The 55,580-nt window shown below is 65.6% G+C and carries 59 protein-coding genes and 1 tRNA gene (1 of these 60 running past the window's edge); 27 read left to right on the top strand and 33 right to left on the bottom strand.

Annotated elements, in window-relative coordinates; all coding sequences use genetic code 11:
- A protein-coding gene (gene serS, locus RM190_RS16855) for a serine--tRNA ligase (protein WP_311760631.1) crosses the window boundary here: on the bottom strand, positions 1–290 show its 5' portion. Its footprint begins 1,003 nt before the window's first position; the window shows 290 of its 1,293 coding nt (coding positions 1–290); it begins with the start codon at positions 288–290; its stop codon lies beyond the left edge, outside the window.
- 66 nt (positions 291–356) lie between these two features.
- Positions 357–749 carry a SoxS protein gene (locus tag RM190_RS16850; protein WP_311760630.1) on the bottom strand — a complete coding sequence of 131 codons (393 nt, stop codon included), beginning with the start codon at positions 747–749 and terminating at the stop codon, positions 357–359.
- A gap of 126 nt (positions 750–875) precedes the next feature.
- On the opposite strand from RM190_RS16850, the gene meaB reads away from it, so the two are divergent.
- On the top strand, positions 876–1,853 hold the full coding sequence (gene meaB / locus RM190_RS16845) for a methylmalonyl Co-A mutase-associated GTPase MeaB (RefSeq protein ID WP_311760629.1): 978 nt from the start codon (positions 876–878) through the stop codon (positions 1,851–1,853).
- A 225-nt stretch (positions 1,854–2,078) separates the two neighbouring features.
- On the top strand, positions 2,079–2,354 hold the full coding sequence (gene rpmB, locus RM190_RS16840) for a 50S ribosomal protein L28 (RefSeq protein WP_311760695.1): 276 nt from the start codon (positions 2,079–2,081) through the stop codon (positions 2,352–2,354).
- Between the two features lie 126 nt (positions 2,355–2,480).
- Here the strand turns inward: rpmB and RM190_RS16835 are convergent, their stop codons facing one another.
- The 3 genes from RM190_RS16835 to RM190_RS16825 are packed head-to-tail and all read right to left on the bottom strand — an operon-like array spanning position 2,481 to position 5,843.
- Positions 2,481–3,140 carry a GDSL-type esterase/lipase family protein gene (locus RM190_RS16835; protein WP_311760628.1) on the bottom strand — a complete coding sequence of 220 codons (660 nt, stop codon included), beginning with the start codon at positions 3,138–3,140 and terminating at the stop codon, positions 2,481–2,483.
- Positions 3,137–5,584 carry a heavy metal translocating P-type ATPase gene (locus RM190_RS16830; RefSeq protein WP_311760627.1) on the bottom strand — a complete coding sequence of 816 codons (2,448 nt, stop codon included), beginning with the start codon at positions 5,582–5,584 and terminating at the stop codon, positions 3,137–3,139. Before RM190_RS16830 ends, RM190_RS16835 begins: the two co-directional genes overlap by 4 nt.
- 34 nt (positions 5,585–5,618) lie before the next feature.
- Complete coding sequence (locus RM190_RS16825) at positions 5,619–5,843, bottom strand: hypothetical protein (protein WP_311760626.1); 225 nt, start codon at positions 5,841–5,843, stop codon at positions 5,619–5,621.
- 135 nt (positions 5,844–5,978) lie between these two features.
- On the opposite strand from RM190_RS16825, the gene RM190_RS16820 reads away from it, so the two are divergent.
- Both RM190_RS16820 and mnmH read left to right on the top strand, forming a co-directional pair.
- Positions 5,979–6,560, top strand: coding sequence for a L,D-transpeptidase (locus RM190_RS16820; protein ID WP_311760625.1), 582 nt, complete (start codon positions 5,979–5,981; stop codon positions 6,558–6,560).
- Complete coding sequence (gene mnmH, locus RM190_RS16815) at positions 6,561–7,613, top strand: tRNA 2-selenouridine(34) synthase MnmH (RefSeq protein ID WP_311760624.1); 1,053 nt, start codon at positions 6,561–6,563, stop codon at positions 7,611–7,613.
- Here the strand turns inward: mnmH and RM190_RS16810 are convergent.
- The 11 genes from RM190_RS16810 to RM190_RS16760 form a co-directional block, all read right to left on the bottom strand.
- On the bottom strand, positions 7,590–8,387 hold the full coding sequence (locus tag RM190_RS16810) for a purine-nucleoside phosphorylase (protein WP_311760623.1): 798 nt from the start codon (positions 8,385–8,387) through the stop codon (positions 7,590–7,592). The two genes, mnmH and RM190_RS16810, sit on opposite strands and share 24 nt — an antisense overlap.
- Positions 8,371–9,336, bottom strand: coding sequence for an ABC transporter permease (locus tag RM190_RS16805; RefSeq protein WP_311760622.1), 966 nt, complete (start codon positions 9,334–9,336; stop codon positions 8,371–8,373). Before RM190_RS16805 ends, RM190_RS16810 begins: the two co-directional genes overlap by 17 nt.
- Positions 9,336–9,971: a LysE family translocator gene (locus RM190_RS16800; RefSeq protein ID WP_311760621.1), complete on the bottom strand. Its 636-nt coding sequence runs from the start codon at positions 9,969–9,971 to the stop codon at positions 9,336–9,338. The genes RM190_RS16805 and RM190_RS16800 overlap by 1 nt, the downstream gene beginning before the upstream one ends.
- Positions 9,971–11,068, bottom strand: a complete 1,098-nt coding sequence (locus RM190_RS16795) for an ABC transporter permease (protein ID WP_311760620.1) — start codon at positions 11,066–11,068, stop codon at positions 9,971–9,973. Before RM190_RS16795 ends, RM190_RS16800 begins: the two co-directional genes overlap by 1 nt.
- A gap of 67 nt (positions 11,069–11,135) precedes the next feature.
- The gene (locus tag RM190_RS16790) at positions 11,136–12,761 is read right to left on the bottom strand and encodes an ABC transporter ATP-binding protein (protein WP_311760619.1); all 1,626 of its coding nucleotides are present in this window, start codon (positions 12,759–12,761) and stop codon (positions 11,136–11,138) included.
- A complete protein-coding gene (locus RM190_RS16785) occupies positions 12,761–13,747 on the bottom strand; it encodes a BMP family lipoprotein (protein WP_311760618.1) in 987 nt (328 codons plus the stop codon). Before RM190_RS16785 ends, RM190_RS16790 begins: the two co-directional genes overlap by 1 nt.
- A 95-nt stretch (positions 13,748–13,842) precedes the next feature.
- A complete protein-coding gene (gene rimI / locus RM190_RS16780; RefSeq protein ID WP_311760617.1) occupies positions 13,843–14,244 on the bottom strand; it encodes a ribosomal protein S18-alanine N-acetyltransferase in 402 nt (133 codons plus the stop codon).
- The gene (gene tsaB, locus RM190_RS16775; RefSeq protein WP_311760616.1) at positions 14,241–14,834 is read right to left on the bottom strand and encodes a tRNA (adenosine(37)-N6)-threonylcarbamoyltransferase complex dimerization subunit type 1 TsaB; all 594 of its coding nucleotides are present in this window, start codon (positions 14,832–14,834) and stop codon (positions 14,241–14,243) included. The genes rimI and tsaB overlap by 4 nt, the downstream gene beginning before the upstream one ends.
- Positions 14,827–15,381: a NifU family protein gene (locus RM190_RS16770; protein ID WP_311760615.1), complete on the bottom strand. Its 555-nt coding sequence runs from the start codon at positions 15,379–15,381 to the stop codon at positions 14,827–14,829. The genes tsaB and RM190_RS16770 overlap by 8 nt, the downstream gene beginning before the upstream one ends.
- Before the next feature lie 46 nt (positions 15,382–15,427).
- Complete coding sequence (locus RM190_RS16765) at positions 15,428–16,045, bottom strand: CPBP family glutamic-type intramembrane protease (RefSeq protein WP_311760614.1); 618 nt, start codon at positions 16,043–16,045, stop codon at positions 15,428–15,430.
- Complete coding sequence (locus RM190_RS16760) at positions 16,045–16,503, bottom strand: universal stress protein (RefSeq protein ID WP_311760613.1); 459 nt, start codon at positions 16,501–16,503, stop codon at positions 16,045–16,047. The genes RM190_RS16765 and RM190_RS16760 overlap by 1 nt, the downstream gene beginning before the upstream one ends.
- Before the next feature lie 157 nt (positions 16,504–16,660).
- Between RM190_RS16760 and RM190_RS16755 the strand changes: the two genes are divergently transcribed.
- Positions 16,661–17,476 carry a sugar transferase gene (locus RM190_RS16755; RefSeq protein WP_311760612.1) on the top strand — a complete coding sequence of 272 codons (816 nt, stop codon included), beginning with the start codon at positions 16,661–16,663 and terminating at the stop codon, positions 17,474–17,476.
- Between the two features lie 5 nt (positions 17,477–17,481).
- Here RM190_RS16755 and truA read toward each other — a convergent pair whose 3' ends face one another.
- The 4 genes from truA to RM190_RS16735 form a co-directional block, all read right to left on the bottom strand.
- Complete coding sequence (gene truA / locus RM190_RS16750) at positions 17,482–18,270, bottom strand: tRNA pseudouridine(38-40) synthase TruA (protein WP_311760611.1); 789 nt, start codon at positions 18,268–18,270, stop codon at positions 17,482–17,484.
- A complete protein-coding gene (locus tag RM190_RS16745) occupies positions 18,270–19,250 on the bottom strand; it encodes a 5-bromo-4-chloroindolyl phosphate hydrolysis family protein (RefSeq protein WP_311760610.1) in 981 nt (326 codons plus the stop codon). Before RM190_RS16745 ends, truA begins: the two co-directional genes overlap by 1 nt.
- A 9-nt stretch (positions 19,251–19,259) precedes the next feature.
- Positions 19,260–19,469 carry a hypothetical protein gene (locus tag RM190_RS16740; protein ID WP_311760609.1) on the bottom strand — a complete coding sequence of 70 codons (210 nt, stop codon included), beginning with the start codon at positions 19,467–19,469 and terminating at the stop codon, positions 19,260–19,262.
- Positions 19,442–19,515, bottom strand: a tRNA-Gly gene (locus tag RM190_RS16735). Before RM190_RS16735 ends, RM190_RS16740 begins: the two co-directional genes overlap by 28 nt.
- A gap of 104 nt (positions 19,516–19,619) precedes the next feature.
- Here RM190_RS16735 and RM190_RS16730 point away from each other — a divergent pair.
- Positions 19,620–21,068, top strand: coding sequence for a TrkH family potassium uptake protein (locus RM190_RS16730; RefSeq protein ID WP_311760608.1), 1,449 nt, complete (start codon positions 19,620–19,622; stop codon positions 21,066–21,068).
- A gap of 6 nt (positions 21,069–21,074) precedes the next feature.
- On the opposite strand, the gene RM190_RS16725 is transcribed toward RM190_RS16730, so the two are convergent.
- On the bottom strand, positions 21,075–22,550 hold the full coding sequence (locus RM190_RS16725; protein ID WP_311760607.1) for a peptidoglycan-binding domain-containing protein: 1,476 nt from the start codon (positions 22,548–22,550) through the stop codon (positions 21,075–21,077).
- Positions 22,551–22,636: 86 nt separating this feature from the next.
- On the opposite strand from RM190_RS16725, the gene RM190_RS16720 reads away from it, so the two are divergent.
- From RM190_RS16720 to glmM, 8 genes are all read left to right on the top strand, one after another.
- On the top strand, positions 22,637–23,599 hold the full coding sequence (locus RM190_RS16720; protein WP_311760606.1) for a glycine--tRNA ligase subunit alpha: 963 nt from the start codon (positions 22,637–22,639) through the stop codon (positions 23,597–23,599).
- Position 23,600: 1 nt separating this feature from the next.
- Positions 23,601–24,071, top strand: coding sequence for a DUF6446 family protein (locus RM190_RS16715; protein ID WP_311760605.1), 471 nt, complete (start codon positions 23,601–23,603; stop codon positions 24,069–24,071).
- Positions 24,071–26,332, top strand: a complete 2,262-nt coding sequence (gene glyS / locus RM190_RS16710; protein ID WP_311760604.1) for a glycine--tRNA ligase subunit beta — start codon at positions 24,071–24,073, stop codon at positions 26,330–26,332. The genes RM190_RS16715 and glyS overlap by 1 nt, the downstream gene beginning before the upstream one ends.
- Before the next feature lie 102 nt (positions 26,333–26,434).
- Positions 26,435–28,996 carry a putative PEP-binding protein gene (locus RM190_RS16705; RefSeq protein WP_311760603.1) on the top strand — a complete coding sequence of 854 codons (2,562 nt, stop codon included), beginning with the start codon at positions 26,435–26,437 and terminating at the stop codon, positions 28,994–28,996.
- 220 nt (positions 28,997–29,216) lie between these two features.
- Positions 29,217–29,744 (top strand): cell wall hydrolase, encoded by a 528-nt coding sequence (locus tag RM190_RS16700; protein ID WP_311760602.1) that lies wholly within the window; start codon positions 29,217–29,219, stop codon positions 29,742–29,744.
- 12 nt (positions 29,745–29,756) lie between these two features.
- The gene (locus RM190_RS16695) at positions 29,757–30,605 is read left to right on the top strand and encodes a dihydroneopterin aldolase (protein ID WP_311760601.1); all 849 of its coding nucleotides are present in this window, start codon (positions 29,757–29,759) and stop codon (positions 30,603–30,605) included.
- Positions 30,602–31,576: a dihydropteroate synthase gene (folP, locus tag RM190_RS16690; protein ID WP_311760600.1), complete on the top strand. Its 975-nt coding sequence runs from the start codon at positions 30,602–30,604 to the stop codon at positions 31,574–31,576. Before RM190_RS16695 ends, folP begins: the two co-directional genes overlap by 4 nt.
- Positions 31,573–32,937: a phosphoglucosamine mutase gene (gene glmM, locus RM190_RS16685; RefSeq protein WP_311760599.1), complete on the top strand. Its 1,365-nt coding sequence runs from the start codon at positions 31,573–31,575 to the stop codon at positions 32,935–32,937. The genes folP and glmM overlap by 4 nt, the downstream gene beginning before the upstream one ends.
- Here the strand turns inward: glmM and RM190_RS16680 are convergent.
- Together RM190_RS16680 and dksA are read right to left on the bottom strand one after the other, a co-directional pair.
- On the bottom strand, positions 32,913–34,055 hold the full coding sequence (locus RM190_RS16680) for an FAD-dependent monooxygenase (protein ID WP_311760598.1): 1,143 nt from the start codon (positions 34,053–34,055) through the stop codon (positions 32,913–32,915). The genes glmM and RM190_RS16680 overlap by 25 nt on opposite strands.
- A gap of 72 nt (positions 34,056–34,127) precedes the next feature.
- Positions 34,128–34,550 (bottom strand): RNA polymerase-binding protein DksA, encoded by a 423-nt coding sequence (gene dksA / locus RM190_RS16675; protein ID WP_311760597.1) that lies wholly within the window; start codon positions 34,548–34,550, stop codon positions 34,128–34,130.
- Between the two features lie 159 nt (positions 34,551–34,709).
- Between dksA and RM190_RS16670 the strand changes: the two genes are divergently transcribed.
- Together RM190_RS16670 and RM190_RS16665 are read left to right on the top strand one after the other, a co-directional pair.
- Entirely contained in the window at positions 34,710–35,549 is an 840-nt protein-coding gene (locus RM190_RS16670) for an AAA family ATPase (protein ID WP_311760596.1), read from the top strand.
- Positions 35,546–35,986, top strand: a complete 441-nt coding sequence (locus tag RM190_RS16665) for a GNAT family N-acetyltransferase (protein WP_311760595.1) — start codon at positions 35,546–35,548, stop codon at positions 35,984–35,986. Before RM190_RS16670 ends, RM190_RS16665 begins: the two co-directional genes overlap by 4 nt.
- A gap of 53 nt (positions 35,987–36,039) precedes the next feature.
- On the opposite strand, the gene RM190_RS16660 is transcribed toward RM190_RS16665, so the two are convergent.
- The 10 genes from RM190_RS16660 to mdh all read right to left on the bottom strand — a co-directional run bounded on the left by RM190_RS16660 (position 36,040) and on the right by mdh (position 47,374).
- The gene (locus RM190_RS16660) at positions 36,040–36,534 is read right to left on the bottom strand and encodes a lytic transglycosylase domain-containing protein (protein WP_311760594.1); all 495 of its coding nucleotides are present in this window, start codon (positions 36,532–36,534) and stop codon (positions 36,040–36,042) included.
- Between the two features lie 146 nt (positions 36,535–36,680).
- Positions 36,681–38,075 (bottom strand): dihydrolipoyl dehydrogenase, encoded by a 1,395-nt coding sequence (gene lpdA, locus RM190_RS16655; RefSeq protein ID WP_311760593.1) that lies wholly within the window; start codon positions 38,073–38,075, stop codon positions 36,681–36,683.
- A gap of 52 nt (positions 38,076–38,127) precedes the next feature.
- The gene (locus RM190_RS16650) at positions 38,128–38,520 is read right to left on the bottom strand and encodes an MAPEG family protein (protein WP_311760592.1); all 393 of its coding nucleotides are present in this window, start codon (positions 38,518–38,520) and stop codon (positions 38,128–38,130) included.
- Positions 38,520–38,777, bottom strand: a complete 258-nt coding sequence (locus RM190_RS16645; protein ID WP_311760591.1) for a hypothetical protein — start codon at positions 38,775–38,777, stop codon at positions 38,520–38,522. Before RM190_RS16645 ends, RM190_RS16650 begins: the two co-directional genes overlap by 1 nt.
- A 147-nt stretch (positions 38,778–38,924) precedes the next feature.
- The gene (gene odhB, locus RM190_RS16640; protein WP_311760590.1) at positions 38,925–40,472 is read right to left on the bottom strand and encodes a 2-oxoglutarate dehydrogenase complex dihydrolipoyllysine-residue succinyltransferase; all 1,548 of its coding nucleotides are present in this window, start codon (positions 40,470–40,472) and stop codon (positions 38,925–38,927) included.
- A gap of 1 nt (position 40,473) precedes the next feature.
- On the bottom strand, positions 40,474–43,440 hold the full coding sequence (locus RM190_RS16635) for a 2-oxoglutarate dehydrogenase E1 component (RefSeq protein WP_311760589.1): 2,967 nt from the start codon (positions 43,438–43,440) through the stop codon (positions 40,474–40,476).
- A 121-nt stretch (positions 43,441–43,561) separates the two neighbouring features.
- A complete protein-coding gene (locus tag RM190_RS16630) occupies positions 43,562–43,990 on the bottom strand; it encodes a hypothetical protein (RefSeq protein WP_311760588.1) in 429 nt (142 codons plus the stop codon).
- Between the two features lie 81 nt (positions 43,991–44,071).
- Entirely contained in the window at positions 44,072–44,956 is an 885-nt protein-coding gene (gene sucD, locus RM190_RS16625) for a succinate--CoA ligase subunit alpha (RefSeq protein WP_311760587.1), read from the bottom strand.
- A gap of 6 nt (positions 44,957–44,962) precedes the next feature.
- Entirely contained in the window at positions 44,963–46,156 is a 1,194-nt protein-coding gene (gene sucC / locus RM190_RS16620; protein ID WP_311760586.1) for an ADP-forming succinate--CoA ligase subunit beta, read from the bottom strand.
- A 255-nt stretch (positions 46,157–46,411) separates the two neighbouring features.
- Positions 46,412–47,374, bottom strand: a complete 963-nt coding sequence (mdh, locus tag RM190_RS16615; protein ID WP_311760585.1) for a malate dehydrogenase — start codon at positions 47,372–47,374, stop codon at positions 46,412–46,414.
- A gap of 215 nt (positions 47,375–47,589) precedes the next feature.
- Here mdh and RM190_RS16610 point away from each other — a divergent pair, with 215 nt between their 5' ends.
- The 11 genes from RM190_RS16610 (at position 47,590) to RM190_RS16560 (ending at position 55,485) form a co-directional block, all read left to right on the top strand.
- Entirely contained in the window at positions 47,590–48,330 is a 741-nt protein-coding gene (locus RM190_RS16610; protein WP_311760584.1) for a sulfite exporter TauE/SafE family protein, read from the top strand.
- Positions 48,331–48,409: 79 nt separating this feature from the next.
- Positions 48,410–49,249 (top strand): HpcH/HpaI aldolase/citrate lyase family protein, encoded by an 840-nt coding sequence (locus RM190_RS16605; RefSeq protein ID WP_311760583.1) that lies wholly within the window; start codon positions 48,410–48,412, stop codon positions 49,247–49,249.
- Between the two features lie 45 nt (positions 49,250–49,294).
- The gene (locus RM190_RS16600; RefSeq protein WP_311760582.1) at positions 49,295–49,846 is read left to right on the top strand and encodes an NnrU family protein; all 552 of its coding nucleotides are present in this window, start codon (positions 49,295–49,297) and stop codon (positions 49,844–49,846) included.
- A gap of 1 nt (position 49,847) precedes the next feature.
- A complete protein-coding gene (locus RM190_RS16595; protein ID WP_311760581.1) occupies positions 49,848–50,054 on the top strand; it encodes a DUF1737 domain-containing protein in 207 nt (68 codons plus the stop codon).
- Positions 50,051–51,085, top strand: a complete 1,035-nt coding sequence (locus tag RM190_RS16590) for a MaoC family dehydratase (RefSeq protein WP_311760580.1) — start codon at positions 50,051–50,053, stop codon at positions 51,083–51,085. The genes RM190_RS16595 and RM190_RS16590 overlap by 4 nt, the downstream gene beginning before the upstream one ends.
- A gap of 285 nt (positions 51,086–51,370) precedes the next feature.
- Entirely contained in the window at positions 51,371–51,763 is a 393-nt protein-coding gene (gene sdhC, locus RM190_RS16585) for a succinate dehydrogenase, cytochrome b556 subunit (protein ID WP_311760579.1), read from the top strand.
- Positions 51,764–51,777: 14 nt separating this feature from the next.
- A complete protein-coding gene (locus RM190_RS16580; RefSeq protein WP_311760578.1) occupies positions 51,778–52,167 on the top strand; it encodes a succinate dehydrogenase, hydrophobic membrane anchor protein in 390 nt (129 codons plus the stop codon).
- A gap of 8 nt (positions 52,168–52,175) precedes the next feature.
- A complete protein-coding gene (gene sdhA, locus RM190_RS16575) occupies positions 52,176–53,978 on the top strand; it encodes a succinate dehydrogenase flavoprotein subunit (RefSeq protein ID WP_311760577.1) in 1,803 nt (600 codons plus the stop codon).
- Entirely contained in the window at positions 53,978–54,331 is a 354-nt protein-coding gene (locus RM190_RS16570) for a hypothetical protein (protein WP_311760576.1), read from the top strand. Before sdhA ends, RM190_RS16570 begins: the two co-directional genes overlap by 1 nt.
- Positions 54,331–54,642: a hypothetical protein gene (locus tag RM190_RS16565; protein ID WP_311760575.1), complete on the top strand. Its 312-nt coding sequence runs from the start codon at positions 54,331–54,333 to the stop codon at positions 54,640–54,642. Before RM190_RS16570 ends, RM190_RS16565 begins: the two co-directional genes overlap by 1 nt.
- A gap of 63 nt (positions 54,643–54,705) precedes the next feature.
- Positions 54,706–55,485: a succinate dehydrogenase iron-sulfur subunit gene (locus RM190_RS16560; protein WP_311760574.1), complete on the top strand. Its 780-nt coding sequence runs from the start codon at positions 54,706–54,708 to the stop codon at positions 55,483–55,485.
- Positions 55,486–55,580 lie beyond the last annotated feature (95 nt).

The following is a 55,580-nucleotide window of genomic DNA, read 5'->3' as shown; positions in this document are numbered from 1 at the left end:
CGCGCATCCAGCGCCGTCGCATCGGCCTGAAGGCGTGCGGTTTCTTCCTTCTTCGCGGCGACAAGGGCACGCAGGCGGTCGAACTCGGCGTCATCGCCGCGGCCCTTCGCGGCCCCGGCTTCCTTGCTGGCGCGGTTCTGTTCGGCCTGCGCGGCCTCGGCGGCGCTGATGCGGGAACGGCGATCGGCATCCAGCGACAGGATTTCGGACGAAACCGGCGACAGGTTGCGCAGGCTCAGGGCTGCGTCAAAGGCTGCGGGGTTTTCGCGAATGGCGCGGATGTCGTGCATGTCTGGCCCGTTCCTCGGATGGTGTACCGGGATGCAATAGCGCAAGCATGGGCCGGGCGGAAGCCTTCAGCCCCAGCGGCGCGCCTCGGCGATCATGTCATGGAGGACGGGAAAGAACTTGTCGGCACCGGGATAGCCCTCGAAACGGGTGACTTCCTGCCCGCCCAGAAGCAGGATGAAGCCCGGCGTCAGCCAGGGCATCCGCGCCAGCGCCAGTCCGTCCGGAAAGGGGCCGTCGACATCGACCATCAACAGGGGGGCGGCCCGGCCTTCGGGGTGGCGGGCATAGACGGGCGCGATCTCCTTGTCCCATTGCGCGCAATAGACGCAGCCCTTGCGGCGCACCATCAAAAGCCGCAGGTCGGCCTGACCTGCAAGGGCCTGGCGCGCGACAAGGCTGGCGCCCAGGGCAAGGCCGATGATGCTGCGCCGGCTGGGTTTGCTGGGATCCGGTTTCATGGCGGAAACCTAGTGCGCAGGACCGCCTCCGACAAGCGTAGCGTTTACATGGCTTTCGACTGCCCATATCCCGAAAGGGCGGGCAGGCATTCCCGCATCGCTTTCGCCACAGCGCCCGAGGCTTGAATGGACGAACTGACCGATCCCCTGCTGCGGGGCGACCGCCGCGCCCTGTCCCGCGCGATCACGCTGATCGAAAGCACCCGTGCCGACCACCGCGCCCGTTCGGTCCAGCTTCTGGCGGAACTGCCGCAGCGTCAGGCCCTGCGCATCGGGCTGTCGGGGACGCCGGGTGTCGGCAAGTCCAGCTTCATCGAAACCTTCGGCAAGATGCTGACCGGGCAGGGACTGAAGGTTGCCGTTCTGGCTGTCGATCCCAGCTCGGCGCGATCGGGCGGCTCGATCCTGGGCGACAAGACACGGATGGAGACGCTGACCCGAGACCCGCTGGCCTTCATCCGTCCCTCGCCCTCGCGCGCGGAACTGGGCGGCGTTGCGCGCCGGACCCGCGCCACGGTCCGCCTGTGCGAGGCGGCGGGATTCGATGTCGTCCTGATCGAGACGGTGGGTGTCGGCCAGTCGGAAACGCTGGTGGCCGAGATGTCGGACTTGTTCGTCCTGCTGCTTGCACCCGCGGGCGGGGATGAGTTGCAGGGCGTCAAGCGCGGCATCATGGAGATCGCGGATCTGGTGCTGGTCAACAAGGCCGATGGCGACCTGCGCGCGACGGCCCTGCGGACGGTATCCGACTACGCCGGTGCGTTGCGCCTGCTGCGCCATCGCCCGCAGGACCCCGAGGGGTATCCCCTTGCGCTGCCGGTCTCGGCCCTGACCGGAGAAGGGCTGACCGAGGCCTGGGGCCATATGCGCCACCTGTCCGACTGGCGGCGGCAAAGCGGGCATTTCGACGCGCGCCGGGCCGAACAGGCGCGGCAGTGGTTTCACGCCGAGATCCGCGCCGGCCTGCTTGCGCAGCTTGAACGCCCCGACATCATTGCCATCCTGCGCAAGACGGGCGATGACGTGGCCCAGGGCCAGCTTGATCCCGATCGCGCCGCGACATGGGTGCTTGAGCAGCTTCGGAGCGCGAATCGCTTCGCCTGACACCGTGAAACGCCAGCACCGGGCATGGCGACGATCCGCGAAAAATGCGCCGGATTCGCCGCGACGTCATGGCCGATGCCGCAAGAGTGGCAGGAAACGCTGGTGAAAAGGCTTGACGCGGGGCCGCTCAACCCGTATTTCCCCGCAGACAGATTTCCGGGCGCTGCCACGCGGCGCCCTTTCATATTGCGGGCAACCGCTCACACGAATCGAAGGAACAAGATCATGTCGCGCGTTTGCGAACTGACCGGCAAGGGCCCGATGAGCGGCAACAACGTCTCCCACGCCAACAACAAGACCCGCCGTCGGTTTCTGCCGAACCTGAACGAGGTCTCGCTGATCTCGGACAAACTCGGCCGCAGCTACCAGCTGCGCATCTCGGCTGCTGCCCTGCGCTCGGTCGATCACCGCGGTGGCCTGGACGCCTTCCTCGCCAAATCCCGCGACGAAGAGCTTTCGGACCGCGCGCTGAAAATCAAGCGCGAGCTGGCCAAAGCCTGATCTGCAAGGTTTCTTCCGGTAGTCGACCGATTCGCGACCGCCGGAGGTGACGACCCATGCCCCGCCCGAACAGGCGGGGCTTTGTCATATGCACGGGCCGATGGTTTGGGTGTTCCGGTGGCGCCGTCAGCCGCCGACGGCCAGTTTGCTGGCCTCGACCTCGGCGATCAGCGCCTCGACACGCGGTCCCAGTGCCTCGACGATCATCGCGACCCCCGCTTTCGAAGCGTGGATGTGATCCTCCTGCAGGACATGGGCGCGCTGGCTTTCCGGCAGCAGCAGAAGCGGGCCGTAAAGATTGTCATGCACCAGAACGCCGTGGCGCGCGCCAAGCCGTGGCCAGATTTCGGCCCAGGACCGGCGCAGCCTTTCGTTCCGTTCGGGGCGACCGATCCCGACCAGCAGCGCCGGCAGGCCGGCGGCGTCGATCTGGGTCAGGATCGAATCAAGATTGGCCTCAGGGATGCGCGGGGGCAGGTCCATCAGAAGGTCGTTCCCGCCCAGCTCGACGATGACCGCATCCGGGTGGTTGGCCCTGATTTCGGCCGTGACGCGCTTCGCCCCGCCCTCGGTCGTGTCGCCGGAAATCCCCGCGTTCAGCACCAGCACGTCATGTCCGCGCTTTCTCAGCCAGCCCTGCAACTGGGGAACCAGCCCGTCCCTGGGGGCAAGGCCATATCCGGCGGTCAGGCTGTCACCAATGGCAAGCAGCCGGACCTGGTCGGCGGCCGCCGCAAGCGGCAGGACGGCCAGGGCGATACTGAAACAAAGCGCGCGAGGTATCATCTGAATCCTTTCAGGCGCAGGGAATTGGTAACAACAAACAGCGACGACAGTGCCATGGCGCCTGCGGCCAGCATAGGTGAAAGTTGCGGCCCACCGAAGGGGACAAGGATGCCCATCGCGACCGGGATGAGGGCCGCGTTATAGGCGAAGGCCCAGAACAGGTTCTGCCTGATATTGCCCATCACCGCCCGCGACAGCCGCAGGGCGCGCGGCACGCCCTTGGGATCGCCTCCGGTCAGGACCACCTCGGCCGATTCGATGGCGATATCGGTGCCGGTGCCGATGGCGATGCCGGTATCCGCGGCGGCCAAAGCAGGGGCATCGTTGATACCGTCGCCGACAAAGACCGTGCCCTTGCCCAGATCATGGACCGCCTTCAGCTTGCCGTCTGGCAGGACGCCCGCGATGACGTGGTCGATGCCCAGCTTGCCGCCCACCGCCTCGGCGGTCCGGCGCACGTCACCGGTGATCATCGCGGTCCGCAACCCTAGATCATGAAGTTCGCGCACGGCCTCGACCGCATCGGGCCGGATCGGGTCCGACAGCGCGAAAGAGGCCCTATGCCTGCCGTCGATGGACAAGTGGACGGGAGTCGCGCCCGTCGCTGTCCAGGCGTCCGCCGCAGCGATCAGGGCCGGTTCGGTCGCGATGCCGGCTTCGGTCAGGGCGGCGGCATTGCCGATCAGCAGCGCATGCCCCTCGACCTCGGCCGCGATTCCGCGCCCCACCGTCGCCTTGACGGCCGTGGCGTTGGGCAGATCGATGCCGTCCGCCGTGGCGGCCGCCACGATTGCGGCTGCCAGCGGATGTTCCGAGCGCGCCTCGACCGCCGCGGCCAGCCGCAGGGCCTGGTCCCGATCAATTCCGGCGGTCTCGATGGCGGTCAGGGCGGGCTTGCCCAGCGTCAAGGTGCCGGTCTTGTCAAAGCCGATCACCTTCGCGCTTGCCAGCCGCTGCAAGGCGTCGCCACGGCGGAACAGGATGCCAAGCTCGGCCCCGCGCCCGGTGCCGACCATGATCGAGACGGGAACCGCAAGCCCCATCGCGCAGGGGCAGGCGATGATCAGGACCGAGATTGCAGCGACCAGTGCCTGACCGGCGGAGCCGGTGACGCCGATCCAGATCGCAAAGGACAGGATCGCCAGTCCGATGACGACCGGAACGAAGACATTGGTGACGCGGTCGACCACGGCCTGCACCGGCAGTTTCGCCGATTGTGCCTGTTCGACCAGCGCGATGATGCGGGCAAGGACGGTGTTCCCACCCGTCGCCGTGACGCGGTAACGCAGGGCCGAGGTGCCGTTCATCGTCCCGCCGGTCAGGGCATCGCCCGGCCGCTTGCTGACAGGCAGGGGCTCGCCCGTCAGCATGGATTCGTCGACTGCACCTTCGCCCTCGACCAGCACCCCGTCCAGTGCGACGCGTTCGCCGGGGCGCAGGCGCAACACGTCGCCGGGGACCAGATCCGCGACCGGCAAGGTCACGACCGCGCCGTCACGCTCGACCTCGGCTGAGGCGGGGGCCAGTTCGACCAGACGGCGGATGGCGGCGCTTGCACGGCCGCGCGCGCGTGCCTCAAGCCAGCGTCCCAGCAGGATCAGCGTGACGATGACCGCCGCCGCCTCGAAATAGACATGGCGCGCGGATTCGGGCAGCAGGCCCGGCAGGAAGGTCGCGACGGTCGAGTAAAGCCACGCGGCCCCCGCGCCAAGCGCGACCAGGCTGTTCATCTCGGGGCGGCGATGGATCAGGGCGGGCAGGCCGATCCGGAAGAACTGGCGCCCCGGCCAGGCCAGCACGGCCGAGGTCAGGGCGAACTCCACGAACCACAGCCCTTGCTGGCCCACAAGCGCGTAAAGGCGATGATGCAGCGCGGGGATCAGGTGCCCGCCCATCTCGGCCAGGAAGACCGGCAGCGTCAGCACAAGCGCGATCAGGAAATCGCGCCCGATCCGGGCAGGATCGTCGCCATGGTCATGCGCGCCTGCGGCGTGGTGATGCATGCCGGGCGCGCGGGGGCTGGCCTTGTAGCCTGCCGTGCTGACGGCCGTGGCGAGATCCTGCGGCGAAATGCCGGGGGAATGGCGCACCAGTGCCTCGCGGGTGGCAAGGTTCGCGCTGGCCGAGGCGACCCCGGGAATACCGGTCAGCGCCTTTTCCACCCGCCCCACGCAGGACGCGCAGTTCATGCCCTCGACTGACAGTCGGGTATCGACATCGGCGGCGGGATAGCCGGCCCCGGCCAGCGCCGCGACGGCATCCGCCATCGCCTCGGGTCGGTCCAGCCGGAAATGGGCCTGCCCGGTGGCAAGGTTGACGCTGACGTCACTGACGCCCGGCGTGGCCTTCAGGGCGCGCTCTGCCCGCCCCACGCAGGAGGCGCAGCGCAACCCGGCAAGGGTCAACCGGCCCTCGGTCCCGGTGGAATTGTGGTGGTCTTTCATGATCCATGTCCTGTCTGAATTGCGGAAACGCGGTTCAGACAGGAAGCGGAGGCGCCTGTGGTCGTCGGGGCGCACGGCCCGGAATTGCAGGCAGGGCGACCCGCAGCCGGATCGGGGGAAGGCTGCGCGCAACGGCAAGGCGCGGGCGCGCGACGACATGACACCGGCAGGAACGGTCGCCCCGACCGCGGCACAGATGCTCTGCCCGCGCGATGGCGCGGCGCGGGGCCTTGGCGGCGATGGCGGTCATGCAGCACATGCTGAAAGCTCCTTCACGATGCAAGCTAGGCACGATCCGGCAGCGAATCAAGCGCGTCACGACGCTTTGAGTTGATCCCGCCCCGGCAAGTCGTTACCGGCTGGGTCAACTCTAGCCGGAACTCAGGACAGGATAATGAACCGCCGTCAGATGCTGATGCTTTCCCTGCCGCTGATCGCGGCGCCCACGCTGGCGCTGGCTCAGAACGGCCTGCCCGCTGCTCCAGCCGCGAAACCCGTGGCCAAGCGCGACCCCTATGCTCCGACCGAAGTGGCGATCCGCCCCGATTTCGAGGTCGGCAGCATCATCGTCGTGTCGAAGGATTTCTTCCTTTACCACGTCATCGCGCCGGGTCGTGCCGTGCGCTATGGCGTCGCGGTGGGCAAGGACGAACTGGTCTGGCGCGGGCGCGCCACCGTCGGGCGCAAGACCGAATGGCCCAGCTGGCGTCCGACCCCGGCGATGATCAAGCGCAAGCCCGAGCAGTACGGCAAATGGGCCGACGGCATGCCGGGCGGCCCGACCAACCCGCTGGGCGCGCGCGCGCTTTATCTTTACGACGCGCGGGGCAACGACACCTCGATCCGCATCCACGGCACGACCGAGCCTGGCTCGATCGGCCGGGCCGTTTCGAACGGTTGCATCCGGATGCGCAACGAGGCGGTGATGGATCTGTACGAACAGATCCCGACCGGCACGCCGGTCTATGTCTATTAATTGGACATCCGTCTGAAATCCTTGTCGGATCCGGCGCTGGCCGGGTTCGACACCATCATCGATACGCGCTCGCCCTTGGAATATGCCGAGGATCACCTGCCCGGCGCGATCAACCTGCCCGTCCTTTCCGACGAGGAGCGCGCGCGGGTCGGTACAATCTACAAGCAGATCTCTCCGTTCGATGCCCGCAAGATTGGCGGCGCGCTGGTCGCGGCCAATGCCGCGCGCCATATCGCTGGCCCGCTTGCAGCGCATGACGGTGCCTGGCGACCGCTGGTCTATTGCTGGCGCGGTGGGCAGCGTTCGGGTTCCTTCGCGACGATCCTGGGTCAGATCGGCTGGCGTGTCGGCCGGATCGAGGGCGGCTACAAGGCCTGGCGCGCGATGGTGGTCGAACGGGTCACGGCTTCCCTGACCACGCCCGTTATCGTGCTGGACGGCAATACCGGCAGCGCCAAGACCGAAATCCTGCACCGATTGGCCGCGCGCGGACATCAGGTCATCGATCTGGAAGGGCTTGCGAACCATCGCGGCAGCCTGTTCGGCGGGATGCCGGGTGGCCAGCCAAGCCAGAAAGCCTTTGAAGGCCGCCTTGCCCTTGCGCTGGAGCGCCTGGATCCGACCCGGCCCGTGGTGGTCGAGGGGGAAAGCTCGCGCATCGGCGAACGCAACCTGCCACGAGGGATCTGGCAGGCGATCACCACGGCTCCGCGCATCCGGCTGGTGGTCCCGGTGGCCGAACGCGCCGCCTATACCGCCCGCAGCTATGCCGATGCCTGCGCCGATCCTGTGCGCACGGCCCGGATCATCGACAGCCTGCGGCCGCTGCATCCCTCGGACCGGATCGAGGAATGGCTGCGTATGGTCGATGCTGCCGATTGGGCGGGCCTGTCCGAAGGGCTGATGCGGGATCATTACGATCCGCGCTATGACAAGCATCGCAGCCGCCACGACGACGGCAGGACCCGAGTCCTGCCGATTGCCGACCTGCGCGACCTTGATGCCGCCACTTCGGCGGTCGAGGCCGCGCTAGCCGCGCAGGAAGCGCCTTAGGACCTTTTCCAGCTTGGCCGCACCCAGCGGCGCCATCGCCTTGGTATGCTCATGGCTGATCGATTCATCCGACAGCCCCGCGCCCATATTGGTGATGACCGACACGGCGGCGCAGTTCAGCCCCAGGAAGCGACCAAGGATGATCTCGGGAACGGTGGACATGCCGACCGCATCCGCGCCCAGCACCCGCGCCGCACGGATCTCGGCCGGGGTTTCGAAGCTGGGACCCGAAAACCAGCAATAGACCCCTTCGGGCAGGTCGACGCCCTCGGCGGTGGCAGCGGCCTTCAGCGCGGCGCGCAGCCCGGCGTGATGGGCATCCCCCAGTGGCACGAAGCGCGCATCCGTCGGCTCACCGATCAGCGGGTTCGTGCCCGCAAAGGCGATATGGTCGCTGAGCAGCATCAGCGAGCCCGGCGGCATGTCGTCGCGCAGAGAACCGGCGGCATTGGTCAGGACAAGGTTTTCGCAGCCCAGATCCTTCAGCACCTCCAGCGGCAGGCGCATGACATCGGCGCGACCGGATTCATAGTAATGCGCGCGTCCGCCCAGCACGGCGACGCGCCGCCCCTCAAGCGTTCCGACGACCAGCTTCGGCACATGGCCCGAAACCCCGGCATGGGGAAAGCCGGGCAGGTCGGAATAGGGGATCGCCACCCCTTCGACTGTTGCCGCCAGATGGCCCAGGCCAGAGCCCAGGATCAGCGCGTATTCCGGCGCCTGATTTCCGGCGCGGTCCCGCACCAGACGGGCAATGTCAGCGCTCTTTGACATAGGGTTCACCTCCGGCGCGGGGCGGGATGGCGCGGCCGACGAAGCCTGCCAGGATGATGACGGTCAGGATATAGGGCAGCGCACTCATGAACATCGAGGGCACGGTGATGATCCCCAGGTCGAGGTCGGGAAAGCGGTTCGCCAGCGCTTCAAGCAGGCCGAACAGGAAGGTTGCCCCCAGCGCGCTCCACGGTCGCCACTTGGCGAAGATCAGCGCGGCCAAGGCGATGAAACCGCGCCCTGCCGTCATCTCCTTGACGAAACCGGCCGAGATCCCCGTCGCCAGATAGGCCCCGGCAATGCCGCACAGCACACCGCAGATCATGACAGCGGCATAGCGCAGCCGCGTGACCGAAACGCCGGCGGTATCGACCGAGGCGGGGTTTTCCCCGACCGCGCGCAGCCGCAGCCCGAAGCGCGTGCGGTAAAGCACCCACCAGGTCAGCGGCACCAATGCGAAGGCGACATAGACGAGGATCGTGTGGCCCGAAATAAGCTCGGCATAGATCGGGCCGATCACGGGGACCGGGCGCAGCGCGTCTGCAAAGGGAAGGGTGATCTCGGTAAAGCGGGCCGCCCCTTCAAGCGAGGGGGTGCGCCCGCCAAGGCCGAAGATCTTCTGCCCCAGCAGCACCGTCATCCCCGAAGCCAGAAAGTTGATCGCGACGCCCGAAATCAGCTGGTTGCCCCGGAACGTGATCGAGGCAAGCCCGTGAATCAGCGACAGCGCCAGCGCCCCGGCGATTCCCGCCAGCAAACCGATCCAGGCGTTCCCCGTGGCATAGGCGACCGAGGCGGCGGTAAAGGCCGCCATCAGCATCTTGCCCTCAAGCCCGATGTCGAAGACGCCCGCGCGTTCGGAATAAAGCCCGGCAAGGCAAGCCAGCAGCAGGGGCGTCATCAGCCGGACCGCGCTGTCGAGGATCTGGATGATAGTCGGAAAATCCATCAGCGACGCTCCATTGCCATGCGAAAGGCCATGACGCCCAGAAAGACCCCAAGCGTGCCTTCCACCCAGCGCCGGGCGCGATCATAGGCGTGGCGCACCGGGCGCGAGGACAGGATCATGGCCCACGTGGCGTGGCCCGCCAGCGACAGGACCATGCCGCCAAGCGCAAAGATCAACAGCACCGGCAGCGGTGCGCCCTGCGCCGGACCGACGCTGACCGCGGCCATCCAGAAAACCAGCGCCTTGATATTCGTGATCTGCAACGTCAGCCCGGTCGCGAACAGCCGCGCAAGCGGTTGGCGCTGCACCTGTGCCACTTGCACCTGCGGCGGTACGATGGCCTTTTTCATCGCCTTCCAGGCCAGCCATGCCAGATAGGCTGCGCCCAACAGGCGCAGTACAGTCCCTGCCCAGGCAACTTCCTGCATCAGGATCCCAAGGCCAAGGCTGGTCGCCAGCGCCAGCAGGCCCGCCCCGCAAGCAATCCCGAAAGCGGTCATCAGCGCCGCTGCACGACCCTGCTGGGCCCCGATGCCAAGCAACAGAGCCACGGCCGGGCCGGGGGACATGACGCCGACCATCTGGACCGAATAGGCTGCAATGAATGCGGGCAGAAACGGGGTCAGCCAGTCCATCAGGCGTCCTTCTTGCGACGGCGGGCCGCGAACAGGCGTTCCAGCGGCATCCGCACCATGTTGTCCAATGCGCCGGTGAACAGGATGACCAATGCCTGGATGACGACGATCAGCTCGCGCGGGATGCTGGTCCATAGCGCAAGCTCGCCCCCGCCCTGATACAGGAACCCGAACAGAAACGCCGCCAGCAGTACGCCCAGCGGGTGGTTGCGTCCCATCAGCGCGACCGCGATGCCGATGAAACCGGCGCCCTCGACCGCGTTCAGGACCAGCCGCTCGGCCTCGCCCATGACGTTGTTGACCGCCATCAGTCCGGCCAGCGCACCCGAGATCAGCATCGCGATGACCGTGATCCTGACCGGCGAGATGCCGGCATAGATCGCGCCGCGCTCGGACTTGCCGAAGGCGCGGATCTCAAACCCCAGGCGCGAGCGCCAGATGAGCAGCCAGGCCAGCAGGCAGGCCACGAGGGCCACGAAGAAGCTGACATTGGCGGGGGTGTTCTTGCCCCATTCGATGCCAAAGGCCAACGCCATGTCCGAGATCTTGGGCAGATGCGTCGGCGCCGCGAAACTGGCCGAGGCGGGATCCATGCTGCCGACCGGGCGCAACAGGTTCACCAGCACATAGTTCAGCAACGCGGCCGCGATGAAGTTGAACATGATCGTCGTGATGACGATGTGGCTGCCGCGCTTGGCCTGCAACCATGCCGGGATCAGCGCCCACAACGCGCCGAAGGCCGCACCGCCGATCATCGCCGCGGGCAGGGCCAGCGCCCAATGCGGCCACGGCACCGCCAGCAGGACCAAGGCGACGCCAAGCCCGCCCATCGCGGCCTGTCCCTCGCCGCCGATATTGAACAGCCCGGCGTGATAGGCGACCATGACCGCAAGGCCGGTGAAGATGAAGTTCGTCGTGTAATACAGCGTGAAGCCCCAGCCATAGCTGGACCCCAACGCGCCTTCGACCATGACCTTCAGCGCCTCGACCGGGCTTTCCCCGATCGCCAGGATCACCAGGGCCGAGATCGCGAAGGCCAGCACCAGCGAGATCAGCGGCGTCAGGATCACATCCGCCCATTTCGGCATTCGCTCCATCAGCAGTTCCTCGTGCCCGGCTGGCTTGTCTGTTCTTCGATCGCCCGTGCAAAGGGCCAGCGGCGTATCATCCCGTGGCTCCTGGCTGGTCGGTTCCCGGCGCGGAGGCGGGCGGCATCGCCTCGGCGGGGGACGAGATGGTCGCCGGATCGATCCCGGCCATCAGGCAGCCCAGATCGGTTGTGGTCGCGGCCTCGGGCAGGCGCTCGCCCATGATGCGGCCGTCGAACATGACGGCGATGCGGTCGGACAGGGCCATGATCTCGTCCAGCTCGACCGAAACCAGCAGAACGGCCTTGCCGGCATCGCGCAGCGCGACGATGCGCTTGTGGATGAATTCGATCGCGCCGATATCGACGCCACGCGTGGGCTGGCCGATCAGCAGAAGTTCGGGATTGCGCTCGACCTCGCGGGCGACGACGATCTTCTGCTGATTGCCGCCGGAGAAGTTCTTCGCCGCCAGTTCCGGATTTGGCGGGCGCACGTCATAGCGTTCGATCTTGCCTGCGGCATCTGCACGGATCGCGGCATGGTCCATCAGCATGCCCCGGTTGAATTCGGGCGCATCGTGATAGCCGAAGGCGACGTTTTCCCAAGCGGCGAAGTCCATGATGAGTCCTTCGACCTGACGGTCCTCGGGGACATGGCCGATGCCTGCCTCGCGTCGCGCACCGGCGTCCGAGCCGCTAAGCGGCAGGGGCTGGCCCTTCAGCCGGACGACTCCGTCCAGCGCGGCGCCGGGTTCGGGATAGCCGGCCAGAATCTCCAGCAACTGCGTCTGGCCGTTACCGGCGACGCCCGCGATGCCCAGAATCTCGCCCGCACGGATGTCCAGATCGACCCCGCGCAGCCGGACGACACCGCTGGCATCGGTCATCGAAAGGCCGCGAACCTCAAGCACCGGTGCGCCGGGGGATGCGGGTGTCTTTTCGACGCGCAGCAGAACCTTGCGCCCGACCATCAGCTCGGCCAGTTCGGTCGAGCTGGTCTCGGCCGTCCTGACCGATGCCACCATCTCACCCCGCCGCATGACCGAGACGGTGTCGGTGATCTCCATGATCTCGCGCAGCTTGTGGGTGATCAGGATGATCGTCTTGCCCTCATCCCGAAGGCCGCGCAGGATGCGAAACAGGTGATCGGCCTCGGCCGGGGTCAGCACGCCGGTCGGTTCGTCCAGGATCAGGATGTCGGCCTGGCGGTAAAGCGCCTTCAGGATCTCGACCCGCTGCTGGTGGCCGACGGACAGATCCTCGACCGGGGCGTCGGGATCGACCTGCAATTCATATTCGCTGGCGAGCCGCTTCAATTCGCCCCGCGCGCGGGAAAGCGAGGGGCGCAGCAGGCCCCCGTCCTCGGCGCCAAGGATGACGTTCTCCAGCACGGTGAAATTCTGCACCAGCTTGAAATGCTGGAACACCATGCCGATGCCCGAGCGGATCGCGGTCTGGCTGTCGGTGATGACGACCGGCTTGCCGCCGATCAGGATTTCGCCGGAATCAGGGCGATAGAAGCCGTAAAGGATCGACATCAAGGTCGACTTTCCGGCCCCGTTCTCGCCGATGATCCCGTGGATCGTGCCGCGCGCGACGCTAAGGTCGATCGACTTGTTGGCCTGCACCGGACCGAACGCCTTCGAGATCCCCCGCAATTCGATTGCGGGGGACTCGTCCGCGACGCCGCGCGGCGCGGTCATTACTGCACCGGGCAAGTGTTGTCGGCCATGTAGTCATGGACCTTGATCTCACCCCCGGTGATGCCCTTGGCGGCGGCATCGATGGCGGTCTGCATTTCGGGCGTGACCAGCGCCTTGTTGTTGTCGTCGATCGCGACTGAGACCCCGCCCGACGCCAGGTCCATGACCTTGATGCCCGACTCGGCCGCGGGACCGGCCTTGAAGATGTCGTAGACAGAGTTGTCGACGCCCTTGACCATCGAGGTCAGGACCTGGCCCGGATGCAGGTGGTTCTGGTTGCTGTCGACGCCGACGGACAGGATGCCCGCATCCGCCGCTGCCTGCAGGACGCCGATCCCGGTGCCGCCTGCCGCTGCATAGATCACGTCCGCGCCTTGCGAGACTTGCGCCTTGACCAGCTCGCCACCCTTCACCGGGTCGTTCCACGCCGCCGGGGTTGTGCCGGTATAGTTGATGATCAGCTTGCCTTCGGGATTGGTCGCCTTGAAGCCCTGGGCATAGCCGCATTCGAACTTGTGGATCAGCGGGATGTCCATGCCGCCGATGAAGCCGACCGTACCCGATTTCGACGCCTTGGCGGCCATCACGCCGGCAAGATACGACCCCTGCTCCTCGGCGAAGACGACGGATTCCACGTTCGGCTGTTCCACCACCATGTCGATGATCGCGAACTTGGTGTCGGGATAGTCCGGTGCCACCTTGTTCAGCACCTCGCCAAAGGCGAAGCCGGTCATGACGATCGGGTTGGCGCCGGTCTCGGCCAGACGGCGAAGCGCCTGTTCGCGCTGCGCCTCGGACTGCATCTCGAGTTCCTTGTAGGTGCCGCCGGTCTCGGCCTTCCAACGCTCGGCCCCCTGATAAGCCGCCTCGTTGAAGGACTTGTCGAACTTGCCGCCCAGGTCGAAGATCAGCGCGGGGTCGGCCATCGCGAGCACCGGCATCAGCGAAAGACTGGCGCCCGCCAGCAGGGATTTCATCAAGGACATTTGTCGAACCTCAACCTGTTATGCGGGCGACTCCGCCCGGCGGTGAAATGGATTAGGGGGCATGGGCGTATTTGCGTCAACCGCCTTCTATGCGGCTAAAGCACGCGACGCATCAGGATCGCATCAAGGCCAGAGGCATAGTAATTCCGGCGGGTTCCGACCTCGCGCCAGCCATCCGCAAGGTACAGAGCCTGCGCGGCGGCATTGTCCGAGGCGACCTCAAGAAAGGCCTCGACTGCACCCCGCTGGCGCGAGGTTTCGCGAAATTCGGCCAGAAGCGCGCGCGCGATGCCCTGGCGGCGGGCGTCGGGCGAGACGGCGACGGTCAGCAGCTCGGCCTCGTCCACGACGGTGCGCCCGATCAGGAATCCCGCCGGGCGAGAGATCAGGAAATTCAGGCGGCTGTCCAGCAGGTCCTCGATCTCGGCCGCGGACCAGGGGCGGGGATGCGTGCCAAAGCAGCGCAGGTGCAGGTCGGCAAGGGCGTTCGCAGTCATGACAGGATGACGGGACCGCGGTCGCGCGCAGGCGCGGCATCGGCCGGGCGCAGATAGATCGGGGCGGGACGGGGCTGGTCCGGCACGTCGCGACGTGTCAGCGCGATGCGGGCGATGGCAACCGCCAGCGGATAGCGCGGGGCAAGAAGCGGTGGCCCCGGCGGCAGCGCATGGATCGCGCCCTGTTCCGGTCCGGACAGCGCATCCGCGCCGAAGTCCTGCCAGATCACGTCGCCCCCGCGGGCGGGCACGGCAACGCGGCAAGGCCGGGGCAGGTCCAGCGCCGCGGCCTCGGTCAGGCTGACGCCGATGGCGGGGATGCGCAGCGACAGCGACAGCCCCCGCGCGGCGGCGACCGCGATGCGGATCCCGGTAAAATTGCCCGGACCGGTGCCGACGCCCAGAACCGACAGGTCGCGCCAGTCCGCGCCCGCCTCGGCCAGAATCTCGGTCAGCAGCGGGAACAGCCGCTCGGCCTGTCCGCGTGACATCTCTTCATGACGTTGGGTCAGTACGGTGTCGCCCGACAGCAAAGCGGCCGCGCAATGCGCGGCCGATGTGTCGAAGCCCAGGGACAGAGGCTCAGCCAACGGGCCTGACCTCGGTCACTTCCGGGATGTAATGGCGCAGCAGGTTCTCGATCCCCATCTTCAGCGTCAGCGTGGACGAGGGGCAGCCCGCGCAGGCGCCCTGCATGTGCAGATAGACGACGCCGCGATCGAAGCCGTGGAAGGTGATGTCGCCACCATCCTGTGCCACGGCGGGGCGCACGCGGGTATCCAGCAGTTCCTTGATCTGGGTCACGATCTCGGCGTCGGGGCCATCCTGATCGTTATGGCCGCCGGTGGCACCGGTTTCAACGACGGGGGCGCCGGACTGGAAATGCTCCATGATCGCGCCCAGGACCGAAGGCTTCAGGTGGTCCCAGACCACGCCGTCGACCTTGGTCACGGTCACGAAGTCCGATCCGAGAAAAACGCCGGCGACGCCCGGAACGGCGAAGATGCGGCGTGCCAGCGGACTGCCCGCCGCAGCCTCGGCCTCGGGGAAGTCGGCAGTGCCGGTGCCCAGAACGGTTTCGCCCGGCAGGAACTTCAGCGTGGCGGGGTTCGGGGTGGTTTCGGTCTGGATGAACATGGGCGTGCTCCTTTGCGCGCGATATGGGGATTGAGGGGGGCACAAGTCAAGGCAAAGCGGGTCGACCGTTGGTCGCGGCAAGGATGCCAAAGGTCGCCAGGTTGACCAGCACATGGCACAGCGCCGGAAAACCCGCGCTGCCCGATCCCAGCCGCGCGACCATGGCCAGCGCGCCCAGAAGCGCCGCGCCCAGGATCATGCCTGCCGCGCCACCCGGCATGTCGAGCTTCGCTAGCGCCGTCGCCGGCGCAAGATGCCACAGCGCGAACAGCAGGACCGGCACCACCGCCTTGCCGCGATCACCGGGCCCAAGGCGCGGGACCAGCGCGCCGCGCCAGAATGCTTCCTCCAGCGTGCCGTTCAGGGCCGCTGCCAGCGCGACCACCGCCAATACATGAGGCGAGAGGCGGGACAAGGCGGGCAGGGCGAAAGCTGCCAGCAACAGCGCCGGCAGCAGGCAGGCCAGCGCGATGGAGATGGGCGGCACCCGCAGGCGAAGCGACCAGCCGCCCCTGCCAAGGCCGATCACGAGTAGCAGCCAATAGGCGGAAAGCCCCAGAAGGCAGACGTCCAGCGGCCGCAGCCCGCTTCGGGCAAGCAGGTGAAACAGCGCCGCCAGCCCCGGAATCGCAACCAGGGCGGACAAGGCCAGCCCGCGATCCATCAGGCGGTGATCTGTTCCAGCCGTTCGCGCGACATGCCGCCCGGCACGATTGTGACAGAGCAGGGAAGCGTCGCCATTTCGCGCATCAGGCGCGAAATCAGCGGCCCGGGTCCGGCGGATTCGGTCGAGGCGGCCAGCACCACGACCCCGATTTCGGGATCCGCGCCGATCTGGGCCAGAAGTTCGTTGCCGGATTCGCCCTCGCGCACGATCAGTTCGGGATCGATTCCCGGACGGTCGCGCATCCATTTCGCAAAGACTTCGAAATGCGCGTGGATGCGTTCATAGGCCTCGGCGCGCATGACCTCGGCCACGCCCATGCCGTGCTGGATGTCCGCAGCCTGGATCACCGCCAGGACCTGAACGGCGCCGCCCGTCCTGGCCGCGCGCATCGCGGCGAAACGGATCGCGTTCAGGCATTCGTGGGAGTCGTCCAGAACGACCAGAAATTTGCGCATGACCTCTTCCCGGCTGACACGGGCTTGGCAAAGACTGGCCGAAAGGACACGCCCGCGCAAGTCTGTCGCGCTTTCCCCCTTGCGTTCGTTTTCAATTGCCTTGCCCTATGTTAAGGCGAAAACATACAAAACAGACCCACCACTGTAGGATCGTACTGTGACAATTCATCATGATTGGGACAGCAGCGATCATCGTGACATGGCCCCGGTCCGGGGACTGAATGTGTCGTGGATTGCGCAAGAGGATCCGGCCGCCCGGATCGGCATGACCTTCGGCAAGCGGGTCTTCGACATCACCTTCGCTTTGCTGCTTTTGGTGCCGCTTTCCGTGGTTATGGCGATTGTCGCTGCCGTCCTTCTGGTGATGCAGGGCCGCCCGCTTTTCTATGTCGCGCCCCGGATGCGCGCCCCGGGCGAGCAGTTCGACCTGCTGAAGTTCCGCACCATGCTGTGCGAAGACGGTGACTTCGGGGCGACCGGTGCGCATAAGCACTGGCGCATCACCCGCGTGGGCCGCCTGCTTCGGCGGTCGCGCATCGACGAATTGCCCCAACTTTTCAATATCCTTCGCGGCGATATGAGCTTTGTCGGACCGCGCCCGCCCCTGCGCGAATATGTCGAGCGGTTCCCGGCGCTGTACAATCAGGTGCTGCGCAATCGCCCTGGCGTGACCGGCCTCGCGACCATGATCTATCATGCGCATGAGGATCGGATCATGGCGCGCTGCGCCACGGCCGAGGCGACCGAAGACGCCTATTACCGTCGCTGCCTGCCGACCAAACTGCGTCTGGACCTGATCTATCAGCGCCGCCGCAGCCTGCGCGTCGACCTGTGGATCATCTGGCATACCTTCATGACGGTGCTGGTTCCGAACTGGCAGGGCCGGGGACGCCGCCGGATTCCGTCGGGCGAAGGTACGCCTGCACAGATACTGCAGGAAACTCCGGCCAAAGGCAGTGTCCCGGCCGAGTGATTCTCTCAGCCATTCCGGCCCGCGAACGGGTCCAGCGGATATCCCACTCCGGTCAGATACAGGCCCTGCGGCGGACAGACCGGACCGCAGGCGGCGCGGTCGCGTGCGGCCAGCGCCTCAGCCACGCGGTCGGGGGACCATGAGCCCGCGCCGACCCGCTCCAGCGTGCCCACGATCGAGCGGACCTGGTTGTGCAGGAAGGACCGCGCCCGCAGGTGAAAGCGGTATTCGCGCCCCTGCGGTATCTCGATTTCCTCGATCCGGATTTCGTCCAGCGTCTTCACCGGGCTTTTCGACTGGCACATGGTCGAACGGAAGGTGGTGAAATCGTGCAGGCCGATCAGATGCGCCGCGCCCGCCCGCATCGCGTCGATGTCCAGCGCGTTCAGCACCTGCCAGACCGCGCCGCGATCATGGGTGACGGGGGCACGGCGCGCAACCAGCCGAAACAGGTAGCGCCGCTCGACCGCCGAGAAACGGGCGTGGAAATCGTCCTTTACCCGAGCGGCGGACAGGATGGCGACAGGCGCGGGCTTCAGGTGCCAGTTAAGCGCCTCGGACAGTCGGAAAGGGTCCCAGTCCCGCGCCAGATCGGCATGGGCGACCTGACCGGTGGCATGGACGCCGGCATCGGTACGGCCAGCGGCGGCGATGCGCGCGCCAGCGGCAAAGCCCTTGTCCAGCCGGGCCAGCGCGGCTTCGATCGCACCCTGCGCGCTGGGCTGGTCGGCCTGGGCCTGCCATCCGGCAAACGGAGCGCCGTCATATTCGATCAACAGGGCGTAACGGGGCATCAGCGGGACTGCTTCTGGCCTTCGCGGGGAATCAACAGATCGTCCAGCGTCATCGGTCGTTCCAACTCGGACGGGGATGGTGCGGCGGTTGGGGCGGGCTGGCCCACGCCTTCGCGCGACAGCCGGTCACGCAGCACGCTGATCTCGACATCCAGGTCTTCCTTGCCGCCCTCGATCAACCTGCGGATCCGCGCCGAGAAGCCGGTCTCCAGATCCGCGAGCAGGGTTTCGTAATCCTGCCGCGCGCGCTGGTCATGGGTCTGGACGTAAAGGTCCGCGAACTTCACCGTCGCGTCGCGCGCGCCCTGAAGATAGACGCCAAGATAGCGGCGCGCCCCTGCGATCTCGGCCGGGTTCTGCTCGATCCGGGCGAAAAGATCGCGGGCGGTGGCGCTGAACATCGCGACCCGCGCCTCAAGCCGGCGATCGCCGGTGCGCAGGATGTCGTCCTGCATGGCCTGAAGATGGGCCTCGCCCTCGGCAATGATGCGATGCGCGCGGTCCTGCTGGAAGCTGTCGATGCCCTCCATCCCCTTGTCGCGCATCGGGTCGGGGCCAAAGCAAAGCCAGTGCAGCACCGCTCCCGCGACGCCGATCACGCCCGCGCCCAGTTCGGCGCCCGGCGCATAGGACCCTAGCGCAAGCCCCAGCCCCGTCAGGATGCCGCCGAACAGCTTGCGCGGGATGGCGGGCCGGCGCGCGACGCGCCGCGCGTCATAGGCGGCTTCGGCCTGCAGCCCCTCGCGGGTCAGGAACATGCCGGCGGCGATGCCGCCAAAGGCGCAAAGATGCATGACCAGCCCGAAGGGGTCCTGCCAGAACGCGCTGATGAGAAAGGGGAAGGCCATGATCGTGACCCAACGCGTCCGCGATTCCAGCGGATGCCGGATCTGGCCGGGCTGGGAACGCAGCGGCGGCATGGTCCCATCGCCGGATTGCCGGGCGGAGGGCGAGAACGGACCCTGAAAGCGTCTGGCCATCGTCCCGCCTCAGCCCGCGCCCACGAACGAGGCGTACAGGGTCAGCCCCATCAGCAGGAAAAAGGACAGGCGCTGGGTCGCTTTCCGGGACATCTGCTTCCTTTCGCCCTTGAGGATTGCCCGCAGCATATAGTGACCGCTGCCGCCGAAAGAAAGGGCGGGGCCGGACAGCGTGGCGGCAGGGGGGATGATGGAGCGGGTGATGGGAATCGAACCCACGTATTCAGCTTGGAAGGCTGCTGCTCTACCATTGAGCTACACCCGCATCGGGGCTTTCTATACTCAGGCTCGCGCGGGCTTGCAAGCGCCGCGAACCCGGTACGAGGCATCCGCTTGACGGGGACGGGCAGTCACGGCAAGCAGTTAGCCATGATCGACGTCCGTCCCGTGGCCAATACCGTCGGCAAACTGGTCATCACGCTGGGCGCGGCGATGGTCTTTCCGATGCTTGCCGACTGGTGGGCGGGTGATCCGCATTGGCAATCCTTCCTTGAGGCGGCGATCCTGACCACGCTGGCGGGCGGGCTGGTTACGCTGGCGACGCAGGGCGCAAGCCGGGCGATGACACTGGAGCAAGCCTTTCTGCTGACGGCCGCAATCTGGGCGGTGCTGCCGGCGGCGGGGGCCGTTCCCTTCATGGTCGGCGCGCCCCATGCCAGCTTTACCGATGCCTATTTCGAGGCGATGTCGGGCCTGACCACCACCGGCACCACCGCATTTCCCGATATCGACAGCCTGCCCAAGGGCACGAACCTGTGGCGCGGCTTCCTGAACTGGTCGGGGGGGCTTGGGATCATTGTCGTCGCGATGATCTTTCTGCCGGTAATGAAGGTCGGCGGAATGCAGTTCTTCAAGTCCGAAGGTTTCGACACGCTGGGCAAGATCCTGCCGCGCGCCTTCGACATCGCGCGCGAGATGACCTGGGTCTATATCGCGCTGACCGCGATCTGCGCCATCGTCTATATCCTGATGGGAATGAACGGTTTCGACGCGTTGGTGCTGGCGATGTCGACCTGTTCGACGGGCGGGTTCTCGAACTACGATTCCAGCTTCGGCCCCTATATCGGACCGCTGGAATATGCCGCGTCGTTCTTCATGATCCTGGCCTCGATCCCGTTCATCCGCATGGTGCAGCTGGTGCGGGGCGCGCCGGGGCCGATCTGGACCGATGTGCAGGTCCGGGCCTATCTGCGCTGGATCTTCTACGCGGTCGCGGCAATCGTCATCTATCGCCTGCTGGTGCTGGACGCCAAGGATCCGCCCGCGATCATTCGAGAGACGGTGTTCAACGTCGTTTCGACCTTCTCGGGGACTGGCCTTGTTTCGACCGACGTGACGCAATGGGGGCATTTCCCCTTTGTCGTGCTGGTTGTGGCGGGGTTGATCGGCGGATGCACCGGCTCGACCTCGTGCTCGGTCAAGGTGTTTCGCTATCTGGTTCTGATTCAGGCGGTAAAAGCGCAGTTGCGGCGGATGCAGTCGCCCCACCGGATCTTTCCCCTGCGCTACGACAACCGGCCGCTGGATCAGGAGGTCGTCGATTCCGTCATGACCTTCTTCACCCTGTTCATGATGACCTTCGGGCTGCTGATCCTTGGGCTTGCGATGACCGGGCTGCATCCTCGCACCGCGCTGACCGGGGCCTGGACCGCCATCGCCAATGTCGGCGTCCTGTGGGGGCCAGAGCTTAGCCCGAATGGCGCAGTCGACCAGCTGCCGACCGCCGCCAAGTGGATGATGTCGGTCGGCATGTATGTCGGTCGTCTGGAATTGATGACGGTTCTGGTCCTGCTGCTGCCGCGCTTCTGGCGCAGCTGAAAGGCGTCACGGCGTCGCGGGAGAGGCCACTCCGGTCTGGGTTGTCACCTCGGTCGCGGGGGCGATGGCGGGGATCTCGGGCACCGCTTCACCAGCGCCCGGCGCGAAACGGGCGATATTGTCGGAAAGCTCGGCCGCCAGACGGCGCTGCTCTTCGGGGTTCTGCACCGGCCAGATCAAGACGAAGCCCTGCGCGTGCCCGTCGACCACGCGCCCCTCGGCATGACCGATATGGGTCTGGTTGCGACCGTCCAGGATGATGCTGCCCTTCTGAATGCGACGCGTCGGCGCGGGCACCCAGCCAAGCGCGGTGACAAGGCCGGACAGGTCCTGCAATTCCTGCTGTCCGCCGGGTTGCGAGAACAGGATCAACGCCGCCCCCGACCCGTCCTTGGGGCCATAGATCGACAGCGCCCGTTCCGCCCGGTCGAATTGCAGCCGGTCCATCGGCGCGGGCAGGGCCAGGCCGGTGTGGCTGTCCTGCAACTCGGTCAGGCCCATCTCGGTCCGCCATGCCTCGCGACGGCGGGTCAGTTCGGCCATTGCGGTCGCGGTATCGGGCGAGGCACGAAGGCGCACGATCTCGGCCGCGATGGCTGCGCGTGTCATCGGACCGTCCTTGCCATCAATCGCGCCGTCGTAATGCCCGGCCCAACGCAGGGCGCGCTGGATGTCTTCAAGCGATGGCATGGCGGGGCGCGCCGCGTCGGTGGCGGGGGGCGGGGCCAGTTCGGGTGCGCTGCCCGCGATCGCGACTTCGCCGACCTCTTCGGGCGAGGTCAGGAAGGCGTCCTTCGGGATCGCGCCCGCAGCCTTGAAGGCCGTCAGCCAGGCCTCGCCGGTCGGTTCCTCGACGGGACCGAAGGCGATGGCCAGACGGCCGTTCGGAAGCGTCCACAGCCCGGCTTCGGGCAGGGTTTCGCGCCACTTCGCCAGCATTTCTTCGGCCTTGGCGCGGTCGGTGGTCGATTCCAGGCGCAGGAATACCTTGGCCGGGGCAGGCGGCTCGACCGGCGTCACCACCTCGGGCGCGGCAGGCTGGGGGAAGGTCGAGGGCGTGCCGGGTGTCCCGGCTGCGACCGGGCCTGTGTCCGCAGCGGGGGCTTCGGGGGGCACGGCTGTCACGGTTTCGGGCGTGGCGGCTGTCGCATCCGGAGTCGTGGGGGAATCGATCTGCGTCAGCCGTCGCCCGTCAGCCGGGGCGATGAAGCTGTCGCCGGGCACCTGACCATCCGACCTGAGTTGCCGCAGCCGTGCGGTCGCCTGTTCCCGTGGCATCGGGCCAAGGCCGATGCCAATCCAGCCATCGCTGAGCGGAAAGGTCACGACATCGTCGAAACGCTCGCTCCAGCCCTGGGCGGCGCTGCGTGCGACCTCGGTCCCACGCTTCGCTTCGACCCGGATCAGGACATCCTCGGCCAGCGCGCCGGACGCGCCAAGAAGCGGCAGGGCCGCACCGAAGACGATTGCAAAGCGCCGCATGCGCAATTCCCTCTCATTGACCCTGCGCCGCCCTCTGCCTAGAAGGCGGCTGACCCTACTTGCCAGTTATGCAAAAGGATGCAGCGATGACCAGCCCCCAGGACAATCAGACGGCGAAACCCGTCTGCTTTCAGGACGTGATCCTGCGCCTGCAGTCCTATTGGGCCGGGCAGGGCTGCGCCGTGCTGCAACCCTATGACATGGAGGTCGGGGCCGGCACCTTCCACCCGGCCACCACCCTGCGCAGCCTGGGCGCGCGCCCTTGGGCCGCGGCCTATGTCCAGCCCTCGCGCCGCCCGACCGATGGTCGCTATGGCGAAAACCCGAACCGGCTGCAGCACTATTACCAGTACCAGGTCATCATCAAACCGTCGCCCGCGAACCTGCAGGATCTGTATCTGGGTTCGCTGAAGGCAATCGGTCTGGACCCGATGATCCATGACGTGCGCTTCGTCGAGGATGACTGGGAAAGCCCGACGCTGGGCGCATGGGGCCTTGGCTGGGAGGTCTGGTGCGACGGTATGGAAGTCAGCCAGTTCACCTATTTCCAGCAGGTCGGCGGCCATGACTGCCGCCCGGTCTCGGGCGAGCTGACCTATGGGCTTGAGCGTCTGGCGATGTATGTGCTGGGCTGCGAGCATGTCATGGACATGCCCTTCAACGATCCGGCAAGCCCGATCCCGCTGAGCTATGGCGACATCTTCCGTCAGGCCGAGCGCGAGTATTCCCGCTGGAACTTCGAGCAGGCCGATACCGCGACCCTGCTGAAGCATTTCGAGGACGCCGAGGCCGAATGCGCCCGCACGCTGGACGCTGCTGATGCCGACAGCGCCGGTCGCGCGATCCCGATGGCGCATCCGGCCTATGATCAGGCGATCAAGGCCAGCCACCTGTTCAACCTGCTCGACGCGCGTGGCGTGATCTCGGTCACCGAGCGTCAGGCCTATATCGGTCGGGTCCGGGCGCTGGCGAAGCGCTGCGCGGATCTGTTCGTGACCACCTCGGCCGCGACGGGCGAGCCGCTTCCCGACTTCCCGGCAGGGGCCTGACGTGAACGGCCGCATTCCCGCATTGCTGATCCTTGGCGCCGCGCTCGTCGCGGGCGTCGGGGTCTGGTATGCGCAGGAATACGGATTTTACGAGCGCGTGGACCCAGCGGGTGTCGCGATAACCGTGATGGCGGGCGGGCAGGCGGTGCCACTGCAGGCCGGCGATCTTGAGGCGATCGACGCCTCAAGCTCGCCCATCCGCTGGCGCGGCTGCTTCCGACTGGACCAACCGTTGCCGGCCGATGCCGAACCCTTTGCCGGGGCGACGCCGCTGATCGGCCCCGGCTGGTTTTCCTGCTTTGACGCGGGCCGGATCGCGGCGGATCTCGCCTCCGGCGCGGCCAAGGCCTATCTGTCCCAGCCCGAGATCCGCCCTGATGTGGATCGCGTGATCGCCGTCTATCCCGACGGCCGCGCCTTTGGCTGGCACCAATTCAACGACAAGACCCCCGAACGCGGAGTGATGGACTGATGCCCGACCTTCTGATCGAGCTTTTCTCGGAAGAAATCCCGGCGCGGATGCAGGCCCGCGCGCGCGAGGACCTGAAGAAACTGGTGACTGACGGGCTGGTCGCGGCTGGCCTGACCTATGCCAGCGCCGGCGCTTTTTCGACGCCGCGCCGCCTGGTTCTGACCGTCGAGGGTCTGACTGCCCACAGCCCGACGACGCGCGAGGAACGCAAGGGACCGCGCACCGACGCCCCGGACGCCGCGCTGGAGGGCTTTTTGCGCTCGACCGGATTGACGAAGGACCAACTTCAGGCGCGTGACGACAAGAAGGGCCAGGTCTGGTTCGCCGTCATCGCCAAGGCTGGCCGCCCCGCTGCGGAAATCGTGGCCGAGGTGCTGGACTCCGCGATCCGCAATTTCCCCTGGCCCAAGTCGATGCGCTGGGGTGCGGGTTCGCTGCGCTGGGTCCGCCCGCTGCATTCGATCATCTGCCTTCTGTCCGACGAGGGCGGCGCGAATGTCGTCCCGCTGGAGGTCGAGGGGATCACCGCCGGGAATACCACGCGCGGCCACCGCTTCATGGCCCCGGACGAGATCACCGTTTCCGGCTTCGACGATTACGCGGCCAAGCTGCGCCGCGCCCGCGTCATGCTGGACAGCGCCGAACGCGAGGCCGCGATCCGGCAGGAAGCCGCGAATCTCGCCTTTGCCCGCGGCTGGGAGATCATGCCCGATGACGGCCTGCTCTCTGAAGTTGCGGGGCTGGTCGAATGGCCGGTGCCGCTGATGGGCGTGATCGAGGACCGGTTCCTGACCCTTCCGCCCGAGGTGCTGCAGACCTCGATGAAGGAGCATCAGAAATTCTTCTCGGCCCGGAACCCCAAAACGGGTCGGATCGAAGGCTTCGTGACCGTGGCCAACATCGAGACGCCGGACAATGGCGAGACGATTTTGAAGGGCAATCAGCGCGTGCTGGCCGCCCGGCTGTCGGACGCCGTGTTCTTCTGGGAAAACGACCGCCGCGAGGCGAAATCGGGCATGGCCGACTGGGCCGAGGGCCTGAAATCCGTGACCTTCCAAAGCAAGCTTGGTTCGCAGGCCGATCGCATTGACCGCATTGCCCAACTGGCGCGCGAAATCGCGCCGCTGGTCGGAGCGGATGCCGATGAGGTCGAGCAGGCCGCCCGCGTGGCGAAGCTTGACCTGCGTTCCGCGATGGTCGGCGAATTCCCCGAACTGCAAGGCACGATGGGGCGCTATTATGCGCTCGAAGCGGAACTTCCCGCCGCTGTCGCCGATGCGGCGCGCGATCACTATTCGCCCGTCGGGCCGTCGGATGATGTGCCCTCGGCTCCCGTCTCGGTTGCCGTGGCGCTGGCCGACAAGCTCGACACGCTGACCGGGTTCTGGGCTATCGACGAGAAACCGACCGGCTCGAAGGACCCCTTCGCGCTGCGCCGTGCGGCACTGGGCGTGATCCGTCTGGTGCTGGCGAACGAGGTCCGCGCGAACCTACTACTTAGTCTGAGGCTCAAGATTTTCAATTTTGAAATGGCTGAAATTTATCGGCAAGGCTTCTGGGACGAGGGCTCATTGTTCGCTCTAGAAATAGCGCGCGATAAGTTGTTGAATGGTGACGCGCCAAACACAGTTGGTGCTTGTCTCCGGCAAGCGTTTGCAGACAAAGAGCCTCAACTCGATGTGTTCGACAAAGATAGCCGCGAATTGGCTGTTCTTACGAAGACTGCAGAAGGTGCTGTTAGTCTACTCGCCTTCTTCCACGACCGCCTGAAGGTCTATCTGCGCGATCAGGGCATCCGCCACGACATCATTGACGCGGTGATCGCCATGCCCGGCAATGACGACCTCGTCCTGCTGGTGAATCGCGCCGTTGCGCTGAATGACGTGCTGAAGACCGAAGACGGGACGAACCTGCTGCAGGGCCTGAAGCGCGCCAGCAACATCCTGACCCAGGCCGAGGCCAAGGACGGGGTCGAATACAGTTTCGGCGCCGATCCGAAATTCGCCGAGACCGAACAGGAACGCGCGCTTTTCGACGCGCTCGACAGGGCCGAACCCGCGATCCGCGAAGCCGTGCGTGGCGAGGATTTCCCCGCCGCCATGCAGGGTATCGCCACATTGCGCGCCCCGATCGACGCCTTCTTCGAAGCTGTGCAGATCAACACGGACAACCAGATCGTCCGCCGCAACCGCCTGAACCTGCTGTCGCGCATCCGCGAGGCGGGGCGGCTGGTCGCGGATTTCGGCCGGATCGAGGGCTGACGGCTTCATCGCTTCGAAAATACCCACGGGGGAGCGGGGGCAGTCGGCCCCCGCTCTTCGCGCTTGCAGCATTCGTTGGGCCGTGCCTAATGTGACGGCATCATGACCGCACTGAACGATCCCGATGCCATTGTCGAAATCACCCCTTCGGCGGGGATCCAGGTCCCACGCTACGGCTGGCGGGCGAAATGCCTGCAACGTCTGGTGCGCATGGGATTGCCGGTCCCGCTCAGCTTCGCGATCTCGGCCGATGCGGTGCGCGCGATCGCGGCCGGGCAGACCCCCGATCCACGCCAGCTTGCCGCGGTCATCGAACGAGCAGACGGGCTGGTCAGCATCCGGCCCTCGGCGGCAAATCCGGCATGGGGCGGGCCGGGGACGGTCCTGAACGTCGGGATCAACGACGCCTGTCATGCCCGGCTGGTCGAGACGCGCGGACAGGCCGCGGCCGACGCGCTGTATCTGGGTTTCGTGCAATCCTTTGCGATCCATGTCGCGCGACTGGATGCCGAAGCGTTCTCGGACAACGAGGTCGGGCTGGCTGGTGCGCTTCGCGCCTATGAGGACGAGACGGACGAGGAGTTTCCGCAGGACCCGGCCCGGCAACTGGCCGAGGTGCTGCGCAGCATGGCGCGTGCCTGGGACGGTCCGACGGCGCGGCTTCTGCGCCAGGCCAAGGGCGCGCCGACGCATGCTCCGCTGGGGCTGATCGTGCAGACCATGGCGCTCGCGATCGGGCCGGGGGTGACGGGGTCGGGTTCGATCCAGCTTGCCGACAGTTCGACCGGAATGCCACGCATCACCGGGCGTTTTCGCGGCCAAAGTCAGGGCAGGGCCAAGGCCGAGGGGGCCGAGACGCTTTACCTGACCCGCGACCCGCGTGGCCCCTCGCTTGAGGAAGCCGCGCCCGAGGTCTTTGCCGACCTGATCCGCTATGGTGTCGCCGCCCGCGAACGCCTGCGCGAGGAAATGCTGGTCGAATTCGTTGTCTCGGACAGCAAGCTGTCGATCATCGACGCGGTGCGCGTCCCGCGCTCTTCCCGCGCGGCCGTGCGGATCGCCGTGGCGCTGGCCCGCGATGGCATCATTCCGACCGAAGAGGCGGTGATGCGGATCGAGCCGCGCGCCCTGTCGGACCTGCTGCATTACCAGGTTGATCCCGACGCGCCGCGCGACCTGATTGCCAAGGGCATCAATGCCAGTCCCGGCGCGGCGACCGGGCAGATCGTCTTCAGCGCAGCCGCCGCGCAGGCGGCCGAGGCGCGGGGCGAGCGCTGCGTTCTGGTCCGGCGCGAGACCGTGCCCGAGGATATCCGCGGCATGCATGCCGCGACCGCCGTCCTGACCGAGCGCGGCGGCATGACCAGCCACGCGGCGGTGATCGCGCGCGGCATCGGGCTGCCCTGCATCGTCGGCGCCTCGGGGATCTCGATCGACACGCGCGCCCGGACCATGCTGGCGGGGGGGCGCATGTTCCACGAGGGTGAGCAGATCACCATCGACGGGACCACCGGCGAGATTCTGGCGGGCGAGGCGGCGATGCTTGAACCCGCGCTGGACGAAAGCTTTACCCAGCTTCTCGACTGGGCGGACGCACATTGCCGCATCCGCATCCGCGCGAATGCCGACACGCCCGAAGATGCGCGCACTGCCCGCATGTTCAACGCGCAGGGGATCGGCCTTTGCCGGACCGAGCACATGTTCTTCGACGACCAGCGCCTGCCGGCGATGCGCGAGATGATCTTTGCCGACAAGCCCGGGGACCGTCGCCTGTCGCTGGAACGGTTGCTGCCGATGCAGCGCAGTGATTTTGCCGCGCTGTTCGAGATCATGGCCGGACTTCCCGTCACCATCCGGCTTTTCGACCCGCCCCTGCACGAATTCCTGCCCCATGACCGCGAGGGAATGCGCGAACTGGCGGAATCGCTGGATCTGCCGCTGTCGGATGTGACGCGCCGGGTCGAGGCGCTCAGCGAATTCAACCCCATGCTGGGCATGCGCGGGGTCCGGCTGGGGATCACCGTCCCCGAGATCTATGACATGCAGGCCCGCGCCATCTTCGAGGCGACGATTCAGGCCAGCAAGAATGGCGAAGCCGTGGTCCCCGAGATCATGATCCCGCTGGTCAGCGCCCGGCGCGAGGTCGAACTGGTCAAGAACCGGATCGATGCCGTTGCCGCCGCCGTCCGCAACGAGACCCGCAAGGACGTCACCTATCGCCTTGGCGTAATGGTCGAGACCCCGCGCGCGGCGCTGCGCGCGGGCGATATTGCCGAACATGCCGCCTTCCTGTCCTTCGGCACGAACGACCTAACCCAGATGACCTATGGCCTGTCCCGAGACGATGCCGGCCGCTTCATGTCGGCCTATGTCGGGCAGGGGGTCTATGGCGAGGATCCGTTCCACATCCTCGACCGGGAAGGCGTCGGAGAGTTGGTCGCCATCGGCACCGAACGCGCCCGCAGCCGCGCGCCGGGGATCACCATCTCGGTCTGTGGCGAGCATGGCGGCAACCCGGAATCGATCGCTTTCTGCCTGCGGGCGGGCGTCAATTACGTCTCTTGTTCGCCCTTCCGAGTGCCCGTCGCGCGCCTTGCCGCGGCGCAGGAATCGATTCTGATGAGTCGCGAAGACGCAGAATCGGCCGCCAACCGCGAGTCCTAAGACCTGCCGATTTTGGCCAGATCCCGCTGTTTCCGGAAAAGCACGTCGGCGGGTTTCCGCTGGAATCCCTTATTTTGCAGCTAATTCCGGGCCTCGCGCCGATGTGCGCTGGAAGCCCGGGCACCTTCCTTGGTCTCTAACGGACATAAACAGGGCCCTGCCAGGCCCAGAACGTAACCGTCCGGACAGTGAATACCGGATCCCTTGTAACAGGATCGACATGTCGACACCGATGTCTTGGCTGGCGCGCGTTTCCCTGTGTGTTGCCCTCGCGCTGCCCACCATTTCAGCTGCTCCCGCATTCGCGGACACCCGCGCATCCGAAAAAACCCCGACCCGCACTGCCGCCGCTGCCACTCCGCAGGTCAGCAAAACCGACCTGCAATGCCTGTCCGAGGCGCTTTATTTCGAAGCGCGCGGTGAAGGCGCCCAGGGCCAACGCGCCGTGGCCGAAGTCATTCTCAACCGCGTGGATCACCCCCGGTTCCCGAAAACCGTCTGTGGCGTTGTGAACCAGCGCGGACAGTTCACCTATAAAAAGGCGCGTATCCGCGAACGCGGCGCCTTTGCCCGCGCGCAGAAGATCGCCCAGGCGGCGCTGCAGGGCGCACCGCGCAACCTGACCGGTGGCGCGACCTATTTCCACACCGGCGGCGTCCGTCCGTCCTGGTCGCGCAAGTTCGAACGCACGACCCGGATCGGCAGCCACTATTTCTATCGCTCGGATCGCCGCATGGCGGCGAACTGACGCCCAGGAAGCATGATCGAAACGGCCCCGTCCCTTGCGGCGGGGCCGTTTTCCTGTGAAATGCGTCACATGGACCAGCCCGATCGCATTCATCTGCGCGATTACGTCGTTTCGGCGGAAATCGGCGCCTTCCAGACCGAGCGGGGGCAACCCCAGCGTCTGCGCTTCAATCTCGAGGTCGAACTCGCCGCCCATGTCTCGGGCGCGGATGACGAAGTGGACCGGATTCTCAGCTATGACGTGCTGACCGGCGCGGTCTCGGCGGGCTTGGGCGATCGTCGCCTCGACCTGCTGGAAACGCTGGCCGAGATCATCGCCGCCCATGTCCTTGCCCATCCCCGCGCCGCGCAGGTCAGCGTGACCGTCGAGAAGCTGGACCGGATTCCCGGCGCGCTTGGCGTCACGCTGCTGCGCCGCATCCCCCGGATCGAGGTCGCGCCGGTCGAGGCCCCGATCCGCGTCATCTTCCACGGGACAACCATGGCCCTGCCGCAAGGCGCGGTGGTGCTGGTGCCGGATGCGCCGGGCCTGCCCGTGCCGCAGGGCGGGAACGGGCGCGAGATCGCGCTTCTCGCGCTGGATCAGGCGGCTTGGGCGCTGGCCGCGCAACTGGGCGTGACCGTCGCGGACAGCCGGACCGAGCTTGACTGGGCCGCGACCGAGGGGCGTGCCGTCGTCTGGGCGCCTGCGCGGATGGCGCGTGACGTCGCCGGGTTGCCTGCCAACCCCCATGCGCTGGCGATCTGGCTGGCGGATCGCCTGTCTGCCGAGCGGCTGGATTGGGCACTGCCCGAGGGCGCGGCAGAACCTGAGCTTCCCCCCGGTTTCGCCATCCCGTCCGGACGGATCGGCGCGCGATGACGCGGACCTATTTCCGCCCCATCCCGGCCGAGCATGGTCGCTGGCAGCTTGCCGGGGGATGGATCCGTTTTTCGCAATTCGAGATCCTGCGCCGGGGAGAGCCTCCGTGCCTGTCCGAGCTTGCACCGGACGAGGTCATGGCCGCCCTGACCGCGCCGCGCGCGGATGTGCTGGGTCTGCCAATGGACCGCCCGCGCATCATGGGCATCGTCAATGCGACGCCCGACAGTTTCTCGGACGGGGGGCGCTATGATCCTGTCGCCCATGCCCGCACGCTGAAAGTGCAGGGGGCCGAAATTCTGGACATCGGCGGCGAGTCGACCCGCCCCGGCGCGCTGGAAGTTCCCGAACACGACGAGATCGCCCGCATCGTGCCGGTCATTGGGGCCGCGCGCGAACTGGCAGGCATCTCGGTAGACACGCGCAAGGCCGGGGTTGCCCATGCCGCCGTGGCGGCGGGCGCGGGGCTGATCAACGACGTCTCGGGGTTTGACTTCGACCCCGGCATGGCGGCTGCCGTCGCCGGGACCGGCGCCGCCGTGTGTCTGATGCACGCGCAGGGTATCCCTTTGACGATGCAGGACAACCCGATCTATGACGACGTGCTGCTGGATGTCTATGACGCGATCGAGGCCCGTATAGCCCGTGCGTGTTCGGCGGGAATCCCCCTTGGTCGGATCGTGATCGATCCGGGCATTGGTTTTGGCAAAACCCAAGCGCATAATCTGGCGATCCTGCGGCGGATCTCGTTGTTTCATGGGCTTGGCTGCGCAATTCTGCTGGGGGTTTCGCGAAAGCGCTTCATCGGCGCGATCGGCGGGGCTGACGAACCGGCGAACCGCGCGGCGGGCACCCTGGCGGTGACGTTGGCCGGGGTCGCGCAGGGCATACAAATCCACCGCGTCCATGACGTGGAAGACACGAGGCAGGGCCTTGCCCTTTGGCGGGCCGTGACCGGAGGAAGCGAATGAGCAGGAAACTTTTCGGAACCGACGGTGTCAGGGGCAGGGCCAACAGCTATCCCATGACCGCCGAGATGGCGTTGCGGCTGGGTGCCGCCGCCGGGCGCTATTTCCGGCGCAGCGGCGAGGAACATCACCGCGTCGTCATCGGCAAGGACACGCGGCTGTCCGGCTATATGCTGGAAAACGCGCTGACCGCCGGTCTGACCAGCACCGGCATGAACGTCCTGCTGCTTGGCCCGGTGCCGACACCCGCCGTCGGATACCTGACGCGCTCGATGCGGGCGGATGTGGGAATCATGATCTCGGCCAGCCATAACCCGGCGGCCGATAACGGCATCAAGTTCTTTGGCCCCGACGGCTTCAAGTTGTCAGACGAGGCCGAGGCCGAGATCGAGGCGATCGTCGCAGGCGAGATCGTGCCCGCCCAACCTGCGAATATCGGTCGCGCGAAGCGGATCGACGATGGCCGCGGCCGCTATGTCGAATATGCCAAGACCACCTTCCCGGTCGGGCACCGGCTGGACGGGCTGAAGGTTGTGATCGATTGCGCGAATGGCGCGGCCTATCGCGCCGCGCCCGACGTGCTGTGGGAATTGGGGGCCGAGGTGATCCCGCTGGGCGTCACCCCGAATGGCCACAACATCAATGACGGTGTGGGCTCGACCCACACCGACGCCTGTGCCCGCGCCGTCATCGAGCATGGCGCAGATCTGGGCATCAGCCTGGACGGCGATGCCGACCGGGTCATGATCATCGACGAAAAGGGCCGGGTGGCCGATGGCGACCAGATCATGGCGCTGCTGGCGGGCCGCTGGGCCGACCAGGGCCGCCTGCGCGGCGGCGCGCTGGTCGCGACGGTGATGTCGAATCTGGGGCTGGAGCGTTTCCTTGCGGGACGCGGCCTGCGCCTGGAGCGCACGGCCGTCGGGGACCGCTATGTCGTCGAGCGGATGCGCGGTGCGGGCTTCAACCTGGGGGGCGAACAGTCGGGTCATATCGTGATGACCGACTATGCCACCACCGGCGACGGCCTGATTGCGGGACTTCAGTTCCTGGCGGCTTTGTCCGATAGCGGGCACAAGGCCTCGGAACTGGTGGCGCAGTTCGACCCGGTGCCCCAGCTTCTGAAGAACGTGCGGTATCAAGCCGGGGCAGACCCGCTGTCGACCGAGGCCGTCCGGGCCGAGATCGCGCGCGCCGAGGCGCGGCTTAGCGGTTCCGGTCGCGTCCTGATCCGCAAGTCGGGGACCGAGCCCCTGATCCGCGTGATGGCCGAAGCCGAGGACGAAACTGTCCTGCGCGAAGTGGTCGAGGGGATCGTGGCCGCGGTCGAGCGCGCGGCCTATACCGCGGTCGTCGGATCGTAATCGTAAAGCCAGGCGAACCGGCCGATCATCTGGCCGGGCGCCAGTCGCGACACCGTGCGCAGACCGGCATGGGCCACGGCCCTGGCCGGTCCCTTCAGGTGATAGTTGCGGGCATTGGCATTCGCGGCGTCGACGATCCGCACGCAGCGCGGGTGGCGTAAGCTTTGGAAGTGCTGAAGCGCCGCGCCAAGCTCTCGTCCGGAATCAAGGCAGGCGGCCAGGATCCAGGCATCCTCGATCGCCATGACCGCACCCTGCGCCATGAAGGGCAGGGTCGGATGGGCGGCATCGCCGATCAGCGCCAGCGCCGGACCGTCACCTTCCGCGCGATACCAGTGCGGCGCGACCGGGTGACGGAAAAGCCCCCAAAGGCCGACCTGCTGAACCCGTTCCAGCCAACCCGGCACCGGACCGCCGAAGCGGGCAAAGGCTGCGCGCAGATCGTTGGGGTCGCCGGGTTGGGACCATCCCTCGTCCTGCCAGTCGGGGCGTTCCAGCACGGCAACGATATTGCGCAACCCGCCCGCCAAGGGATAGCTGACAAGGTGGCGCCCCGGTCCCATGAAGATCTGTGCTGCGGGGGCCGGCTCCTCCTCGGCGGGAATCAGGGTCCGCCATGCGCTTTGGCCGGTGAAGAAAGGCGCCTGAGTCCCATTCAGCAGGCTGCGAGTCCGGCTTTTGACGCCATCGGCCCCGATCACCAGCCGGCAATCCCGTGGGATGCTGTGGACATCGTGGCCAAGTTCGATCTCGGCCCCTGCAGCGCGTGCCGCATCGGCCAGCATCTCGACCAGCCTTGCGCGATGGACCAGCCGGAACTCATCCTGAGGGCGGAAACGCGCAAGATCCAGCCGCGCCACCATCGCACCCGACGTGTCGCGAAGCTCGACCCGTTCCGATTGCAACGAGATCTCGCGGAAGCGCGGGCCAAGCCCCAGCGCGTCCAGCACCCGAAACGCGTTGGGCGAGATTTGCAGCCCTGCGCCGATATCGTCCAGCGAGGCCGCGCGTTCCAGCACCCGCACGGGAAAGCCCCGTCGCGCCAGCGCGCAGGCGGCCGTCAGTCCGGCAACCCCTCCGCCAATGATTGCAATGGGAAGTGAATGAGGACCGGACATGGCCTTGTCCCTGAATACAAAAATACCGCCCTTCCGGCGGCGCATGAACACCGCCGGAAGGGGTGCGGAACGTCAGTCGTCGCGATAGACGCGCTCTTTTCGCTCGTGCTTTTCCTGCGCTTCCAGCGTCATCGTCGCGGTAGGTCGTGCGTCCAGCCGTTTCAGGCTGATCGGCTCGCCGGTCATTTCGCAATACCCGTATTCGCCGGTCTCGATCCGGCGCAGGGCCGAGTCGATCTTGCTGACAAGCTTGCGCTGGCGGTCACGGGTGCGCAGTTCCAGCGCACGGTCCGTTTCCTCCGATGCCCGATCGGCAAGGTCGGGCACGTTGCGCGCACTTTCCTGCAATCCTTCAAGCGTTTCGGCAGATTGATCCAGAAGCTCCTGCTTCCACGCAACCAGCTTGCGGCGGAAATACTCAAGCTGCCGCTCGTTCATGAAAGGTTCGTCTTCGGCGGGGCGATAATCTTCGGGCAGAAAGGTCTGGGCTTTCATCGTTCCTCCGGGAGCGGGGCCTGCATGCCCGCACCTTGCGGCCCCCATAAAGTATGGTGCCGGGTTTGTCACTAGGACATTCCGGCAAGTCGGGATGCTGCGCTTGCACGGCAACGGCCCCCCGCGTAGCCTTGACCGGAATGCGCAAAGGACGGGCGGATGCAGTTTTCCTCGACAAAAAACTATGTGGCGCCGCCCGACCTGACGGTCGCGGTAAATGCCGCGATCACCCTTGAGCGTCCGCTTCTGGTCAAGGGAGAGCCGGGGACAGGCAAGACGGAACTGGCGCGTCAGGTGGCGGAAAGCCTTGGACTGCCGATCATCGAATGGAACGTGAAGTCGACCACGCGGGCGCAGCAGGGGCTTTACGAATACGACGCCGTTTCGCGGCTGCGGGACAGCCAGCTGGGCGATGCCCGCGTGCAGGATGTCGCGAACTATATCCGCAAGGGGAAGATGTGGCAGGCTTTTGAGGCAGACGCCAAGGTGGTGCTGCTGATCGACGAGATCGACAAGGCGGATATCGAGTTCCCGAACGACCTGCTGCAAGAGCTAGACCGCATGGAGTTCCATGTCTACGAGACGGGAGAGACGGTCCGCGCGCTGCATCGCCCCATCGTCATCATCACCTCGAACAACGAAAAAGAGCTGCCGGACGCTTTCTTGCGGCGCTGCTTCTTCCATTTCATCCGCTTCCCCGATGTCGAAACGCTGAAGCGCATCGTCGATGTCCATTACCCCGGCCTGAAGCCGCGTCTGCTGGACGAGGCGTTGAACCAGTTCCTTGAACTGCGCGAGGTAAAGGGGCTGAAGAAGAAGCCCTCGACCAGCGAATTGCTGGATTGGCTGAAACTGATCCTGGTCGAGGATCTGTCGCCCGAAGACCTGAAGCGCCCGGCGGGTGAGATGCTGCCCCGCCTGCATGGCGCGTTGTTGAAGAACGAGCAGGACGTGGCCCTGTTCGAGCGGCTGGCCTTCATGGCAAGGAGGCAAAGATGATCCGCCCCCTGCACCACGAGGATCGTGCGGGATGGGAGGCGCTTTATCGTGGCTATCAGGCGTTTTACGGCTTTCACGACCGCAAGCCGGAATTCTATGATCGCGCCTTTGAACGGCTGATGTCGGGCAGGGCCGGGGATTTTCACGGTCTGGTTGCCGAGGATGAAGGCCAGCTTCTGGGTCTGGTCCATTACGTCTTCCATCCGAACCTGTGGCGGGATGAAGGGGTCTGTTATCTGCAGGATTTGTTCGCCGCACCCGAAGCCCGCGGCAAGGGCGTGGGCCGGGCGCTGATCGGCGCAGTCTATGACGCGGCGGATGCGGCTGGCGTTCCCAATGTCTATTGGCTGACGGCCGAGGACAATTATCCGGGGCGGATACTCTACGACCGCGTCGCGGTAAAATCGCCCTTCATCCGATACAATCGCAAGCTTTGAACGAAAAAGGCGGCCCTTGGGCCGCCTGTCGGTCGGGGGTCTGGTTCCGTGCCTTAGCGCAGGCCGGTTTCGTTCAGCAGGCCCTTGCGCTTGGCTTCGTAGTAATAGCCGCGCGAATACCATTTCACGGCAGCGTCCTGATTTCCGCCGGCCACCAGATACGCGCCGCGCAGGTATTTGACGCCGTATTTCAGGTTCGTATCGGCATCCAGAAGGCCGTTCGCCGAGCCCTGATAGCCCATGCCGCGCGCGGTCGCGGGCAGGATCTGCATCAGCCCGTAATACGGGCCGTTGCGGGCGCCGGGACGATGGCGGGATTCGCGGATGATGACGCGGTGCACCAGCTCCACCGGAACCTGGTATTGCTGCGCGTATTTATTGATCAGGTGACGCAGTTCAGGCGTCTCGTTCGCATGAAGACCAACGGTGTCGGCGGCAGTGGCGCGGGGTTCGACAAGATAGCGGCGATCAGGATCGACCCGATTGTCGCCGCATGCCCCAAGTGCGAAGACGCCACCCAGCACAAGCAGACGGATCATGGTTTTCATGGCTGCCCTCGAATTTATCGTTGGCAGGGACTTTAGCCACGGGTTCCCCGGTCGAGAAATCATAAGATAAGGCCGCCCCGGTCCGGGACGGCCTTTCGGCGGATTATCGCCAGTGCCTTTCGGCGATACCGGTAAGTTTTCGCCGATCAGACGTGGATCGCACCGTCACCGCAGGCCAGCGCGGCTTCGCGCACGGCTTCCGAACAGGTCGGGTGGGCGTGGCAGGTCAGCGCAATATCCTGTGCCGAAGCGCCGAATTCCATTGCGACGCAGACTTCGTGGATCATCTCGCCCGCGTTCGGACCGATGATGTGGCAGCCCAGCACGCGGTCGGTCGCGGCATCTGCGATCAGCTTGACGAAGCCTTCGGCTTGGAACAGCGCCTTGGCACGGGCATTGCCCATGAAGGGGAACTTGCCAACCTTGACCTTGCGGCCGGATTCCTTCGCGGCTTCCTCGGTCAGGCCGACCGACGCGACTTCCGGGGTCGTGTAGATCACGCCCGGAATGACCGAGTAGTTCACATGGCCATGCTTGCCGGCGATGACTTCGGCAACGGCCATGCCTTCGTCCTCGGCCTTGTGGGCCAGCATCGGGCCGGGCACCGCGTCGCCAATGGCATAGATGCCCTTGACCGAGGTCTGCCAGTGGTCGTCGACGGCGACGAAGCCGCGCTCGTTCAGCGCGACGCCGACCTTGTCGAGACCCAGGCCCGAGATATAGGGACGGCGGCCGGTCGCGACCAGGACAGCTTCCGCCTCGATCTGGTGCTCGCTGTCATCCTTGCGCAGCTTGTAGGTGACCTTGGCCGAACCGTTCGCGACCGAGGTGCCCGAAACGGCAGCGCCCAGCACGAATTTCATGCCCTGCTTGGACAGGATCTTCTGGAACTGCTTCTGGACCTCGCCGTCCATGCCGGGGGTGATCGCGTCAAGGAATTCGACGACGGTCACGTCCGCGCCAAGGCGCGCATAGACAGAACCCAGTTCCAGCCCGATGACGCCCGCGCCGATCACGACCATCGATTTCGGGATCTTCGGCAGGGCCAGCGCACCGGTCGAATCGACGACGATGCCGCCTGCATTGTCGACCTCGACGCCCTTCAGGCTGGAGGGTTCCGAACCCGAAGCGATGACGATGTTCTTCGTCTCGTGGACAGTGTCGCCCACCTTGACCTTGCCCGCGCCCTCGATCTCGGCCCAGCCCTTGATCCAGTCGATCTTGTTCTTCTTGAACAGGAACTCGATGCCCTTGGTGTTGCCGCCGACCGTCTCGGTCTTGTAGGCCTGCATCTTGTCCCAGTCGACATCGACATGGGCGTTCATCAGGCCCATCTTGGCAAAGTTCTCATGCGTCTCGTGCAGCATGTGGCTGGCGTGAAGCAGCGCCTTGGACGGGATGCAGCCCACGTTCAGGCAGGTGCCGCCCAGGGTCTCGCGGCCCTCGACGCAGGCGACCTTCAGACCAAGCTGCGCGGCGCGGATGGCGCAGACATAGCCGCCGGGGCCGGCCCCGATCACGATCAGGTCATAGGTGGACATTCAGGTCTCCTTGCATCTCCGGCGCCTTGGACAACGCGTGCGCCGGTCCGTTTCATGTGAATAGGCTGGTGACGATCATCACCAAGGTTGCGACAAAGCCTATGGCCCAGATCAGCGATCGCCAGGGCGACCAGCCAAGGGCATAGGCGGGAACGTAAAGGATCCGCGCCAGCAGATAGAGCCAGGCGCAGACCGCGGTCAGAAGGCTGTCGGTATCCGTGACCATCACCAGAAGCACGGCGATGGTGAACAGGATCAGGCCTTCGAAATGATTGTTCACCGCGCGGCGTAGGCGTCCGGTGCGGGGCGAGAATTCCGGCTGACGGTCGCGCGGTCCGGCATTCCATGCCGCCCCGACATCGCGGTTCATCGACGCCCCCGCCAATCCGATCTGGATGGCCTGAAGCAGGGCGGCAAGCGCAAGCGCGGTGGTTTCAGCGGCCATCAGGCGGTCTCGACGAAATGGAACTCAGAGGACTGCACGCCCGCCTTCGGTCCGAAGATCGCCTTCATCACCGAAATATAGGTATTGGCGCGGGCTGCATCCGTGACCTCGAACAACGCCCAGGCATCGGTATCGCTTTCACGCCAAAGCTGCAGCAGATTCAGGCTGTTGTGGCTGCGGCGAGGATTGTCCGCATCGAATTCGGTCCGGAATTTCGCGAAATCAGCGACTTTGAAACGGGCGATCATCTGGGTCATGGCGTCACTCCTGGCGTCGGTCCATAGCCGCCTTCGGCGAGATAAGGCGACCTTCTGCGGTTTCAACAGATTAGGCCGGAAAGAGTTGCGCAGCCCCGAAGGGACTGCGCGCCTTTGTCTTGGCAGGGCCTGCCGGCCCCGCAGGGATCACAGATCCATCAGCAGGCGGCGGGGATCTTCCAGCGCTTCCTTGACGCGGACCAGGAAGGTCACGGCGCCCTTGCCGTCGACGATGCGGTGGTCATAGCTCAGCGCAAGATACATCATCGGGCGGATGACGATCTGGCCGTCGACCACGACCGGGCGATCCTGGATCTTGTGCATGCCAAGGATGCCCGATTGCGGCGGGTTCAGGATCGGCGAGGACATGAGCGAGCCATAGACGCCGCCGTTCGAGATGGTGAAGGTGCCGCCCTGCATCTCGGCCATGGTCAGCTTGCCGTCGCGGCCCTTGGCCCCGAGTTCGCCGATTTCCTTCTCGATCTGGGCAAAGCCCTTGCGGTCGGCGTCGCGGACGACCGGAACCACCAGGCCGTTCGGGGTGCCGACAGCTACGCCCATATGGACGAAGTGCTTGTAAAGGACATCGCCCCCGTCGATCTCGGCGTTGACTTCCGGCACTTCCTTCAGCGCGTGGACGCAGGCTTTGACGAAGAAGGACATGAAGCCCAGCTTCACCTTGTGCTTCTTCTCGAACTGATCCTTGTAGGTGTTGCGCAGGTTCATGACCGCCGACATGTCCACCTCGTTATAGGTGGTCAGCATCGCAGCGGTGTTCTGCGCATCCTTGAGGCGGCGGGCGATGGTCGCGCGCAGGCGGGTCATCTTGACGCGCTCTTCGCGGGCGGCATCCTCAGCCGAGCTGGGCGCGCGGGGGGCAGCTGCCGGGGCGGGCGCGGCCGAGGCCACGGGGGCCGAACCGGCGCGGGCCACGTCTTCCTTCATCACGCGGCCGTCGCGGCCGGTGCCGGTGACGGCGTCGCGCGAAAGACCGGCTTCCGCCAGCGCCTTCTTGGCCGAGGGTGCGTCCTCGACATCCTTGCGCAAGGCGGGGGTTTCGGGGCCAGCGCCGGGCGATTGCACGGCCGCGGCCTTCTTGGCCTCGGGTTCGGCCTTGGCCGAGGGGGCGGCGCCGACAGCACCTTCGGTGATGATGGCCAGGCGGGCACTTGCGTCGACCGTGGCGCCTTCCTCGGCCAGGATCTCGGCCAGCACACCCGCGGCGGGTGCCGGAACCTCGACCGAGACCTTGTCGGTCTCAAGCTCGCACAGCATCTCGTCCTGCGCGACCGTGTCGCCGACCTTCTTGAACCAGGTCGCCACGGTGGCTTCGGTGACGCTTTCGCCCAGGGTGGGCACCATCACGTCGACGGATTTTCCGCTCATCTTCTTCTGTCCTTCCTGGGGCTTGGTGCCCGTTTCTGCCTTGGGCAACATTTCTTCGGGGCCAGCGTTCCCGACCTCTGCAATCTGGGCGAGCAAGGCGTTGGGCGTGACCGTCTCGCCTTCGGCGGCAATGATCTCGGCCAGCTTGCCGGCGACGGGCGAGGGGACCTCGACCGTCACCTTGTCGGTTTCCAGTTCGCAAAGCATTTCATCAACCGCGACCGTGTCACCCGGTTTCTTGAACCAGGTGGCGACGGTCGCTTCGGATACCGATTCCCCTAGGGTGGGGACGCGTAGTTCGACTGCCATGTCACTTCCCGACGGTGATGGCTTCGTTCACGAGCGCTTCCTGCTCGGCCTTGTGGCGCGAGGCGAGGCCGGTTGCCGGCGAGGCCGAGGCGGTGCGACCGACATAACGTGCGCGACCGTGCTTGGCGCCGATCCGGGCCAGAACCCATTCGATGTTCGGCTCGACGAAGGTCCAGCCGCCCATGTTCTTGGGCTCTTCCTGGCACCAGACGATTTCCGCATCCTTGAAGCGCTCAAGCTCCTTGGACATGGCCTGGGCCGGGAACGGATAGAACTGTTCAAGACGCAGCAGGTAGACGTCGTCCGCGCCAGCGGCGTCGCGGGCGGCAAGCAGGTCGTAATAGACCTTGCCCGACGAGATCACGACGCGCTTGATCTGGGCATCCGGCTTCAGCTTCAGGTCCGAACGGCCGCGTTCCGCATCGTCCCAAAGGACGCGGTGGAAGGTCGAGCCGGTCTGGAACTCTTCGGCCTTCGAGATCGCCAGCGGGTGACGCAGCAGCGATTTCGGGGTCATCAGGACCAGCGGCTTGCGGAACGGGCGCTTCAGTTGACGACGCAGGATGTGGAAATAGTTCGCCGGGGTCGTGCAGTTGGCGACGATCCAGTTATCCTCGGCCGACATCTGCAGCCAGCGCTCAAGCCGGGCCGAGCTGTGCTCGGGGCCCTGGCCTTCGTAGCCATGCGGCATCAGCATCACCAGGCCCGACATCCGCAGCCATTTCTTTTCGCCCGAGTTGATGAACTGGTCGAACATGATCTGCGCGCCGTTGGCGAAGTCGCCGAACTGGGCTTCCCACATGGTCAGCGCGTTCGGTTCGGCCAGCGAATAGCCGTATTCGAAACCGAGAACCGCGTATTCCGACAGCATCGAGTCGATGACCTCGTAGCGGGCCTGACCGCCACGGACGTGGTTCATCGGATAGTGACGCTCTTCGGTGACCTGATCGATAAAGGCCGAGTGCCGCTGCGAGAAGGTGCCGCGGGTCGAATCCTGTCCGGCCAGGCGGACGGGGTGACCCTCGACCAGCAGCGAGCTGATCGCCAGCGCCTCGCCAGTCGCCCAGTCGAAGCCGTCGCCGGTCTCGAACATCTGCTTCTTCGACTCAAGAAGACGGCCGACGGTCTTGTGCAGCTCGAACCCTTCGGGAACGCGGGTCAGCGCGGTGCCGATCTGGGTCATCGTGTCGGGTGCGATGCCGGTCTGGCCGGCATTGTATTCCGCGCCTTCGATCTCAAGCCCGGACCACTTGCCGTCCAGCCAGTCGGCCTTGTTCGGCTTGAAGTTCCGGCCCACCTCGAACTCGGCGTTCAGATGCGACTGGAACGCGGCCTTCATCTCCTCGATCTCGCCTTCCGGCACGAGGCCATCGGCGACAAGGCGATCAGCATAAAGCTGCAGGGTGGTCTTGTGACCCTTGATGTTCTTGTACATCGCCGGGTTCGTGAACATCGGCTCGTCGCCTTCGTTGTGACCGAAGCGGCGATAGCAGATGATGTCCAGCACCACGTCCTTGTGGAACTTCTGGCGGAATTCCGTCGCGACGCGCGCGGCATGGACCACGGCCTCGGGATCGTCGCCGTTCACGTGGAAGATCGGCGCTTCGACCATCAGCGCGATGTCCGTGCAATAGGGCGAGGTGCGCGAGAAATGCGGCGCGGTCGTGAAGCCGATCTGGTTGTTCACGACGATGTGGATGGTGCCGCCGGTGCGGTGGCCGCGGATGCCCGAAAGCTGGAAGCACTCGGCCACGATGCCCTGGCCGGCGAAGGCCGCGTCACCATGCAGCAGGATCGGCAGCACGGCCGAGCGATAGGTCTGGTCCGAAAGCTGGTCCTGCTTGGCGCGGACCTTGCCCAGCACGACCGGGTTAACCGCCTCGAGGTGCGAGGGGTTCGCGGTCAGCGACAGGTGCACGGTATTGTCGTCGAAGGTGCGGTCCGACGAGGCGCCGAGGTGATATTTCACGTCGCCCGAACCGTCCACGTCCTCGGGCTTGTAGCTGCCGCCCTGGAATTCGTGGAAGATCGCGCGATAGGGCTTGTTCATCACGTTGCCCAGCACGGACAGGCGGCCGCGGTGGGGCATGCCGATCACGACTTCCTTCACGCCAAGCGCGCCGCCGCGCTTGATGATCTGCTCCATTGCAGGGATCAGCGCTTCGCCACCGTCAAGGCCGAACCGCTTGGTGCCCATGTATTTCACATGCAGGAACTTCTCGAAGCCCTCGGCCTCGACCAGCTTGTTCAGGATGGCGCGGCGGCCTTCGCGGGTGAACGCGATTTCCTTGCCATAGCCCTCGATCCGCTCTTTCAGCCAGGCGGCTTCCTCGGGGTTCGAGATATGCATGAACTGCAGCGCGAATGTGCCGCAATAGGTGCGCTTCATCAGGTCGACGATCTGGCGGATCGTGGCGATCTGCAGGCCCAGCACGTTGTCGATGAAGATCGGGCGGTCCATGTCGGCCGCGGTGAAGCCATAGGTCTCGGGCTTCAGCTCGCCATGCTCGGGGACCTCGCGCATTCCAAGCGGGTCAAGATCGGCGTGCAGGTGCCCGCGGATCCGATAGGCGCGGATCAGCATGATCGCGCGGATGCTGTCCAGCACGGCACGCTTCAGCTGGTCGTCGGAAAGCTGGACGCCCTTGTCGCCGGCCTTGGCCGCGATCTTGTCCAGCGCCGCCTTGGCCTCGGCCTTGGGCAGCATCGGCCATTCGCCGGTCAGCGCCGAGGTCACCTCGTCTGCGGGCGTCGGCGGCCAGTCCGCGCGGCGCCAGCTTGCGCCCTTGGCCTCGCGGGTGACGGTGGTTTCGTCATCGCCGAGGCTGCGGAAGAAGGCGTCCCATGCCGCGTCCACCGCCGAGGGATCTTTCGCCCACTGGCCGTAAAGCTGCTCGACATAGACCGCGTTCTGGCCCTGCAGGAAGCTGGAATCGTGGAAGGTTGCGTTGGGGGATTGATCGTTCATTTCTGATCGTCCAGTTGCTTGCCGTCGCGCTCAGGCGGCTGGTGAAGGTGCAGGGCGGCGGAATGCGTCGCCAACTGCTGGTCTGCGGGCTGTGGCTGGGGCGGGCATCGCTGGGTCCGGCTCAGGCACAGATAATGTCGATCTTGGCGGCTCCCGGATCGTCCAGGGGCGCATCCAGCGGCAGCCGCACGATTTGTGCGACGGCACGGCTTTCCAGCCCGCACAGGGCGCGGGCGGCCTGCTGTTCCGCATTGGCCGGGGCATTGCCGGGATGATAGATCAGCCGCCAGCCAGCATCGTTGCGATTGACGGTCCTGACCGCTTGGGGCGGCAGGCCGGTCGCCTGATGCAGGTTGGTGCGGGCGGGCACGCCGCCGGGCAGCATGTCCTCGGTCGGACCGCGTCCGCAGCCGGCGCTCAGCGTCAGCAGCAGCGCGCCCGCCAGCGGCAGCGCATGGCGGGTCGAGGGCAGAAGCCCCTGACGCACAAGTCCGCCTGGCCCCGGAAGAGGCAGGGCGGGCATGTCGCTGATGATCGCGTTGCGGTCCAATCCAGTCACCTGCGGCGGTTTCGGCGTAGCCCCCTATAGGTAGGCGGGGGCTACGCCTAAGTCAAAAGTCTTAGTCCGGCCTTAGCGGCCGATGGCCTTCAGCACGGCCTCGCCCAGACCGGCAGGGCTGTCGGCGACGATGATCCCGGCCGATTTCATGGCCTCGATCTTCGATTCCGCGTCGCCCTTGCCACCGGCGACGATCGCGCCGGCATGGCCCATGCGGCGGCCTTTCGGCGCGGTGCGGCCAGCGATGAAGCCTGCGGTCGGCTTCCAGTTGCCCTTGCGCTTCTGCTCGGCCAGGAACTCGGCCGCTTCTTCCTCGGCCGAGCCGCCGATCTCGCCGATCATGATGATCGACTCGGTCTCGGGGTCGTCCAGGAACATGCGCAGCACGTCGATATGCTCCATGCCCTTGATGGGGTCGCCGCCGATGCCGACAGCCGAGGACTGGCCAAGGCCGACATCCGAGGTCTGTTTCACGGCTTCATAGGTCAGCGTGCCCGAACGCGAGACGACGCCCACCGAGCCGCGCTTGAAGATGCTGCCCGGCATGATGCCGATCTTGCATTCGTCCGGGGTCATGATGCCGGGGCAGTTCGGGCCGATCAGGCGCGATTGCGAACCCTGCAGCGCGCGCTTGACGCGCATCATGTCCAGAACCGGGATGCCTTCGGTGATCGCGACGATCAGCGGGATCTGCGCGTCGATGGCTTCCAGGATCGAGTCCGCGGCGAAGGGCGGCGGAACATAGATCACCGAGGCATTGGCGCCGGTGACAGCCACGGCCTCGTGGACCGAGTTGTAGACGGGCAGGCCCAGATGCTCAGAACCGCCTTTGCCGGGGGTCACGCCGCCGACCATCTTGGTGCCATAGGCGATCGCCTGCTCGGTGTGGAAGGTGCCCTGGCTGCCGGTGATGCCCTGGCAGATGACTTTGGTATCTTTGTTAACGAGAACGGCCATGGAAAATTACCCCTTCACCGCTTTGACAATTTTCTGGGCGGCGTCCGACAGGTCGTCGGCGGCGATCACGTTCAGGCCGGATTTCGAGATGATCTCTTTGCCCAGCTCGACGTTGGTGCCTTCCAGACGGACAACCAGCGGAACCTGCAGGCCGACTTCCTTCACGGCGGCGATGATGCCTTCCGCGATGATGTCGCAGCGCATGATGCCGCCGAAGATGTTGACCAGGATGCCTTTGACGTTCGGGTCCGAGGTGATGATCTTGAACGCCTCGGTGACTTTCTCTTTCGTGGCGCCACCGCCAACGTCGAGGAAGTTCGCGGGCTCGGCACCGAACAGCTTGATGATGTCCATCGTGGCCATCGCCAGACCGGCGCCGTTGACCATGCAGCCGATTTCGCCGTCAAGCGCGATGTAGTTCAGGTCGAACTTGGACGCGGCGAGTTCCTTGGGATCTTCCTCGGTCTCGTCACGCAGCGCCAGGACATCGGCCTGACGGTAAAGCGCGTTGTTGTCGAAGCCCATCTTGGCGTCGAGGCACTTGAGGTCGCCCTTGTCGGTCACGATCAGCGGGTTGATCTCCAGCATCTCCATGTCTTTTTCGATGAACATGCGATACAGGTTGCGGATCAGCGCCACGCATTGCTTGACCTGACCACCGGTCAGACCCAGTGCGAAGGCAACGCGGCGGCCGTGGAAGTCCGAAAGTCCCGAAGCCGGATCGACGCTGAAGCTGACGATCTTTTCCGGGGTGTGGGCAGCGACTTCCTCGATGTCCATGCCGCCTTCGGTCGAGGCGACGAACGACACGCGCGAGGTCTGGCGGTCGACCAGCAGCGCAAGATACAGCTCGCGCTCGATGTCCGAACCGTCTTCGATATAGATGCGGTTGACCTGCTTGCCAGCTTCGCCGGTCTGGTGCGTGACCAGCGTGCGGCCCAGCATCTGGCGGGTCAGTTCTTCGGCTTCTTCAACCGATTTGGCCAGGCGGACGCCGCCTTTTTCGCCAGCTTCGGCTTCCTTGAAATGGCCCTTGCCGCGACCGCCGGCATGGATCTGGGCCTTGACGACCCAAAGCGGCCCGTCGAGTTCGCCGGCTGCCGTCTTGGCCTCGTCGGCCTTCATGACCACACGGCCGTCGGAAACAGGCGCGCCGTACTGACGCAGCAGCGCCTTGGCCTGGTATTCATGGATGTTCATGCTACTTCCCCGCAATTGTCGGTTGGCCGGGCTTTTTGCACATCCGGCCACCGCCCTAAAGCGATTAGGATCGCGGGGACGGTAAAAATCGCTTGTTTTGGCGATTTGTGATCACACCTGTTCTGGCTGTGATCACGAAATCATTCTGCTGTTAACGCAAGCATCTTCCCGGCGGGCGACTCTGCCCCGGGAATGGAAAAACCCCGCGGCGGGTGCCGCGGGGTTCGTTTCAGTCCGGTATCTTGCCTGTGGCGATCAGGCCAGCGAGGGGTCGATGCCCTTGCAGGCCGCGACGAGTCCCTTCACGGCGTCGACCGACTTGTCGAACATCGCCTGCTCTTCGTTGTTCAGCTTGATGTCGATGACTTTCTCGATGCCGTTCGCGCCGATCACGGTCGGGACGCCGACATAAAGACCGTTCAGACCGTAGGCACCGTTGACATAAGCCGCGCAGGGAAGGACGCGCTTCTGGTCTTTCAGATAGGCTTCCGCCATCTCGATCGCCGAGGTGGCCGGGGCGTAGAAGGCCGAACCGGTTTTCAGCAGGCCGACGATCTCGGCACCGCCATCACGGGTGCGCTGGATGATCGCGTCCAGTTTCTCTTGCGAGGTCCAGCCCATCGAGACCAGATCCGGCAGCGGGATGCCACCAACGGTCGAATAGCGGGCCAGCGGAACCATGGTGTCGCCGTGGCCGCCCAGCACGAAGGCGGTGACGTCGCGCATCGAGACGCCGAATTCCAGCGACAGGAAGTGACGGAAGCGGGCCGAGTCGAGCACGCCTGCCATGCCGACGACTTTCTCGTGCGGCAGGCCCGAGAATTCGCGCAGCGCCCAGACCATCGCGTCAAGCGGGTTGGTGATGCAGATCACGAAGGCATTCGGGGCGTGCTGCTTGATGCCTTCGCCGACCGATTTCATGACCTTGAGGTTGATGCCCAGAAGATCGTCGCGCGACATGCCCGGCTTGCGCGGCACGCCGGCGGTCACGATGCAGACATCAGCGCCCGCGATGTCGGCATAGTCATTGGCGCCTTTCATCACGGCGTCGAAGCCTTCGGACGGGCCCGACTGGGCGATGTCCAGCGCCTTGCCCTGGGGGGTGCCCTCGGCGATGTCGAACAGGACGACGTCGCCCAGTTCCTTCATCGCGGCCAGGTGCGCCAGCGTGCCACCGATCTGTCCTGCGCCGATGAGAGCGATCTTGGGACGAGCCATGGTAAACCTCCGATTTCCATGATTGGTTCGCGCGGTGGCCTAGTGCTTCGGGATGAGAATCGCAAGCCTCGGCGGTCGATTCACCCTGATTTCGCTGCGACGCGGCAGAAGAAGCGCCCGCTTTCCGCGCAGTTAGCGTTAGCAGATCCCTTGCCTTCGCATTGCAACCGCCTGCGGCATGGCCTAGTCCCGTCGGGTCATTGGCGGAGGTGGACATGGGCCTGGATATCTGGGGCTGGACTCTGGGAATCGTGGCGGCCTTCGCGGTCGGACTTGCCAAGGGGGGGCTTGCGCTGGTCGGCGTGATCTCGGTCCCGCTGATGTCCCTGGTGATGTCGCCGGTGCAGGCGGCGGGGATCCTGCTGCCGGTCTATGTCGTCTCGGATATCGGCGGGCTGATTGCCTTTCGCCGCAGTTTCGATCGCCGCGTGCTGGCGACCGTGCTGCCCGGCGCGCTGGCCGGGATCGGGCTTGGCTGGGCCACCGCGCATCTGATCGAAGAGCGCTATGTCACGCTGATCGTGGGATTCGTCGGATTGGCCTTTGCATTGAATGCGCTGGTTCGCCCCGTCCGGAACCGGCAGGCGCGCGCGCCGCAGATGGGCGCGGGGTCGTTCTGGGGCGCGCTGGCCGGTTATACCAGTTTCGTGTCGCATTCGGGCGGCCCGCCCTATCAGGTCTATGCCCAGCCCCTGCAGATGGAGCCGATGATCTTTGCCGGCACGACCACGATCTTCTTCGCGATCTGCAATGCGGTCAAATTGGTGCCCTATGCCTTCCTTGGCCAATTGTCGGCGCATAACCTGGCGGTTGCGGCCGCGCTGATGGTCCCGGCCCTGATCGGCGTGGCCTGCGGGCTGTGGATCCTGAAGCGGATGCCCTCCACGGTTTTCTACAAATTCATCACCTGGGCCCTCGGCATCGTTTCGCTGCGGCTGATCTGGACCGCCCTTTGATGCCGCAGTGCGGCGAATGAAGGCTTGCGATTCGTCTCGTTTCCATGCAGCTTCGCGCAAGAATATTTCGCGAGGCCTCATGACCCGACCTTACCGCTCAGTCCTGTACATCCCCGCCGCCAATGCCCGCGCGATGGAAAAGGCCCGGACTTTGTCCGCCGACGCCATCATCTTCGATCTTGAAGACGCGGTTTCGCCCGCGGAAAAGGAGACGGCGCGTGAGTTGCTGTCCCAGGCTTTGCTGGCCGATTACGGTGGGCGGGCGCGCATCGTGCGGATCAACGGGCTGGACACGCAATGGGGCGAAAGCGATGCCCGCGCCTTTGCACATGGGGGCGATGCGGTGCTGGTGCCCAAGGTCAGCCGGTCTGCGGATGTGGACCGCGTGGCGGATCTGGTTCCCGAGACGCCTCTTTGGGCGATGATGGAAACGGCCGAGGGAATGCTGAACGCCTCGGAAATCGCCGCCCACCCCCGGATCCACGGCATGGTCATGGGCACGAACGATCTTGCCAAGGAACTGAACGCGCGCTTTCGCGCCGATCGGTTGCCGATGATGGCGGGGCTGGGCCTGTGCATGCTGGCGGCGCGGGCCCACGGGCTGGTCATCCTCGACGGCGTCTTCAATGCCTTCAAGGATGACGCGGGCTTGCGGGCGGAATGCGAACAGGGGCGCGACATGGGTTTTGACGGCAAGACCCTGATCCATCCCGCGCAGCTTGAGATCGCCAACAGAGTCTTCGCCCCGTCCGAGGATGAGCTGGACCTCGCGCGCCGTCAGATCGCAGCCTTTGACGAGGCAAAGGGGCAGGGGCGCGGCGTCGCCGTGGTCGATGGCCGGATCGTCGAGAACCTTCATGTCGCAACCGCGCGCGACACGATCGCGCGGGCGGAAGCGATTGCCCGGCTGGGCGCTTAGGTCCAATCTGCCCGCAAATCGCATCCAGCAAGGAAAGTCAGCCAGATGTTCATCCTGATCCTCGGAGTCGCGCTGTGGTGGGGCGCACATTTCTTCAAGCGGCTTGCCCCTGCCGCGCGTGCGGGCATGGGCGACAAGGGCAGGGGGATGGTCGCGGCGGCGCTGGCTGTTTCTGTCCTGCTGATGATCCTTGGCTATCGCTCAAGCGACGGCCCCTATTGGTGGGGGGCCTCGGCGCCGCTGAAGGGTATCAACAACCTGCTGGTGCTGGCGGCCTTCTACCTGTTCGCGGCCGACGGCATGAAGACGCGGATCACCGCACGCCTGCGTCACCCGCAACTGACCGGCTTCTCGCTTTGGGCCGTGGCCCATCTGCTGGTGAATGGCGACCTGCCCAGCTTCATCCTGTTCGGCGGCCTGCTGATCTGGGCGCTGGCCGAGATGGTGACGATCAATCGCGCCCAGCCCGGCTGGGTTCCGCCCGCGGGACCGTTCCCGCCGCGCAAGGAAATCATGGCGGCCGTGGGCGCCGTCCTTGTCCTGCTGGTGGTGGGGATGATCCACCGCTGGCTGGGCTACAACCCTTTCGGAGCCTGACATGTCCAAGATCTACCGACTGCTGACCGAGGACGACACCTCGGATTTCTGCCACAAGGTCAGCCTTGCCTTGTCGAAGGGATGGGAGCTGCATGGCGCGCCCTCGATCGCCTTCGATCCGGTGCGCGGGGTCATGCGCTGCGCGCAGGCAGTCACCAAGGACATCGAGACGGCGTATCACCCCGAAATGAAGCTGGGCCAGCAATGAGCAAGACCAGCCCCGGACACTTCTTCGAGGATTACCAGGTCGGCCAGGTCATCCGTCACGCCATCCCCCGCACCATCGCCGAGGGCGAGCGCGCGCTGTACCACGCGCTTTACCCGGCACGGCACGCGCTTTACTCGTCGGATGAATTCGCTGTGGATTGCGGGCTGGACGGCAGCCCGATGGATGACCTGCTGGCCTTTCATGTCGTCTTCGGCAAGACGGTTCCCGATATCAGCCTGAATGCGATCGCCAATCTCGGCTATGCCGAGGGGCGCTGGCTTCGCCCGGTCTGGCCCGGTGACACGCTGCGCGCGGAATCCGAGGTGATCGGCCTGCGCGAGAATTCCAACGGCAAGTCCGGCATCGTCTGGGTGCGCACGCGCGGCCTGAACCAGATGGGCGATGCGGTGCTGGAATATGTCCGCTGGGCAATGGTGCGAAAGCGCGATCCGGCCGCACCCGCGCCCGAAACCGTGGTCCCGGATCTGGCCAAGGTCGTTGCCGCGCAGGATCTGGTCGTCCCCGAAGGGCTGGATTTCAGCCGCTATGACTTCGACCTGGCTGGCGAACCCCATAGGTGGGGCGACTACGAGATCGGAGAGACGATCGACCATGTCGACGGCGTGACTGTCGAAGAGGCCGAACACATGCTTGCCACGCGCCTTTGGCAGAACACTGCCAAGGTCCATTTTGACGCGACGATCCGCGAAGATGGCAAGCGCCTGATCTATGGCGGCCATGTCATCAGCATGGCGCGCGCGTTGTCCTTCAACGGACTGGCCAATGCGCAGGTCATGGTGGCGCTGAACGCTGGCGCGCATGCCAATCCCTGTCATGCGGGCGATACGATCCGGGCCTGGTCCGAGGTGCTGGACAAGGCCCCGACCGATGCGCCGGGCATTGGTGCGATCCGTTTGCGGCTGGTCGCGCACAAGGGTGCGGCGGGTGAGCTTCCCCTGCGGGACCAGGCCGGTGCCTATGCGCCCGAGGTCTTGCTGGACCTGGACTATTGGGCCCTGATCCCGCTTTAGGGCGGGGTTCACCCAAACCCGAAACGTGACGGAATCGCTTGGGAATCGCGGTTCCGCCTGACCCGCCGGAATGATACCGCAATCACCGGCATCGATGCGCGGAAGCGTGATCACAGGCCACATTTGCGTGATCACAAAGGGTGGATTTTTCCCTTATTCCCCCTTTCGTCTGGCCGCGAACCGTGACAGATGCGACAAAACGAATAGAAGCAAACCCAATTTCTCGGCCAGCCCTTGCCGCCAGCCGCCGTGCTGTGAGGGCCCCTGAACGCAGGAGAGCACATCATGGCTGACGTCAACCGGGGCAACCGGCCGCTGTCACCGCATCTGCAGGTTTACCGCCTGCCACTCGCCGCCGTCACTTCGATCATGACCCGGATCACCGGTCATGCGCTGGTTGCCGGTATTGTGCTGATCGTCTGGTGGCTTGCTGCCGCCGTCGCCTCGCCGGGCGCATTCGCCTGCGCCGACTGGGTGGTGCGGTCCTGGCTTGGCTTCATCATCCTGACCGGGTCGATGTGGGCATTGTGGTATCACCTGCTCGCCGGGATCCGGCACCTGTTCTATGACGCGGGCTACGGGCTTGAGATCGGTCAGGCCGAAAAGTCCAGCCAGGCCGTGATCGGCGGCTCGGTCGCGCTTGCGGTCTTTACCCTGATCATCTTCTTCCTGTTCTGAGGAAAGGCGGAGACATGCGTTACATCACCCCCCGCAAATCCGCCGAAGGACTGGGTTCCGCACATTCGGGCACCCTCCATCACTGGCAGATGACCGTCAGCGCCGTTGCGCTGGCAATCCTGACGCCGCTGTTCATGATCACCATCGCCCGGGCCATCGGCCTGCCGCGCGAACTGGTCCTGGCCTATTTCGCGCGCCCGCTTCCGGCGCTGATCACGGCGATGTTCGTCATCGTGGGCATGGTGCACTTCATCAAGGGCACGCGCATCATGATCGACGACTACTTCCAGGGCTGCACCCGCAAGGCCGCGATCATCATCTCCGTCATCTTCGGCTGGGCGGTCATCGCCACTGCCGTTTACGCGCTGGTCCGCATGGGCCTGGGCGCGATCGTCGTCCTTTGAGGTTCCCCATGGCAGATTACAAATACGAAACGCACGATTATGACGTCGTTGTCGTGGGCGCCGGCGGCGCCGGTCTGCGCGCGACGCTGGGCATGGCCGAACAGGGCCTGCGCACGGCCTGCGTGACCAAGGTCTTCCCGACCCGTTCGCATACCGTTGCGGCGCAGGGCGGCATCGCCGCCTCGCTGGCGAACATGGGCCCGGACAACTGGCAATGGCACATGTACGACACCGTCAAGGGGTCGGACTGGCTGGGCGACACCGACGCGATGGAATACCTTGCGCGCGAAGCCCCCAAGGCCGTTTACGAGCTTGAGCATTACGGCGTGCCCTTCTCACGCACCGAAGAAGGCAAGATCTATCAGCGCCCGTTCGGCGGCCACACCACCGAATTTGGCGAAGGCCCGCCGGTGCAGCGCACCTGCGCCGCCGCCGACCGCACCGGCCACGCCATCCTGCACACGCTTTATGGCCGGTCGCTGAAGGAAAAGGCGGAATTCTTCATCGAGTATTTCGCGCTCGACCTGATCGTCACCGACGGCAAATGCACCGGCGTCGTCTGCTGGAAGCTGGATGACGGCACGATTCACGTCTTCAACGCCAAGATGGTCGTGCTGGCCACCGGCGGCTATGGCCGCGCCTATTTCAGCGCCACCTCGGCCCATACCTGCACCGGCGACGGCGGCGGCATGGTCGCCCGCGCGGGCCTGCCGCTTCAGGACATGGAGTTCGTTCAGTTCCACCCGACCGGCATCTATGGCTCGGGCTGCCTGATCACCGAAGGCGCCCGCGGCGAAGGCGGCTACCTGACGAACTCGGAAGGCGAGCGGTTCATGGAACGCTATGCCCCGACCTACAAGGATCTGGCCAGCCGTGACGTCGTCTCGCGCTGCATCACGCTGGAGATCCGCGAAGGCCGTGGCGTGGGCGAGCACAAGGACCACATGTTCCTGAACCTGCAGCACCTCCCGCCGGAAAGCCTGGCCGAGCGTCTGCCGGGCATCTCGGAATCCGCGCGCATCTTCGCCGGTGTCGACGTGACGCGCGAGCCGATCCCGATCCTGCCGACCGTTCACTACAACATGGGCGGCATCCCCACCAACTATTGGGGCGAAGTGCTGAACCCGACCGAGGAAAACCCGGAAGCGGTCTTCCCCGGCCTGATGGCGGTGGGCGAGGCTGGCTGCGCCTCGGTCCATGGGGCGAACCGTCTTGGCTCGAACTCGCTGATCGACCTCGTGGTCTTTGGCCGCGCCGCCGCGATCCGCGCGGGCGAGGTGATCGACCGCGATACGCCGATCCCCGTCACCAACACGGAATCGGTGAACAAGGCGCTGGACCGCTTCGACCGCATCCGCAATGCGAACGGCACTGTCCCGACCGCCGAGCTGCGCCTTGAGATGCAGCGCACCATGCAGGCCGACGCCGCCGTCTTCCGCACGGACAAGACGCTGGCCGAGGGCGCCGACAAGATGAAGGTCATTGCCAGCAAGCTGAACGACCTCAAGGTCACCGATCGCAGCCTGATCTGGAACAGCGACCTGATGGAAACGCTGGAACTGACCAACCTGATGCCGAACGCGCTGGCGACGATCGTCGCCGCCGAAGCGCGCAAGGAAAGCCGCGGTGCCCATGCCCATGAGGATTGGCCCGAGCGGGATGATGCCAACTGGCGCAAGCACTCGCTTGCCTGGATCGAAGGCAACGATGTTAAACTCGGCTATCGGCCCGTTCACCTCGAACCTCTGACCACCCACGAGGAAGGCGGGATCGATCTGAAGAAAATCGCACCGAAAGCGAGGGTTTATTGATGCGTTTCCTGCTGATCATGACTGCTTCCGCGTTGGCCCTGTCGGGCTGCGTGGTCCAGAATCCCGCGGGCGTTCCCGCACCGGCCCCGACAGTCGCACCGCCGGTGGTCGTGCCCGATGCGGCCCGCTCGAAAGCGCGGGTTGTCGTCAACCGCGAGATGGCGCGCCGCCTGCCGGGCGCCAACGTCGCCCCCTATACCGACTGCGTGATGCAGAACGCGACCTCGGCCGAACTGGCCACGATCGCGGATTCGGCATCCAGCGCCAGCAGCACGGTTGCCGGGATCGTCAGCCGTCCGACGACGACGCAATGCATCGCCGGTGCCGCTGCCGCGGCCAAGGGCGCTGCCTGATGCGACCTCGCGGCGCGCTTTGCCTTCTGACCTCGGCGATGCTGGGGTTGACGGCTTGCGCGCCGGTCCCTGTCGACCAGGCCGAGCGCTCTTGCCTGACGGCGGCGCGCGACGCCAGCGGACCGCGGACCGAGGCCGGCTTCGGCGTCGGCTCCGACGGTTTCCGGGGCGGTTACTTCTCGGTCGGCGTGTCCTCGGACTACATGGCGGGGCGCGATCCGTCCGAAGTGTTCGAGGATTGCGTGCTGCGCCGTTCGGGCCAGCCGCCTTCGCGACCGCTTTACGAACAACCGGGCTGGAGGGCGTCGTGACGTCCGCTGCCCGCCCTGACAAGCCTACCGCATGACGGCGGTCTGACCACCAGGAGTTACCCAATGGTCCAACTTACCCTTCCCAAGAACAGCCGCATGCGGGTCGGCAAGACCTGGCCGAAGCCCGAGGGCAAGAATGTCCGCCGCTTCAACATCTATCGCTGGGATCCGGATACCGGGGAAAACCCGCGGATCGACACCTATTTCATCGACCTCGACAAATGCGGCCCGATGGTTCTGGACGCGCTGATCAAGATCAAGAACGAGATCGACCCGACCCTGACCTTCCGCCGCTCTTGCCGCGAGGGGATCTGCGGTTCCTGCGCGATGAACATCGACGGCGGCAACCGGCTGGCCTGCATCTTCGGCATCGACGAGGTCACCGGCAAGGACGTCAACATCTATCCGCTGCCGCATATGCCGGTGGTCAAGGACCTGATCCCGGACCTGACGCATTTCTATGCGCAGCACGCCTCGGTGAACCCCTATCTGATCACCGAGACCCCGACACCGGACAAGGAATGGCGCCAGTCGATCGAGGACCGCAAGAAGCTGGACGGTCTTTATGAATGCGTCATGTGCGCGTCCTGCTCGACCGCGTGCCCCAGCTACTGGTGGAACGGCGATCGTTACCTTGGCCCGGCCGCACTGCTGCACGCGTATCGCTGGATCATCGACTCGCGTGACGAGGCGACGGGCGAACGTCTGGATGCGCTGGAAGATCCGTTCAAGCTGTATCGTTGCCACACGATCATGAACTGCACGAACACCTGCCCCAAGGGCTTGAACCCGGCCAAGGCCATCGCTTCGATCAAGCACATGATGGTCGATCGGGTCGTCTGATCTGCCCTCAGGGCATGGCCGCTATGACGGCCCAAACCGCTTTACGCCGCGTCGCCGCACTGGAAATTGCTGCGCCGCGGCGTTATTTGTTCCGG

Origin of the sequence: Paracoccus broussonetiae, assembly GCF_031854425.1 — a bacterium.
GTDB lineage: Bacteria > Pseudomonadota > Alphaproteobacteria > Rhodobacterales > Rhodobacteraceae > Paracoccus > Paracoccus broussonetiae.
This window is presented reverse-complemented; position numbering and strand designations above follow the sequence as displayed.

Coding starts and splice junctions, on each gene's coding strand:
- RM190_RS16850 (WP_311760630.1), bottom strand. CDS start 749: ATGAAACCGGATCCCAGCAAACCCAGCCGGCGCAGCATCATCGGCCTT.
- meaB (WP_311760629.1), top strand. CDS start 876: ATGGACGAACTGACCGATCCCCTGCTGCGGGGCGACCGCCGCGCCCTG.
- rpmB (WP_311760695.1), top strand. CDS start 2,079: ATGTCGCGCGTTTGCGAACTGACCGGCAAGGGCCCGATGAGCGGCAAC.
- RM190_RS16835 (WP_311760628.1), bottom strand. CDS start 3,140: ATGATACCTCGCGCGCTTTGTTTCAGTATCGCCCTGGCCGTCCTGCCG.
- RM190_RS16830 (WP_311760627.1), bottom strand. CDS start 5,584: ATGAAAGACCACCACAATTCCACCGGGACCGAGGGCCGGTTGACCCTT.
- RM190_RS16825 (WP_311760626.1), bottom strand. CDS start 5,843: ATGTGCTGCATGACCGCCATCGCCGCCAAGGCCCCGCGCCGCGCCATC.
- RM190_RS16820 (WP_311760625.1), top strand. CDS start 5,979: ATGAACCGCCGTCAGATGCTGATGCTTTCCCTGCCGCTGATCGCGGCG.
- RM190_RS16810 (WP_311760623.1), bottom strand. CDS start 8,387: ATGTCAAAGAGCGCTGACATTGCCCGTCTGGTGCGGGACCGCGCCGGA.
- RM190_RS16805 (WP_311760622.1), bottom strand. CDS start 9,336: ATGGATTTTCCGACTATCATCCAGATCCTCGACAGCGCGGTCCGGCTG.
- RM190_RS16800 (WP_311760621.1), bottom strand. CDS start 9,971: ATGGACTGGCTGACCCCGTTTCTGCCCGCATTCATTGCAGCCTATTCG.
- RM190_RS16795 (WP_311760620.1), bottom strand. CDS start 11,068: ATGGAGCGAATGCCGAAATGGGCGGATGTGATCCTGACGCCGCTGATC.
- RM190_RS16790 (WP_311760619.1), bottom strand. CDS start 12,761: ATGACCGCGCCGCGCGGCGTCGCGGACGAGTCCCCCGCAATCGAATTG.
- RM190_RS16785 (WP_311760618.1), bottom strand. CDS start 13,747: ATGTCCTTGATGAAATCCCTGCTGGCGGGCGCCAGTCTTTCGCTGATG.
- rimI (WP_311760617.1), bottom strand. CDS start 14,244: ATGACTGCGAACGCCCTTGCCGACCTGCACCTGCGCTGCTTTGGCACG.
- RM190_RS16770 (WP_311760615.1), bottom strand. CDS start 15,381: ATGTTCATCCAGACCGAAACCACCCCGAACCCCGCCACGCTGAAGTTC.
- RM190_RS16765 (WP_311760614.1), bottom strand. CDS start 16,045: ATGGATCGCGGGCTGGCCTTGTCCGCCCTGGTTGCGATTCCGGGGCTG.
- RM190_RS16760 (WP_311760613.1), bottom strand. CDS start 16,503: ATGCGCAAATTTCTGGTCGTTCTGGACGACTCCCACGAATGCCTGAAC.
- truA (WP_311760611.1), bottom strand. CDS start 18,270: ATGCCCCGTTACGCCCTGTTGATCGAATATGACGGCGCTCCGTTTGCC.
- RM190_RS16745 (WP_311760610.1), bottom strand. CDS start 19,250: ATGGCCAGACGCTTTCAGGGTCCGTTCTCGCCCTCCGCCCGGCAATCC.
- RM190_RS16730 (WP_311760608.1), top strand. CDS start 19,620: ATGATCGACGTCCGTCCCGTGGCCAATACCGTCGGCAAACTGGTCATC.
- RM190_RS16725 (WP_311760607.1), bottom strand. CDS start 22,550: ATGCGGCGCTTTGCAATCGTCTTCGGTGCGGCCCTGCCGCTTCTTGGC.
- RM190_RS16720 (WP_311760606.1), top strand. CDS start 22,637: ATGACCAGCCCCCAGGACAATCAGACGGCGAAACCCGTCTGCTTTCAG.
- glyS (WP_311760604.1), top strand. CDS start 24,071: ATGCCCGACCTTCTGATCGAGCTTTTCTCGGAAGAAATCCCGGCGCGG.
- RM190_RS16705 (WP_311760603.1), top strand. CDS start 26,435: ATGACCGCACTGAACGATCCCGATGCCATTGTCGAAATCACCCCTTCG.
- RM190_RS16700 (WP_311760602.1), top strand. CDS start 29,217: ATGTCGACACCGATGTCTTGGCTGGCGCGCGTTTCCCTGTGTGTTGCC.
- RM190_RS16695 (WP_311760601.1), top strand. CDS start 29,757: ATGATCGAAACGGCCCCGTCCCTTGCGGCGGGGCCGTTTTCCTGTGAA.
- folP (WP_311760600.1), top strand. CDS start 30,602: ATGACGCGGACCTATTTCCGCCCCATCCCGGCCGAGCATGGTCGCTGG.
- glmM (WP_311760599.1), top strand. CDS start 31,573: ATGAGCAGGAAACTTTTCGGAACCGACGGTGTCAGGGGCAGGGCCAAC.
- RM190_RS16680 (WP_311760598.1), bottom strand. CDS start 34,055: ATGTCCGGTCCTCATTCACTTCCCATTGCAATCATTGGCGGAGGGGTT.
- dksA (WP_311760597.1), bottom strand. CDS start 34,550: ATGAAAGCCCAGACCTTTCTGCCCGAAGATTATCGCCCCGCCGAAGAC.
- RM190_RS16670 (WP_311760596.1), top strand. CDS start 34,710: ATGCAGTTTTCCTCGACAAAAAACTATGTGGCGCCGCCCGACCTGACG.
- RM190_RS16665 (WP_311760595.1), top strand. CDS start 35,546: ATGATCCGCCCCCTGCACCACGAGGATCGTGCGGGATGGGAGGCGCTT.
- RM190_RS16660 (WP_311760594.1), bottom strand. CDS start 36,534: ATGAAAACCATGATCCGTCTGCTTGTGCTGGGTGGCGTCTTCGCACTT.
- lpdA (WP_311760593.1), bottom strand. CDS start 38,075: ATGTCCACCTATGACCTGATCGTGATCGGGGCCGGCCCCGGCGGCTAT.
- RM190_RS16650 (WP_311760592.1), bottom strand. CDS start 38,520: ATGGCCGCTGAAACCACCGCGCTTGCGCTTGCCGCCCTGCTTCAGGCC.
- RM190_RS16645 (WP_311760591.1), bottom strand. CDS start 38,777: ATGACCCAGATGATCGCCCGTTTCAAAGTCGCTGATTTCGCGAAATTC.
- odhB (WP_311760590.1), bottom strand. CDS start 40,472: ATGGCAGTCGAACTACGCGTCCCCACCCTAGGGGAATCGGTATCCGAA.
- RM190_RS16635 (WP_311760589.1), bottom strand. CDS start 43,440: ATGAACGATCAATCCCCCAACGCAACCTTCCACGATTCCAGCTTCCTG.
- sucD (WP_311760587.1), bottom strand. CDS start 44,956: ATGGCCGTTCTCGTTAACAAAGATACCAAAGTCATCTGCCAGGGCATC.
- sucC (WP_311760586.1), bottom strand. CDS start 46,156: ATGAACATCCATGAATACCAGGCCAAGGCGCTGCTGCGTCAGTACGGC.
- mdh (WP_311760585.1), bottom strand. CDS start 47,374: ATGGCTCGTCCCAAGATCGCTCTCATCGGCGCAGGACAGATCGGTGGC.
- RM190_RS16610 (WP_311760584.1), top strand. CDS start 47,590: ATGGGCCTGGATATCTGGGGCTGGACTCTGGGAATCGTGGCGGCCTTC.
- RM190_RS16605 (WP_311760583.1), top strand. CDS start 48,410: ATGACCCGACCTTACCGCTCAGTCCTGTACATCCCCGCCGCCAATGCC.
- RM190_RS16600 (WP_311760582.1), top strand. CDS start 49,295: ATGTTCATCCTGATCCTCGGAGTCGCGCTGTGGTGGGGCGCACATTTC.
- RM190_RS16595 (WP_311760581.1), top strand. CDS start 49,848: ATGTCCAAGATCTACCGACTGCTGACCGAGGACGACACCTCGGATTTC.
- RM190_RS16590 (WP_311760580.1), top strand. CDS start 50,051: ATGAGCAAGACCAGCCCCGGACACTTCTTCGAGGATTACCAGGTCGGC.
- sdhC (WP_311760579.1), top strand. CDS start 51,371: ATGGCTGACGTCAACCGGGGCAACCGGCCGCTGTCACCGCATCTGCAG.
- RM190_RS16580 (WP_311760578.1), top strand. CDS start 51,778: ATGCGTTACATCACCCCCCGCAAATCCGCCGAAGGACTGGGTTCCGCA.
- sdhA (WP_311760577.1), top strand. CDS start 52,176: ATGGCAGATTACAAATACGAAACGCACGATTATGACGTCGTTGTCGTG.
- RM190_RS16570 (WP_311760576.1), top strand. CDS start 53,978: ATGCGTTTCCTGCTGATCATGACTGCTTCCGCGTTGGCCCTGTCGGGC.
- RM190_RS16565 (WP_311760575.1), top strand. CDS start 54,331: ATGCGACCTCGCGGCGCGCTTTGCCTTCTGACCTCGGCGATGCTGGGG.
- RM190_RS16560 (WP_311760574.1), top strand. CDS start 54,706: ATGGTCCAACTTACCCTTCCCAAGAACAGCCGCATGCGGGTCGGCAAG.